General features: G+C 60.8%; 53 protein-coding genes and 3 pseudogenes (2 of these 56 cut by a window edge). 32 read left to right on the forward strand and 24 right to left on the reverse strand.

Annotated features, from left to right (window positions below; all coding sequences use genetic code 11):
• The 6 genes from ACXHXG_RS29160 to ACXHXG_RS29185 all read left to right on the forward strand — a co-directional run.
• A protein-coding gene (locus ACXHXG_RS29160) for a Gfo/Idh/MocA family oxidoreductase (protein WP_457901546.1) crosses the window boundary here: on the forward strand, window positions 1-305 show its final stretch. Its footprint begins 697 nt before the window's first position; 305 of the gene's 1,002 nt are visible here — the last part of the coding sequence; its start codon lies beyond the left edge, outside the window; its stop codon occupies window positions 303-305.
• On the forward strand, window positions 302-1,261 hold the full coding sequence (locus ACXHXG_RS29165; RefSeq protein ID WP_457901547.1) for a sugar phosphate isomerase/epimerase family protein: 960 nt from the start codon (window positions 302-304) through the stop codon (window positions 1,259-1,261). The genes ACXHXG_RS29160 and ACXHXG_RS29165 overlap by 4 nt, the downstream gene beginning before the upstream one ends.
• A 1-nt stretch (window position 1,262) precedes the next feature.
• On the forward strand, window positions 1,263-2,039 hold the full coding sequence (locus tag ACXHXG_RS29170) for a TIM barrel protein (protein WP_457901548.1): 777 nt from the start codon (window positions 1,263-1,265) through the stop codon (window positions 2,037-2,039).
• A 25-nt stretch (window positions 2,040-2,064) separates the two neighbouring features.
• Entirely contained in the window at window positions 2,065-3,084 is a 1,020-nt protein-coding gene (locus ACXHXG_RS29175; protein ID WP_457901549.1) for a Gfo/Idh/MocA family oxidoreductase, read from the forward strand.
• 102 nt (window positions 3,085-3,186) lie between these two features.
• Entirely contained in the window at window positions 3,187-3,456 is a 270-nt protein-coding gene (locus ACXHXG_RS29180; RefSeq protein WP_457901592.1) for a MurR/RpiR family transcriptional regulator, read from the forward strand.
• Window positions 3,457-3,564: 108 nt separating this feature from the next.
• Window positions 3,565-3,996: a hypothetical protein gene (locus tag ACXHXG_RS29185; RefSeq protein WP_457901550.1), complete on the forward strand. Its 432-nt coding sequence runs from the start codon at window positions 3,565-3,567 to the stop codon at window positions 3,994-3,996.
• 336 nt (window positions 3,997-4,332) lie between these two features.
• Here ACXHXG_RS29185 and ACXHXG_RS29190 read toward each other — a convergent pair whose 3' ends face one another.
• Window positions 4,333-4,992 carry a TetR/AcrR family transcriptional regulator gene (locus tag ACXHXG_RS29190; protein WP_457901593.1) on the reverse strand — a complete coding sequence of 220 codons (660 nt, stop codon included), beginning with the start codon at window positions 4,990-4,992 and terminating at the stop codon, window positions 4,333-4,335.
• 167 nt (window positions 4,993-5,159) lie between these two features.
• Here ACXHXG_RS29190 and ACXHXG_RS29195 point away from each other — a divergent pair, with 167 nt between their 5' ends.
• Both ACXHXG_RS29195 and ACXHXG_RS29200 read left to right on the forward strand, forming a co-directional pair.
• The gene (locus ACXHXG_RS29195; protein WP_457901551.1) at window positions 5,160-6,053 is read left to right on the forward strand and encodes an NAD(P)/FAD-dependent oxidoreductase; all 894 of its coding nucleotides are present in this window, start codon (window positions 5,160-5,162) and stop codon (window positions 6,051-6,053) included.
• A gap of 21 nt (window positions 6,054-6,074) precedes the next feature.
• Window positions 6,075-6,548 carry a methyltransferase family protein gene (locus tag ACXHXG_RS29200; protein WP_457901552.1) on the forward strand — a complete coding sequence of 158 codons (474 nt, stop codon included), beginning with the start codon at window positions 6,075-6,077 and terminating at the stop codon, window positions 6,546-6,548.
• Window positions 6,549-7,416: 868 nt separating this feature from the next.
• Here ACXHXG_RS29200 and ACXHXG_RS29205 read toward each other — a convergent pair.
• Window positions 7,417-7,650 carry a hypothetical protein gene (locus ACXHXG_RS29205; protein ID WP_457901597.1) on the reverse strand — a complete coding sequence of 78 codons (234 nt, stop codon included), beginning with the start codon at window positions 7,648-7,650 and terminating at the stop codon, window positions 7,417-7,419.
• Between ACXHXG_RS29205 and ACXHXG_RS29210 the strand changes: the two genes are divergently transcribed.
• The 5 genes from ACXHXG_RS29210 to ACXHXG_RS29230 all read left to right on the forward strand — a co-directional run bounded on the left by ACXHXG_RS29210 (window position 7,541) and on the right by ACXHXG_RS29230 (window position 12,119).
• Window positions 7,541-7,834, forward strand: coding sequence for a diguanylate cyclase (locus ACXHXG_RS29210; RefSeq protein WP_457901553.1), 294 nt, complete (start codon window positions 7,541-7,543; stop codon window positions 7,832-7,834). The genes ACXHXG_RS29205 and ACXHXG_RS29210 overlap by 110 nt on opposite strands.
• A gap of 902 nt (window positions 7,835-8,736) precedes the next feature.
• Window positions 8,737-9,561, forward strand: a complete 825-nt coding sequence (locus ACXHXG_RS29215) for a hypothetical protein (protein ID WP_457901594.1) — start codon at window positions 8,737-8,739, stop codon at window positions 9,559-9,561.
• Between the two features lie 402 nt (window positions 9,562-9,963).
• A complete protein-coding gene (locus ACXHXG_RS29220) occupies window positions 9,964-10,770 on the forward strand; it encodes a cysteine rich repeat-containing protein (protein WP_457901554.1) in 807 nt (268 codons plus the stop codon).
• Window positions 10,771-11,004: 234 nt separating this feature from the next.
• Window positions 11,005-11,793: a DUF2092 domain-containing protein gene (locus ACXHXG_RS29225; protein WP_457901555.1), complete on the forward strand. Its 789-nt coding sequence runs from the start codon at window positions 11,005-11,007 to the stop codon at window positions 11,791-11,793.
• Entirely contained in the window at window positions 11,790-12,119 is a 330-nt protein-coding gene (locus tag ACXHXG_RS29230) for a hypothetical protein (RefSeq protein ID WP_283047606.1), read from the forward strand. The genes ACXHXG_RS29225 and ACXHXG_RS29230 overlap by 4 nt, the downstream gene beginning before the upstream one ends.
• Window positions 12,120-12,321: 202 nt before the next feature.
• Here the strand turns inward: ACXHXG_RS29230 and ACXHXG_RS29235 are convergent, their stop codons facing one another.
• From ACXHXG_RS29235 to ACXHXG_RS29255, 5 genes and pseudogenes are all read right to left on the reverse strand, one after another.
• Window positions 12,322-15,480, reverse strand: a complete 3,159-nt coding sequence (locus tag ACXHXG_RS29235) for an efflux RND transporter permease subunit (protein ID WP_457901556.1) — start codon at window positions 15,478-15,480, stop codon at window positions 12,322-12,324.
• A 139-nt stretch (window positions 15,481-15,619) separates the two neighbouring features.
• Window positions 15,620-16,783, reverse strand: a pseudogene (locus ACXHXG_RS29240) (efflux RND transporter periplasmic adaptor subunit); the annotation flags it as partial.
• Window positions 16,784-16,953: 170 nt separating this feature from the next.
• Window positions 16,954-17,511, reverse strand: coding sequence for a DedA family protein (locus tag ACXHXG_RS29245; RefSeq protein ID WP_457901558.1), 558 nt, complete (start codon window positions 17,509-17,511; stop codon window positions 16,954-16,956).
• Window positions 17,512-17,543: 32 nt separating this feature from the next.
• Entirely contained in the window at window positions 17,544-18,674 is a 1,131-nt protein-coding gene (locus tag ACXHXG_RS29250; protein WP_104824446.1) for a calcium:cation antiporter, read from the reverse strand.
• A 122-nt stretch (window positions 18,675-18,796) separates the two neighbouring features.
• A complete protein-coding gene (locus ACXHXG_RS29255) occupies window positions 18,797-18,988 on the reverse strand; it encodes a hypothetical protein (protein ID WP_457901559.1) in 192 nt (63 codons plus the stop codon).
• Window positions 18,989-19,630: 642 nt separating this feature from the next.
• Between ACXHXG_RS29255 and ACXHXG_RS29260 the strand changes: the two genes are divergently transcribed.
• Complete coding sequence (locus ACXHXG_RS29260) at window positions 19,631-20,671, forward strand: MBL fold metallo-hydrolase (protein WP_457901560.1); 1,041 nt, start codon at window positions 19,631-19,633, stop codon at window positions 20,669-20,671.
• Between the two features lie 45 nt (window positions 20,672-20,716).
• Here ACXHXG_RS29260 and ACXHXG_RS29265 read toward each other — a convergent pair.
• A pseudogene (locus tag ACXHXG_RS29265) lies at window positions 20,717-21,580 on the reverse strand (haloalkane dehalogenase); the annotation flags it as partial.
• Between the two features lie 72 nt (window positions 21,581-21,652).
• Between ACXHXG_RS29265 and ACXHXG_RS29270 the strand changes: the two are divergent.
• Together ACXHXG_RS29270 and ACXHXG_RS29275 are read left to right on the forward strand one after the other, a co-directional pair.
• Window positions 21,653-22,135, forward strand: a complete 483-nt coding sequence (locus tag ACXHXG_RS29270) for a MarR family winged helix-turn-helix transcriptional regulator (RefSeq protein ID WP_104824443.1) — start codon at window positions 21,653-21,655, stop codon at window positions 22,133-22,135.
• A gap of 152 nt (window positions 22,136-22,287) precedes the next feature.
• Window positions 22,288-22,974, forward strand: a complete 687-nt coding sequence (locus tag ACXHXG_RS29275) for a cysteine hydrolase family protein (RefSeq protein ID WP_457901561.1) — start codon at window positions 22,288-22,290, stop codon at window positions 22,972-22,974.
• A gap of 68 nt (window positions 22,975-23,042) precedes the next feature.
• Here ACXHXG_RS29275 and ACXHXG_RS29280 read toward each other — a convergent pair whose 3' ends face one another.
• Window positions 23,043-23,774, reverse strand: coding sequence for a dienelactone hydrolase family protein (locus ACXHXG_RS29280; protein WP_457901562.1), 732 nt, complete (start codon window positions 23,772-23,774; stop codon window positions 23,043-23,045).
• A 213-nt stretch (window positions 23,775-23,987) separates the two neighbouring features.
• Here ACXHXG_RS29280 and ACXHXG_RS29285 point away from each other — a divergent pair, with 213 nt between their 5' ends.
• A complete protein-coding gene (locus ACXHXG_RS29285) occupies window positions 23,988-25,511 on the forward strand; it encodes a S10 family peptidase (protein WP_457901563.1) in 1,524 nt (507 codons plus the stop codon).
• Window positions 25,512-25,609: 98 nt separating this feature from the next.
• Here ACXHXG_RS29285 and ACXHXG_RS29290 read toward each other — a convergent pair whose 3' ends face one another.
• Entirely contained in the window at window positions 25,610-27,124 is a 1,515-nt protein-coding gene (locus ACXHXG_RS29290; protein WP_457901564.1) for a mechanosensitive ion channel family protein, read from the reverse strand.
• 69 nt (window positions 27,125-27,193) lie between these two features.
• Window positions 27,194-27,919, reverse strand: a complete 726-nt coding sequence (locus ACXHXG_RS29295; protein ID WP_457901595.1) for a FadR/GntR family transcriptional regulator — start codon at window positions 27,917-27,919, stop codon at window positions 27,194-27,196.
• A gap of 140 nt (window positions 27,920-28,059) precedes the next feature.
• On the opposite strand from ACXHXG_RS29295, the gene ACXHXG_RS29300 reads away from it, so the two are divergent.
• From ACXHXG_RS29300 to ACXHXG_RS29310, 3 genes are all read left to right on the forward strand, one after another.
• Window positions 28,060-29,013 (forward strand): aldose 1-epimerase, encoded by a 954-nt coding sequence (locus ACXHXG_RS29300; RefSeq protein WP_457901565.1) that lies wholly within the window; start codon window positions 28,060-28,062, stop codon window positions 29,011-29,013.
• 27 nt (window positions 29,014-29,040) lie between these two features.
• Window positions 29,041-29,817, forward strand: a complete 777-nt coding sequence (locus tag ACXHXG_RS29305; protein ID WP_457901566.1) for an SDR family oxidoreductase — start codon at window positions 29,041-29,043, stop codon at window positions 29,815-29,817.
• 159 nt (window positions 29,818-29,976) lie between these two features.
• Window positions 29,977-31,563, forward strand: coding sequence for an aldehyde dehydrogenase (NADP(+)) (locus ACXHXG_RS29310; protein WP_104824437.1), 1,587 nt, complete (start codon window positions 29,977-29,979; stop codon window positions 31,561-31,563).
• A 120-nt stretch (window positions 31,564-31,683) separates the two neighbouring features.
• On the opposite strand, the gene ACXHXG_RS29315 is transcribed toward ACXHXG_RS29310, so the two are convergent.
• The 6 genes and pseudogenes from ACXHXG_RS29315 to ACXHXG_RS29340 all read right to left on the reverse strand — a co-directional run bounded on the left by ACXHXG_RS29315 (window position 31,684) and on the right by ACXHXG_RS29340 (window position 38,461).
• Window positions 31,684-32,604 carry a YncE family protein gene (locus ACXHXG_RS29315; protein WP_457901567.1) on the reverse strand — a complete coding sequence of 307 codons (921 nt, stop codon included), beginning with the start codon at window positions 32,602-32,604 and terminating at the stop codon, window positions 31,684-31,686.
• Between the two features lie 153 nt (window positions 32,605-32,757).
• Window positions 32,758-33,612: a helix-turn-helix domain-containing protein gene (locus ACXHXG_RS29320; RefSeq protein WP_245463900.1), complete on the reverse strand. Its 855-nt coding sequence runs from the start codon at window positions 33,610-33,612 to the stop codon at window positions 32,758-32,760.
• 288 nt (window positions 33,613-33,900) lie between these two features.
• A pseudogene (locus tag ACXHXG_RS29325) lies at window positions 33,901-34,047 on the reverse strand (SDR family NAD(P)-dependent oxidoreductase); the annotation flags it as partial.
• Between the two features lie 109 nt (window positions 34,048-34,156).
• Window positions 34,157-35,464 (reverse strand): adenylate/guanylate cyclase domain-containing protein, encoded by a 1,308-nt coding sequence (locus ACXHXG_RS29330; protein ID WP_457901568.1) that lies wholly within the window; start codon window positions 35,462-35,464, stop codon window positions 34,157-34,159.
• Between the two features lie 99 nt (window positions 35,465-35,563).
• Window positions 35,564-37,180 (reverse strand): MDR family MFS transporter, encoded by a 1,617-nt coding sequence (locus tag ACXHXG_RS29335; protein ID WP_104824433.1) that lies wholly within the window; start codon window positions 37,178-37,180, stop codon window positions 35,564-35,566.
• A gap of 108 nt (window positions 37,181-37,288) precedes the next feature.
• Window positions 37,289-38,461, reverse strand: a complete 1,173-nt coding sequence (locus ACXHXG_RS29340; protein ID WP_457901569.1) for an HlyD family secretion protein — start codon at window positions 38,459-38,461, stop codon at window positions 37,289-37,291.
• Between the two features lie 136 nt (window positions 38,462-38,597).
• Here ACXHXG_RS29340 and ACXHXG_RS29345 point away from each other — a divergent pair, with 136 nt between their 5' ends.
• Complete coding sequence (locus ACXHXG_RS29345; RefSeq protein ID WP_285169565.1) at window positions 38,598-39,500, forward strand: LysR family transcriptional regulator; 903 nt, start codon at window positions 38,598-38,600, stop codon at window positions 39,498-39,500.
• A gap of 115 nt (window positions 39,501-39,615) precedes the next feature.
• A complete protein-coding gene (locus ACXHXG_RS29350) occupies window positions 39,616-40,599 on the forward strand; it encodes a substrate-binding domain-containing protein (protein WP_104825225.1) in 984 nt (327 codons plus the stop codon).
• 67 nt (window positions 40,600-40,666) lie between these two features.
• Here ACXHXG_RS29350 and ACXHXG_RS29355 read toward each other — a convergent pair whose 3' ends face one another.
• The 5 genes from ACXHXG_RS29355 to ACXHXG_RS29375 all read right to left on the reverse strand — a co-directional run bounded on the left by ACXHXG_RS29355 (window position 40,667) and on the right by ACXHXG_RS29375 (window position 45,816).
• Window positions 40,667-41,932 (reverse strand): ABC transporter substrate-binding protein, encoded by a 1,266-nt coding sequence (locus ACXHXG_RS29355; RefSeq protein WP_457901570.1) that lies wholly within the window; start codon window positions 41,930-41,932, stop codon window positions 40,667-40,669.
• A gap of 138 nt (window positions 41,933-42,070) precedes the next feature.
• The gene (locus ACXHXG_RS29360) at window positions 42,071-42,907 is read right to left on the reverse strand and encodes a carbohydrate ABC transporter permease (RefSeq protein WP_457901571.1); all 837 of its coding nucleotides are present in this window, start codon (window positions 42,905-42,907) and stop codon (window positions 42,071-42,073) included.
• Window positions 42,904-43,827: a carbohydrate ABC transporter permease gene (locus ACXHXG_RS29365; RefSeq protein ID WP_457901572.1), complete on the reverse strand. Its 924-nt coding sequence runs from the start codon at window positions 43,825-43,827 to the stop codon at window positions 42,904-42,906. Before ACXHXG_RS29365 ends, ACXHXG_RS29360 begins: the two co-directional genes overlap by 4 nt.
• A complete protein-coding gene (locus ACXHXG_RS29370; RefSeq protein ID WP_457901573.1) occupies window positions 43,820-44,983 on the reverse strand; it encodes an ABC transporter ATP-binding protein in 1,164 nt (387 codons plus the stop codon). Before ACXHXG_RS29370 ends, ACXHXG_RS29365 begins: the two co-directional genes overlap by 8 nt.
• The gene (locus ACXHXG_RS29375) at window positions 44,980-45,816 is read right to left on the reverse strand and encodes a metallophosphoesterase family protein (RefSeq protein WP_457901574.1); all 837 of its coding nucleotides are present in this window, start codon (window positions 45,814-45,816) and stop codon (window positions 44,980-44,982) included. The genes ACXHXG_RS29370 and ACXHXG_RS29375 overlap by 4 nt, the downstream gene beginning before the upstream one ends.
• 237 nt (window positions 45,817-46,053) lie before the next feature.
• Here ACXHXG_RS29375 and ACXHXG_RS29380 point away from each other — a divergent pair, with 237 nt between their 5' ends.
• Entirely contained in the window at window positions 46,054-46,263 is a 210-nt protein-coding gene (locus ACXHXG_RS29380) for a SlyX family protein (protein ID WP_104824426.1), read from the forward strand.
• 36 nt (window positions 46,264-46,299) lie between these two features.
• On the opposite strand, the gene ACXHXG_RS29385 is transcribed toward ACXHXG_RS29380, so the two are convergent.
• The gene (locus tag ACXHXG_RS29385) at window positions 46,300-47,220 is read right to left on the reverse strand and encodes a LysR family transcriptional regulator (RefSeq protein ID WP_457901575.1); all 921 of its coding nucleotides are present in this window, start codon (window positions 47,218-47,220) and stop codon (window positions 46,300-46,302) included.
• A gap of 90 nt (window positions 47,221-47,310) precedes the next feature.
• On the opposite strand from ACXHXG_RS29385, the gene ACXHXG_RS29390 reads away from it, so the two are divergent.
• Window positions 47,311-47,805 carry a GNAT family N-acetyltransferase gene (locus ACXHXG_RS29390; protein ID WP_260303166.1) on the forward strand — a complete coding sequence of 165 codons (495 nt, stop codon included), beginning with the start codon at window positions 47,311-47,313 and terminating at the stop codon, window positions 47,803-47,805.
• Window positions 47,806-47,962: 157 nt separating this feature from the next.
• On the forward strand, window positions 47,963-48,715 hold the full coding sequence (gene msrA / locus ACXHXG_RS29395; protein WP_283047566.1) for a peptide-methionine (S)-S-oxide reductase MsrA: 753 nt from the start codon (window positions 47,963-47,965) through the stop codon (window positions 48,713-48,715).
• Between the two features lie 7 nt (window positions 48,716-48,722).
• Here msrA and ACXHXG_RS29400 read toward each other — a convergent pair whose 3' ends face one another.
• Window positions 48,723-49,139 (reverse strand): NUDIX hydrolase, encoded by a 417-nt coding sequence (locus tag ACXHXG_RS29400; protein ID WP_457901576.1) that lies wholly within the window; start codon window positions 49,137-49,139, stop codon window positions 48,723-48,725.
• A 123-nt stretch (window positions 49,140-49,262) separates the two neighbouring features.
• Between ACXHXG_RS29400 and ACXHXG_RS29405 the strand changes: the two genes are divergently transcribed.
• The 7 genes from ACXHXG_RS29405 to ACXHXG_RS29435 form a co-directional block, all read left to right on the forward strand.
• Window positions 49,263-49,796 (forward strand): sigma-70 family RNA polymerase sigma factor, encoded by a 534-nt coding sequence (locus tag ACXHXG_RS29405; RefSeq protein WP_457901577.1) that lies wholly within the window; start codon window positions 49,263-49,265, stop codon window positions 49,794-49,796.
• Window positions 49,783-50,553 (forward strand): anti-sigma factor family protein, encoded by a 771-nt coding sequence (locus tag ACXHXG_RS29410; protein WP_457901578.1) that lies wholly within the window; start codon window positions 49,783-49,785, stop codon window positions 50,551-50,553. The genes ACXHXG_RS29405 and ACXHXG_RS29410 overlap by 14 nt, the downstream gene beginning before the upstream one ends.
• Before the next feature lie 22 nt (window positions 50,554-50,575).
• The gene (locus ACXHXG_RS29415) at window positions 50,576-51,292 is read left to right on the forward strand and encodes a Bax inhibitor-1/YccA family protein (protein ID WP_104824422.1); all 717 of its coding nucleotides are present in this window, start codon (window positions 50,576-50,578) and stop codon (window positions 51,290-51,292) included.
• Between the two features lie 477 nt (window positions 51,293-51,769).
• The gene (locus ACXHXG_RS29420) at window positions 51,770-52,813 is read left to right on the forward strand and encodes a LacI family DNA-binding transcriptional regulator (protein WP_285169573.1); all 1,044 of its coding nucleotides are present in this window, start codon (window positions 51,770-51,772) and stop codon (window positions 52,811-52,813) included.
• Complete coding sequence (locus ACXHXG_RS29425) at window positions 52,810-53,817, forward strand: Gfo/Idh/MocA family protein (protein WP_260303160.1); 1,008 nt, start codon at window positions 52,810-52,812, stop codon at window positions 53,815-53,817. Before ACXHXG_RS29420 ends, ACXHXG_RS29425 begins: the two co-directional genes overlap by 4 nt.
• An 8-nt stretch (window positions 53,818-53,825) precedes the next feature.
• Window positions 53,826-55,439 carry an acyl CoA:acetate/3-ketoacid CoA transferase gene (locus tag ACXHXG_RS29430; protein WP_457901579.1) on the forward strand — a complete coding sequence of 538 codons (1,614 nt, stop codon included), beginning with the start codon at window positions 53,826-53,828 and terminating at the stop codon, window positions 55,437-55,439.
• Window positions 55,432-55,973 carry the 5' portion of an enoyl-CoA hydratase/isomerase family protein gene (locus tag ACXHXG_RS29435; protein WP_104824418.1) on the forward strand. Its footprint extends 232 nt past the window's final position, so 542 of the gene's 774 nt are visible here — the first part of the coding sequence; its start codon is at window positions 55,432-55,434; its stop codon lies beyond the right edge, outside the window. The genes ACXHXG_RS29430 and ACXHXG_RS29435 overlap by 8 nt, the downstream gene beginning before the upstream one ends.

The raw sequence follows: 55,973 nt of genomic DNA on the forward strand, positions 1-55,973 counted from the left end.
GCGCCGAACTCGTCGGCGAACAGGCGAGCATCGCCATGAATCATGTCGCCTATACGCGGCAGGAGCGTTCGCTCGGGGTTCATACAGGCTACGATGTCGACTGGCGCGGGCGCTATTTCGATGCTTATCGCCGCCAGAACCGCGCCTTCCTTCGCTTTATCGAAACCGGCGTCTTTCCGGATATCGCCTCCAGCAGTTGGGATGGCTATGCCGCAGCCGTGGTCGCCGAGGCAGGCGTGAAGGCCCTCGCTTCCGGGCAGAAGCAGCCCGTCACGATGATTTCCAAGCCGGAGTTCTACGCATGAAACTCGGTATGGTATCTGACAGTCTAGGCGGCATGCCGCTCAATGACCTTCTCGACAATGCCGCCCGCATGGACCTCTCGGGCGTCGAGGTGAATACCTGCGGCTGGTCGACCGCCCCGCATTTCCGTCTGAAGGAAATGCTTGGCAACAAGACCGCGCAGAAGGAATTCCTGACGACCTTCTCTGATCGTCGGCTTGAAGTCATCAGCCTGAATGCCAATGGCAATCCGCTGCATCCCACAGACCCGGCACAGGGCGAGGGCCTGAAGGACACAATTCGTGTAGCAGGCGAGATGGGTATCAAGATGGTCTGCACCATGTCCGGACTGCCTGCGGGCAATCCGAACGATACCATGCCAAACTGGGTCGTTTCTTCCTGGCCACCGGAAACGCAGGCGATCCTAAAATACCAGTGGGAGGAAAAGCTCTTTCCCTTTTGGACGGATATCGTGCAGCTTGCAAAGGAATGCGGCGTCGAGAAGATCGCGCTCGAAATGCACGGTAACCAGTGCGTCTACAACGTGCCGTCGCTGTTCAAGTTGAGGAACGAGGTCGGCCCCATCGTCGGCGCGAACCTCGATCCCTCGCATCTCTTCTGGATGGGAGCCGATCCACTGATCGCCGCCGAGGCACTGGGCAATGCCGTCTATCATGTTCATGCAAAGGATACGTTCCTGAATGGCCCGACGCAGGCCATAACCAGCCTGCTTGAAAACGGCAGCCTCACCGACATCCCGGCTCGCTCATGGTCCTATATCACGCTCGGCTTTGGCCACGGCGAGGAATGGTGGCGACAGTTCTGTTACCGCCTGAAGATGTCGGGTTATGACGGTTGGCTCTCCATCGAGCACGAGGACGTGTTGCTGAGCTCGTTGGAAGGGCTCGAAAAGTCCGTTGCCCTCTTGAAGGGCGTCATGCCGGTCGCACCGGCCGATTTCAAACTACAGGATATCTGAGATGAGCTTTCAACTTGCCGCCTGTGCGGAAATGCTCTGGCAGGATAAGCCAATCCACTGGAGAGCAGCCCGCCTCCATGAAATGGGCTTTGGCGTTGGCCTTTGGAACTGGCCTGCGTGGGACTTGGATGCGTTGGAGAAGACGGGCGCGACCTTTACGATCATGAACGGCTATCTTGAGGGGCGTCTGGCCGACGAAGAAGGGGCCGGCCTGCTGCTCAGGTCTGCTCGCGAGACTGCTCAGGTTGCAAAGCGCCTTGGCGTCCATCGGTTGAACCTTCACGGCACTGGCCTCGGCGATCGCGGCCTTCCGGTGCAGCCCATCGAAGTCGTCACGGGCGCGATGTGGCTGAAGGCTCGCGACACTCTTCGTCGGATCGTCGATCTGGCCGAGGCGGAAGACGTTGTCTTCACGCTTGAAAACCTGAACTTGCCCGTCGATCACCCCGGCGTGCCGTTCGGTCGGGCCGAGGATACGTTGGCTCTTGTGTCGAGCATCGACCATCCGCGGCTGCGGCTCAATCTCGATCTCTATCATGCGCAGATTGGGGAAGGAAACCTGATCGAGCTTTGCCGAAAGTGCCTGCCCTGGATCGGTGAAATTCAAGTTGCGGACGTGCCGGGTCGCTGTGAACCGGGCACCGGAGAGGTCAACTGGAAAGGCATCGCGAAGGCGCTGAAAGCGATGGGCTACACCGGCCCGATCGGCATGGAAGCCTGGGCTGCCGGCGACGCCGACGAAGCGCTCTCGGCATTCCGCACCGCATTCGCAATCTAACATCATAAACTCACAGGACAAACCCATGCCCAAGATCAAACCCGTCAATATCGGTCTCATCGGTGCCGGCCGCATCGGCTCCTTCCACGGTGAAACAGTCGCCAGGCGGCTCGTCGACGCTGAACTCGTTTCCATCGCCGATCCGGCACCCGGTGCCGCGGCAAAGCTTGCAGACAAACTTGGAGTCGATGCGTCGTATACCGACGTCGCCGAGCTTCTTTCGCATCCTGGCCTCGACGCCGTCATCATTGCAACGCCTGCCCGATTCCACACCAATGTCCTTGTTCAGGCGGCCGAGGCCGGCAAGGCGATCTTTTGCGAGAAGCCCATGGCGCTAACGCTTGAGGATGCCGATCGTGCCATCGATGCCGCGCGTTCAGCCGGCGTGCCGCTTCAGATCGGGTTCAACCGCCGCTGGGATCAGGCTTTCGCCGAGGGGCGTGCCGCCATCGATGACGGCAAGATCGGTGCGCCGCAGCTCATCCGGTCCTTGACGCGCGATCCGGGGCCGTTCGGCGCCGATCCCGACAAAATCCCGCTCTGGACCATCTTCTACGAGACGCTCATCCACGACTTCGACATGCTGCTCTGGCTGAACCCTGGAGCCAAGCCCGTCGAGGTGTTTGCAATGGCGGAGGCGCTTGTTCGTCCGGATGCCAGGGAAAAGGGCTTCATCGATACCGCCGTCGTGAACATCCGCTTCGACAATGGGTCCATCGCCGTCGCTGAGGCAAACTTCTGCGCCCTGTATGGCTACGACATCCGCGGCGAAGTCTTCGGTTCCGATGGCATGGTGACCATGGGCGACGTGCGTCGTTCTAGCATGACGCTGTTTGACAAGGACGGCGTCTCCAATGACACATGGCGTCGCGACACCGATCACTTTGTTCATGGCTACACCGCCCAGCTCGCGTCCTTCTTCAACGCGGTACGAGATGGCGAGCTGATGGACGGCCCAACAGGCTCGGATGCCCGCAACGCGCTTGCTATCGCCCTGGCCTGCATCGAGTCGATCTCCAGGAGGCGGCCCGTCGCCATACTGTGATGACGCGAGCTGCGCCGGCTTCCGGCGCGGCTTTCTCCAGCAATGGGAGTCATTTTCATGAACTCATTGAAAAGGCCAGAAAGCGTTAACGAGCTGAAGGCGATGGTTGTGGCGGCGGGGTTGCGGCTTCCCGAACGACAGGAGCGTGTTGCAAGAGCGATTCTTGCTCGGCCAGATGTTGTGGCTTTCGGCACGATCAGTTCTGTCGCGAGCGCCTGTGTGGTCTCCCCATCCACTGTCGTTCGAGCCGCAAACGCTCTCGGATTCGAAACCTTCAAGGAGCTCAAGCTCTTCTCTCGACAGCATATGCGGTCGCTCTCTGCAAGCGGACGCGTGATCAGTTTCCAATCCTTCGCATCGACGGAGCCTTGATGAAGAGCCTCTCTTTCCTGCCCCTGGCGTTCGCTGATATTGCCCGACTTCTCGGGAAGTCACCGGCGAGCGTATATAAAATCTTTCCCTCGAAGGCGGCGATATGGGATGCGATCGCGTCGAATTTTTTTCGAAAGCGATCTCTGCTTTACCGCCTCGGCTGTGGGCGTACTGGCGAGTGCAGCGGTCCGCCTGAAAGAGACCGCGCTTGGAGATCATCGTCTGATGCTGCAGGCTCTTCGCGCCGACAAGCGGATGTTCAACCTTATTGTTCTTGCGGCAGAGGGCAATTGGCCGTCATTCAGGAATCATTATAAGCGACTTTATGACGGCGTGGGAAAACTCATTCACGCCGGCATCTCAGCGGAAGAGTTCCTTCCAAGAGATGTCGGCGCGGCCGCGTCCTGCTTTTGCGCCTCAATCGGCGTTCTATTGGACCCCAGAATTGTCGCAGAACTGCCGTCAAGCCAGTTTGAGATTTCAGCACAGCAGCTCGTTTCCTATGCGGTCGCGGCACTGGCTCGACGGGATCTCAAGTAAGTCTCGCGTCAAGAGGTTGCCATCGACGACGCGCCAAGCCATTGGCGCTTGCCGGAGCCTGCATCCGGGCGTTCCGCGGGATCGGAAATTATTTCCACTTTCGGACCGAAGGCGGCGTCCGCACGCCGAATTATAAACGGCGGCTCTGCGCCCGCATTTCCGCCATTCAGACCACCGTTGCAGCTTCCCCAAGGCACGGTCTGCTAGCCGGCACTAAGGCGTCGAATGGGGTGGTAGCGGTTACGCCGCCGGTCACAGTTCCTGGAATACCGCCCAAGGCGTTGATGTCAATGCGATCATCCAAAATATCAAGCAAGTACCCCTTCGCGGCCTTGTCTAGGCTATCCGCCCGCGTGGTCGTTGCCCACCGTGTGCGGCGATGAACATGGCGACGGCCGACCGGCAATAGGATTCGATCTCGTTGTCGTCTTCTGCTCTCGTCTCATCGAAGCGTGCGATAATCAGGAGATCGGATCCTTTGAAAAGCGCGGCAAACAAGCGGGCGGACCGGAGAGGATCGGGCACGTTCAGAACCGTCTTCGCGTGCAATTGACGTAACAGGGCCTCGATTTGGGCGATGATATGGGCGGGGCCGGCTTCGTAATGGAGCTTGCTCAACGACTTTTGACTCGTGACGTCGGCCATGACCATGGCTTCGACACTGCGCACGTCCGGGCGCAACAGCGTGCGAAGCAGCGATGATCCCACCGCCATGAGCTGATCTTCGGCCGAACCGTCGACGCCTTCAAAAAGGGTCTGTGGTATTAACTGATGGCAGCGGGCCGCAAACGACGCGCCAAACAGCGCCTCCTTATTCTCGAAGTGTCGATAGATGCTGAGCTTGGATATCTTCGCTCGCTGGGCGACCTTGTCCAATGTCGTCGCTTGGAAACCCAATTCCGCAAAGAGTTCGCCCGCGGCGTCGACTATGGTTTGGCCAAGCGCCTCGTTGGCGGGCCGGCCGCGCCGGGCCTGATTATTTTCGCTCACGACAATTCCAGTCCTTGACAGTATCGTTATTCTTGAATTACGATACCATACAGTATCGAAAATATGCAAGCCAAAGATTGGATTTCCTATCTGTTCTCCAAACTGAGTTTCCCTGGTCGCTTTCGCGCCAGACCAAACCCAACTCCTCCATCCGCGACACGGAGCTTATTACCATGGATGACGTCATCATCATCGGCGGCAGCTTTGCCGGCCTCGCAGCCGCTCTGCAGCTCGGCCGCGCCCGCCGCAAGGTCACCGTTCTCGATACCGGCCTGCCGCGCAACCGCTTCGCCGGCCGCTCGCATGGTCTGCTTGGCCACGATCACAAGCCGCCGCTGGACATCCTGGCCGAGGCGCGGCAGCAACTGGCGCGTTATCCCGCGATCAGGCTGGTCAATGCCCGGGCCGACAGCGTCTCCGGCACCATCGACAATTTCTCCGTCCTCACTGGCGATGGCGAAAGCCTTGGCGCGCGCCGCCTGATCCTGAGCTATGGCATCACCGACCAAATGCTTGATATTCCGGGCTTTGCCGAAGGCTGGGGCACGTCCATCGTGCCCTGTCCCTATTGCGACGGCTTTGAAGTCGCCGACCAACATTGGGGCCTCGTCTGGTCCGGCCCGCAGTCGCACAATCAAGTCAGGCTATTCCACGACTGGACCGACAGGTTGACGGTCTTCGCCCATGGTCACGACATTCCGCCCAATATCCGGGCCGATCTTGAGCGTCGCAACACCCCTGTCGTCGATGGCCGGATCACTGAAATCGCCCGTCATGGGGGCCATAATGCCACCGTCAAGCTCGATTCCAGCCCCGATGTCGCGGTCGACATCCTGTTCGCGCATCCGCGCAACAAGCCGTCGGCAAGCCTGCATGAATCACTGGGCCTCGCCACGGTCGATACGCCCCTCGGCATCGTCCTCAAGGTCGACGAGCGCCGTGAAACCAGCGTGCCCGGCATCTACGCCGCCGGCGACCTCACCAACCCCCTCATCCCCTCGGTCACCACGGCATCATGGCAAGGCGCGATGGCGGGCATCTTCGCCCAGCAGTCGATGCTGGTTTGAGGGCACAGATTGGAGATGAGCATGGCCGTCGAACCGGACAGCGCGGGTGTGCGCTTCCCTCCGCCCTTCGTCTATCTGGGAGCGCTGCTGCTGGGGCTGGCCGCGGAGCGGTTCATCACCCTGCGCTCTTTCGGCATCGACTGGCGGTTGCTGGTCGCGACGGGCGCGCTGCTGTTCGTTGCCGGCGCGGCGATGATGCTTGTGGCGGCGGGGCTGTTCCGGCGGCTGGGCACCAACGTTCCGCCGTCGCAGCCAACGACCCTCATCGCAACGACCGGTCCTTATCGGTGGACCCGCAATCCCATGTATCTCGGCATGGCGCTTATCTATGCCGGCCTTGCGATCGGCTTCGACGGGCCGATCGCCTTCGCCTTGCTCCCGTTGGTGCTGATCGCGATCCAGACGCAGGTGATCGCACGCGAGGAGCGCTATCTCGAAGCGAAGTTCGGCGACGACTACCGCCGCTACAAGGCCGAGGTTCGCCGCTGGCTCTGACTATCCGCCGCAGCCGCCTGCGGGGCCTTCTGATAAACCAGCACCGGCTTCCTTGCCGCGAGCTATCATATTCTGAAGGTTGCGGGCCGGTGTCACGGAAAACCGACTGGCCGGCTGACCCCGCAGTACATCCAGCGCCTGAGGAGACACACATGTCCAAAACCAGAGACACCGAAGCCAGCATCAGCATCTCTCGTCCGACCGTTCTTGGAAAAGCCTAACACACACACGGAGTTCGAACACGTCACCTTCGACCTGCCACACGGCACCTTCCATGCGCTGCAGGGTGGTGATCCCGATGGTCAACCGACGCTCGTCCTGCATGGCTTCCCGGACCATCCGCCGACCGCGAGGCCCTTGCCGAACTCGGCCGCCGCGGACGTCACGTCGTCGCACCCTGGCTTCGCGGTTACGCGCCGTCCCCGACCGCAGGGCAGTTCGACATGGCAGCCCCTTACCAGCGACGTGCTCGCGCTGATCGACCGCTGGTTTCCCGGGCAAGCCCTGGAGTTGCTTGCCACGACTGGGGCGGCGCGATCACATACGATGCCTGCGTCACCGCGCCGGAGCGGATCGAACGCGCGGTCACGCTCGCATTCCCCCACCCACTCACGTTCCGGAGCCGGCCGCGCCTCGCTCAGCTACGCCGGAGCTGGTACATGGGGCTCTTTCAACTGGCGGGAAGCGGCTGGATGGTCACCGCCCGATCTCGCCCTCATCGACCGCCTCTGGCGTCAGTGATCGCTCAGCCTCTCGCTCGATCCAGCTCTCCAGGCGGAGTTGTACGAGCACCTGCGGGCCGGCATGCCCGCGTCCTTGAAGTACTACGGGGCTGTTGCGACCCGGCATTCTTGGGGCGGTGCGCCGCCTATCTCAGCCGATAGGGACGCCCCTGCTGCAGCTCCACGGTGCCGACGACTGCTGCATCCCCCTCCCGCAGGTCGACGACCGACATCGGTTCGCCGCCCCGCACGCGCTGGAAGTCGTCCCCGATGTCGGTCACTTCCTGCACATCGAGGCCTCCGAGGCGATCGCGGAACGGATCGCGGCATGGGCCGAGTAGTGGATCACTCGTCCAGGCCGAAGTCAGGACCGTCGACAACGTCGCGCGTTTTGGGGGCGAGGAGTTTGTGGTGTTGCTCCGCGAAACCGATCTTGGCAACGCGTTCCTGTTGGCGGAGCGCCTACGCCAGCAGATCAGCGGTGGTGCGATAGAGGCCAGCGGCAAGAGGATCGTCAGCGTAACAGCACTGTTTGACTTGCCGCGGCCCACAGGACTACCGTGACGTAGCCGACGTGTGCGCCCGCAGCTCGCTAACGCCCTACATTGCCGGTCAGTGGAGCGAGCCGACGTGCTGTATCGTCAGACCATGGGCAGATTTGGTCACCGCTTGCCGCCACAAACGAGCCGTCGACGCACCGCACGCCGATGTCTGCTTTCGAGAAGCGGTAACCAAGAGCAGACAGACCGCTGCCGGCCCCAAAGCCGAAATTGCCGGCGTAGGGCTGACTTGAGGCTGAGAATTTACAAGTCTCCGTACACTCAGGCCCCCGCAACCAAGCCTTCCCAAACAACATTCCGCTAGCCCTACCGCTAAAACTCAAGCTGCACTACGCGATCGTGGCGCCGCCGCCGCCGGCTGACCAAGGCTGAGCGGTTTTGCCGTCCCGGCGGGAGCTTTATAGACACCACGGCTTGCGAGCGTGGCCAAACAATAGGGGCAAGCTTGTTGGCAAGTGCAGGATCGCAACCATGCACGGCCCTCGGGAGCAAGCGCCCAGCGATGTTCCTTTTGCGCGGCTTCGACCAGCTTCTCGCTTGATGTCTCGACGGGAACCAGACAACCTCATCCATCACAATCCCAAGACAGAAGTGCCTTCAGGTCGAGAGCGCCGCCGTTCGTCGATGGCCGAGGGCTTGTCATTGTTCAGGAAAGTTGTGAGCCAGATGGAAGGGCTAGTATCCGTGTCCGGCGCCATGGCATCCGGCCGAATGCGCCGTTCACCTGGCGCACATCGCCAGATCTGGAAACAAGATTTCTCACAAATGTCATTGCGCGGAAACATTCGGACATCCCCGACTGTCGGCAATCGTCTAGATATCGAGGCTCTTTTCAGAGCGGGCACCGCTCACACCGCTTTAGTCAATTCTGACTGACAAAACATTCGTTACGGAGCCTGATTGCCGATGTTTTTCCCAAATCCGTGGCGGCAAGAACAGCTAAGGCATGTTGTTGTGACAACTTTTCACGAGAAGGGTTACCGCGACTATGGGAAAAGATGCATCGAGACCTTTCTCAAGCACTGGCCGGAGGATATCGGGCTTTTGGTCTACGCAGAGAACGTCGATGTTGAGGAGAAAGATCGCAGGCTTCAGATCTTGGACCACGGTGAAGCTCTCCCACGCCTGCTCGAATTTCGCCAAGCCTTCGCCGACAATCCGCTAGCCAACGGAATCTGTTTATCCAGGTCCAGTTTGCAACGTGATTACCGGTGGGATGCCGTACGCTTTTCCAACAAGGTTTTCGCTGTCACCGATGCGATCCGGCGATACCGGACGGCGGCCGACCAGTTGATATGGCTCGATGCGGATACGGTTACCCATAGGGATGTTCCACCCAGCCTGGTCGACAGAATTGCACCGAGAGGGGACCAACTCGCCGCTTACTTAAATCGTCGAATGTACCCCGAATGCGGCTGGGTGGGTTACAACCTGCGTCATCGGGAAATATTGACCTTCGCGGATCGCTTCGAACGCATCTATACATCTGGGTATTTTCTGGCGATGAAGGAAAGCCACGATAGCTTTATCTTTTGGAAGATCGCTCAACAAATGGAGCAGGACAGGGAAGCAAGATTTAAGCTGCTGGGTTCGAACCGCGCAAAATCTCATGTTTTCATCAATAGTGTCCTTGGTGGCTACATGGATCATCTGAAGGGCGACAGGAAAGCGGCAGGCAAAAGTCGCAAGAGCGATTTGACATGGCGAAGGCGGGAAGACTGGTGGAGGTAATCAACCGTTCCCAAGAACACTGAAGATGCTTCGTCTACTGAACTGCCCGAAAATACTTGCGAATGACTATCAACTGCTCGGTTGCTGAGGCAGGGCGGCCTTTGTTTAGGGTTGCGGCGTTTCCAGACTATCCATCAACCCGTTGATGCCGGCGCAAGCGGAAAGAACTGTCATAGCTTTCGAAGCTTTCCTTAAACAAGGGACGAACCTACCGCCAAAGGATTATGGGTTGCTAGACTACCTCTTCGCGAACATCTCTGGTATGGTAACTTAGGAGTAGTCGCGATGCCTCCGCATATCGGCCGCACGTAGCTTCCATTTCATCTCTTTTTTCGATCTTGTTACTTCGGCCACAGGTTTCTGCGACAAACGCGAAAGTTTTTTCTTTTGTGGGGGGAAACAATGGGCAAATCGGCGTCTTTTCTCGCGGCCGTCCCGCGTGGATGGCAATATCGCCTGTCGGCATACGTCGCGTCCTGCGCTTTGGTGTTCTGCGTTGCTGCTGGCGCGGTTCATGCGCAGCAGCCGACCGATGCGCAACGCAACGCCATCAAATCGGCCTGCCGCTCGGATTTCATAGCGCAATGTTCAGGCGTGACGCCGGGCGGCATCGAAGCGCTGACCTGCCTGCAACAGCATAGCGCGACGCTCTCTCCTGCCTGCCGGAGTGCCGTATCGGCGGTGGACACGACCAAAAAGAAGTCCAGTGCCGTTACGCCCGCCGAGACGCCGGCAACGGCGCCGGCACAATCCGGCGCAGCGACGACCGGAACGCAAACGTCCCAGCCGACGCAGGCACAGCGCAATGCGGTCAAATCGGCCTGTCGTTCCGATTTCATGGCCCAATGTTCGGGTGTGACGCCGGGTGGCTCCCAGGCGCTAGCCTGTCTGCGCCAGCACAGTGCGACTCTTTCCCCATCCTGCCAGCAGGCGGTTGCGGCTTTGGGAGGAGGCGCTTCGGCGCCTGCCGGTGGCGCCCAGGCGCCGGCAGCAGGCGGCGGCGCGGCGGCGATGCCCGGTGCGGGCATGCCGATGCCATCTTTCACGCCGCGCGAAGAATTGATCGTCCTGCGTCGGACGTGCGGCCCGGATTTCCGCGCCTTTTGCCGTTCCGTGCCGCTCGGCGGAGGCAGAGGCATTGCATGCCTGCGGAACAACATGCAACGGCTGTCTCCCACGTGCCAGAAGGTATTGACCAGCGGGTTATAGGATGCCGCCTCTCTCTTAGAGCGTCCCGCTTGAGGTGAATTCATCTTCAGGCGGAGAGGATGTTTGGGATCAAAAGAGCGGATTCTGTGGCGGGCGGGCAGCGGAACAGCCGCGGTCCATGGTCTTCAGAGGTCGAAGACCGACATTTCATGGAACTTGAGCGATACGGGCCTGCCGCAACCGGCAGCCTGCACATTCGGTGGATCAACGATGGCCCGAACGAAAGGTGTTGCCATGTCATCGATTTCGAACGTTCAGACATTCAAACGACTGCTGATTTTCGGTTCTGTTGGCGTCTGCTGCGTCTTCCCCACGGCGGCGTTGGCGGATGACGCCAAGGATATTCTGAAAGCCATGTCCGACTATCTGGCGGCGCAGAAGACGATGTCGTTTCATTATCAATCCGCGCTCGAGGCCGTGACGCCGGATTTCGAGAAGCTGCAATTCGTCAGTTCCGGCACGGCCAGCCTCACGCGTCCCGACAAGCTCAGGATCACGCGGACGGGCGGGTTTGCCGATGTGGATGTGAGCTTCGATGGCTCGACCCTGACCGTCCATGGCAAGAACCTCGACGCCTATGCCAAGATCGACGCCAAGGGGTCTGTGGACGAGCTGCTTGAGCGGCTGGTGGGTGCCGGTGTCGAGGCGCCGGGTGCAGACCTGCTGTCGACGAATGTCTACGATCTGATGATGTCGGATGTGACCGTCGCCAAACATATCTCCAGCGCTTTCGTCGACGGCGTCGAATGTGAATATCTCACCTTCCGCACGCCTGAAATCGACTGGCAGATCTGGATACAGACCGGAGCGCAGCCGATACCGCGGCGCTACGTCATCACCAGCAAGCATGTCGGTCAGGCACCGCAATACACGCTGGAGATCAGCGACTTCAAGAGCGGCGCCGATGTGGCCAAGGTTTCCTACAATATCGATATTCCGACCAGCGCGAAGAAGGTCGATCTTAGCGAACTCCAGTCGCTTGATGAGCTTCCCGCGCCTACCGATGTGGGAGAAAGCAAATGAGATATCCGAGATTATTGGTGGCCGCAGGCTTGGCCGGCGCTTTCCTTTTCGCCGATGTCAATGTCGAGCCGGGCGGGTTGATACCGCTGTCGATCGATTTCGCCACGCCGGCCGGCGCCATCATTGGCCGGCCCCTGACCCCGCTTTCCTATGCGGGCGTCGCCCGCAGAACGACGCGCCGCGTGGTGGCGGGAACGACGGCTGGCATCGCCGTTCTGCCGGCGGGCTGCGTCTATGGGGCCTATTATGGCGGCTATTACTATCGCTGCGGATCCGGCTACTATGCCAAGAGCGGCAACGTCTATGTCAGGGTCGTCGTGCAATAGGGGCAAGATCCCGTGCGCCAACTGGTCGTCCGTGGCAAGGCAGTGAGTTCAGATCGGATGGCGCCCTCGGATAGATGGCTCGGGCGCCATACTTGCTCTTAAAGCATGTCGCGCAAAAGTGTGCGGCGGTTTTGCGATAACGACATGCGCACAATCAAAGACCTAAAGCGCAAGGAGCAAATCCCAGAGATCGCGATGCGCTTTAGTCCGCGGCTTGCGAAACCGGCTGCGCGACCGTTCGGCGTTTTCTATATTCCTCGATGCGTTGCAGCACGACATAGAACGAGGGAACGAAGAGTACGGCGAGGCAAGTCGAGGCGATCATGCCGCTGAAGACGGATATGCCGATCGACTTGCGGGCGGATGCGCCGGCTCCCGTCGCCAGCACGAGCGGCACGACACCGAGAATAAAGGCGAAGGATGTCATCAGGATCGGCCTGAAGCGCAGGCGCGCCGCCTCGACCGCGGCGTCGAGAATTTCCATGCCTTGTTCCCGTTTCTCCCGCGCGTATTCGACAATGAGAATAGCGTTTTTCGAGGCAAGCGCGATCAGCAGGATGAGCCCGATCTGGGTGTAGAGGTTATTGGCGACGCCCACAGCGCTCAGCGCTCCCACCGTTCCAAGCAGGGCGAGCGGCACCGCCAGCAGCACGGCCAACGGCAGGATCCAGCTTTCATATTGGCCGGCGAGCACGAAATAGACGAGAAGCATGGCAAGGGCGAAGATGAAATAGATCTGACCGCCGACAATCTTTTCCTGATAGGACAGAGCCGTCCATTCGAAGCCCGTTCCGGGTGACAGCGTGCGGTCGGCTATCTGTTCCATGACATCGAGCGCCTGCCCGGAACTGAAGCCTCTGGCAGCTCCGCCGACGATCGTGGCCGTCGGATAGAGGTTATAGAGGCTGATGAGGGACGGGCCTTGCTCGGCGGTGATGTCGACCACCGTGCCAAGCGGCACCATGGTGCCATCGCCGGCCTTGACCTTCAGGTTGCGAATGTCGTCAGGCCGAATCCGAAAATCGGGCGATGCCTGCACATAGACCTGGAAGGTCCGCCCGAATTTGTTGAACTGCGTCACGTAGCTTGATCCCACGTAGCCCGAAAGCGCCGAGAAGACCTGTCCGACGGTCACGCCGAGCGTCTCCGCCTTGATGCGGTCGACGGAAACGGAGAGCTGGGGAACGTCGGCGCGGAAGGATGTGCTCAGCCGCTGCAGCGCCGACTGCGCATTGCCGTTCTTGACGATGGTGTCGGCCAGACCCTGCAGCAGCGGATAATCGAAATTCCCGTTCCTGATCTCGACCTGCATGGTAAAGCCATTGGCATTGCCGATGCCCTGGATCGGTGGAGGCACGATCACCAGCGTCTTTGCCGCCAATATATCCCGCAGGGCGCCGTTCAAATGTTCGTAGATCGACAGCAGGTCCTGTCCCTTTTCCTTGCCGCGGATACCCCAATCCTTGAGCACGACATAAGCGACGCCGGCATTCGGCAGGCTGGCGTTATTGTCGAGGACGGAGATGCCGCTGATGGTCAGCACCTGGTCGACGCCGGGCGTCTGTTGCGCAATCTTGCCGACCTGTTCCATGACTGCATCGGTTCGCTCCTTGGAGGCGCCATCCGGAAGCTGGGCGTTGACCAGCACATAGCCCTGATCCTCTACCGGCAGGAAGGCGGTCGGCAGGCGTGTCAGCCCCCACACGGCGACGCCGATCAATGCCAAGGCAACTAGGACCGCGATGCCACTATGATGAACCATGCCGCCGATAAGCCTGGCATAGGCATGCTCCGCCCGGTCGTAGACCTTGTTAAAGCCGCGATAGAAGAAGTTGCGCCTCTCAGGCGGTACGGGCGCACGCAGCCAGAGTGCACATTGCGTCGGCTTGAGCGTCATGGCGTTGATGGCGCTGATCAATGCGGTCGCCGCAATGACGAGTGCGAATTGCTTGTAGAGCTGTCCCGTCAGACCGGGGAGGAAGGCTGCCGGGATGAACACCGCCATCAGGACGAGCGTGATGCCGATGACGGGGCCGAACAGCTCGTCCATCGCCTTTTCGGCAGCCAGTCTGCCCGGCATCCCTGCCTCGACGTGACGGGTGACACCCTCTACGATGACGATGGCGTCGTCGACGACGATGCCGATGGCTAGAACGATGGCAAACAGCGTCGAGAGATTGACGGTGAAACCGAGCGCCGCCATCGCTGCGAAGGCGCCGATGATCGTCACCGGAACGGTCGTCGCCGGCACGAGCATTGCGCGCCAATCCTGCAGAAAGACGAGAATGACGATGAGCACCAGGACGCCGGCCTCCACCAGCGTCACGTAGACCTCGTCGATCGACGCCGTCACGAATTTGGTCGTGTCGAACGGAACCTGGTAGGCAAGGCCCGGCGGGAAGCTCTTCGAGAGTTGCGCCATCTTCGCGGCGACGTCCGTCGCGACGGTAATGGCGTTGGCTTCCGGCAATTGGAAAATGCCGATGCCGGTTGCAGGCCGCCCGTTCTGCATGAAGGACTGGCTGTAAGTCTGGGCGCCGAGCTCGACGCGTCCGATGTCGCGAATGCGCGTGATGCGTCCGCCATTCTGCTGATCGACTTTGACGATGATGTTCTCAAAGTCGACGGCGTCGTTCAGCCGCCCGCTGACGTTGAGCGTATACTGGAAATTCTGGCCGGGCGGCACGGGCGGTATGCCCACCTGACCGGCCGTTACTTCCTGGCTCTGCTGTTGCACGACATTGATGATGTCCTGCGGCGTCAGACCGCGCGCCTGCAGCAGGTCCGGGTCCATCCAGATGCGCATGGCATATTGGCCGGCGCCAAATACCGAGACATTGCCGACGCCGGGCAGGCGGGCCAATTCGTTCTGCAGGTTGATGACGGCGTAATTGGACAGGAAAAGGCTGTCATACCGACTGTCCGGCGAGGTGAGGGTGACAAATTCGAGGATAGACGTCGATTTCTTCTGTGTCGTGACGCCCTGCTCCTGAACGGCCTGCGGCAGCGACGGCATGGCGATGGCGACACGGTTCTGCACGAGGACCTGCGCCTGATCGGGATTGGTGCCGATCGCGAAGGTCACTGTCAGGGAATAGGTGCCGTCGCTGGCGCTCGTCGACTGCATGTAGAGCATGTTCTGCACGCCGTTGACCTGCTGTTCGATCGGCAGTGCAACGGTGTCGATGAGAGTTTTCGCGCTCGCGCCGGGATAACGCGTCGTCACCTGTACCGTCGGCGGCACAACGTTCGGATATTGTGCGACCGGCAATTGGAAGAGCGCGACCGCGCCGATGAGGACGAAGACAAGCGCCAGAACATTCGCGAGCACCGGCCGCTCGATGAAGAAGCGCGAGATCATGCTGTCCTCCTCGGATCTTGGCGTGGGAACGAAAGCAAGTTCATGGCGTGTCGGATTTGGCCGTATCAGACTTGGCCGCATCAGACTTAGGTGCATCGGGCTTGGATGAATCGATTGCGGGCGCAACATTGTTCGACGCGCTAGCGGTCGCGGCGGCGTCCAGCGCGACTTTCTCCGGCGCGACCTTGCTGCCGGGGATGGCCTGTTGAATGCCTTCCGTCACTACCCAATCGTTGGCGTCGAGCCCGGATTCGATGACGCGCAAAGCCCCTTCGCGCTGGCCGGTTTTCACTAGCTTCTGCTCAACGGCGTCATCTTTTCCGACGACCAGCACGTAGCTGCCCTGCTGGTTGGTGCCGATGGCATCGTCGCGCACCAGCAGCGCCTTGTCCTCATGCCCGACAGGCACGCGCACACGTACGAAAAGACCCGGCAGAAGCGCGTGCTCCTTGTTGTCGACGATGCCTCGCACGGACAGTGTTCCGGTTGATGCATCGACCTGCGGCGAGGCGTAGTCGAGATGACCCTTGAAGGGATAGTCGGTCGCATCCTGCAGGCCGATTTCAAAGGGAATGGTCGGAAGGTCGGTTTGCCGGAACGTGTGTCCTTGCTTTGCCATCTCCTGCTTGATCATCAGCACCTGCGGCTCGCTGACATTGAAATTGACATAGAGCGGATCCGTCTGGACGATAGTCGCCAGCTTGGTCGGGCCGGATACGCCGACGAGAGCGCCGACATCGACGAGATGGGCGGTTACGGTGCCGTCAAAGGGCGCCAACACCTTCGTATATCCGAGATTGATCTTCGCAAGCTCGAGACTGGCCTGGGCATTTAGGATGGTCGCGTTCGCCTGATCAAGCGTCGCCTTGGCGCTGTCGACGGCCGTCTGGGTCGTAACCTTCTGCTTGCTCAGATTGAGCTGCCGCTGATATTCCTGATCGGCGCCGACCTGCGATGCCTGAGCGGAGGCGAGTGTCGCCTGCGCCTGATCGACCTGGGCTTCGTAGGTGTTGCTTTGGATGCCGAAGAGCTGTGTATCCTTCTTGACCGGCATGCCATCCCGATAGTCGATCGACTCGATGAGGCCCTGTACGCGGGCCTCTATGTCGACGGAATTGATCGCTGCAGTGTTGCCCGTAAGCTCGAAATATCGAGTGACGGTCTGCTGCAGGGGAAGCGCTATGCGCACCTTGGGTGGTGGCGGGGCAACATAGGTGTTGTTGCTTCCGTCGCATGCTTGAAGAGAAATCGTGCACAGGAGCACGATGTAAAATTGTAGACCTTGAGAAAATCCCCCACGCATTCCTGACACCCCCGATAAACTGCGAGTTCCAGTCTTCATGCGCGCCTCGTCGGCAACCATGCGGCGTCGATGGATCAAGGCATGTGACACTATGAAGCGCCATTGCTAAAAATTGCAATAGCCCCGTGCCTGCAATTCATATGCGCCGCCCTGGCGAAGGCCGAACGCGACTACGCAGGCCGTCTTTTTCGGAATGTCATCATGACAAGAAGCAGGACAACGATAATCCCGGCTGCAATCAGGACGTGGTGGTGGAGCGGCAGATGGCCGAACGTCTGCTCGATACTTTGTCCGAACAAATAGCCTATTCCGGTGAAGAGCGATCCCCAGACCAGGGCTGCGGCAGCGTTGATCAAGACGAACTTTATCGCTGAAACGCCGGACATCCCGATTGCGACCGGACTGATTGCCCGAAAGCCATAGATAAAGCGGAAAGCGAAGATGAAGCCGGTGGGATGGCGCTCCAGAAGCTGCGTGACGCGTGCGAACGCCGGTTTCTCGATGATTTTCTGGACGCGCGGATAGTGCCGGGCATAGCGGCCGATGAAAAAGAGCGTCTGATCGGCGATGAAAGAACCGGCGCAGGCGGCCGCGGCCGCATTCCAATAGGTCATGAGGTGACGATGCGAAAACACGCCGCCGAGGATCACCATGGTTTCGCCCTCGATGGCAGCACCAAGGAAAACTGCCAGGAGGCCATATCTTGCGATCAGAAGCTCGATGGTCATGTCGGTGGCTCCGGACCGGGACGATGTGAACCTTACCGCTGAAAGATGAGCAGCACGTAACACAGGAAAAGGACAAGGTGAACGGCACCCTGCATCACATGGGTCCGGCCGCTGGCGAAGGTAATGATACTGACGGCGAGCGTCAGAATGAGCATCACGAGATCGCCGCCTTCAAGTCCCAGCGTAACGGGATGTGCAAAGAGATAGCTGACGACGAGCATGGCGGGCACGGTTATCCCGATTGTTGAGAGAACCGAACCCAAGAAGATATTGATCGAACGCTGCAAGTGGTTGGCGGCGGCCGCGCGCACAGCGCTGATGGCTTCCGGCGTGGCAACCAGCACCGCCATGACGACGCCGCCGAAGGCGACAGGCGCACGCAATGTTTCAATCACGTAGTCGATCGGCTTGGCGAGTTCTTCGACCAGGAACACCACCGGCCCCATATAGGCGAACAGGAAAACGGTGTGAAACCATATCGCCCTTCGGCCAGGGCGAGGGTCTGGTTTGACGTGCGGCTCGCTCTCGTCGGCAAAAAAATGGTGATGGCGGCCCGCCTGAAGCATCAGGAAGACGCTGTAGAGGCCGACGGAAATGATTCCGAGCACCATCTGTCTCGGCATGGAAGGGTGCGGGCCGGCGGCACCGTACAGGAAGCTCGGCATGACCAGGCTCAGCGTCGCCAATGGCACGATAAGGCCGAGATAGGCGTTGGCGCCCTGCAGGTTATGGGACTGCTCCGGTCGGCGCCAGCCGCCGAATAGCAACGATAGTCCCACCATGCCGTTGAGGATGATCATGATCACCGCAAAAAGCGTATCACGGGCGAGGGTAGGGTTGTTCTCGCCGTGGATCATGACGGCGGAAATGGCCATCACTTCGATCGAGGTGATGGCGAGCGTCAGGATCAATGTGCCGTACGGCTCCCCAAGCCGTTCCGCGAGATGGTCAGCATGCCGGACAACGGAAAGGGCGGAACCCAGCACGGCAGCAAAAAGTGCAAAGAAACTGAATGCGAGCCAAACAGGATTGGACAATTGCTGAAACAGCTCGCCTTCGAAGCTAATGATAAACAGGCTGGTCAGGATGCTGATCGCCAGAAACCATTCCTCGCGGAAAAGGCGGGTCAGTTCGTGAGGACGAAATGCCAGACTGTCCGTCATTGGAATGATGGCCTTGCAGAAAACTGTAGCTGCGAAGCGATAACCAATGTCATCATATCCCCCCAACCCGCGCTGTCGGACGCCCGCAAACCGCCTGAACCGTATCGCCCGAGTTCGAAATTCTACACGGGTTTGCCGCTTTCGGCGAGATCGGCCAGTGCGCGTTCGAGCCGGACCACGGAAAAGTGGCCGGCGTTGCGATCGAACATAGGCTTGGCCGCGGTAGTTGTCTTCTCCGCAAAAAGGGCAAAGAGCGCTGTGATGTCCCAATTATATGGCTTGGATTGCCACAGATCTGCTTTTTCCTGCAGCACCGTACCGCATTGGTCAGAACTGACCTCGTGCGGTTCGGATAGTCCTGATTTATTGCCTGCGCTCCCTTCTCATATCTGAGGGAGCTTTCCCCGCTTTGCCCCGCCTCATCCGATGGGCGGGGCTTTTTTCTGGGCGGTTCACAATGCGATTCGTCCAAATGTCGGATAATACTGTGTGCCGTCGAATGGGGCTAAGTTTTAGGTGTAGTTTATTTAGCTGTTGACGATATTTAATTATCGTTTAACTTCAATTCGTTGAATATTTGACGCCCGCCTGTCACCGCTTAGCAGGTGGGCGCTTTTTTTGTTGCAGAGGCGCACGGAACTATTATGATGTTGCCATCATAATTCTTTAGCACCTCGCCATCCCCCCAAAGTGGCGGGGTTTTCTTTTGCCGATCGCTACGATTCGATCGTGCCGGTCGCTTCAACGACGAGCGTCCCGGCCATATTACTCAAAGTTTTCCTCGGCTTCTCTTAAGTCAAGCGCGTTCTTGCGAGAGAAAATCCAAGAATCGGCGCAGCGCATTCAAGGGGAAGAGCTCCCTCATGGTTTGCCGTTGCCTAAATTATTGAAATGTAGAATAACTATACCAAGGAAAAGATTTGATCCGGGGCAAGACTTGCGCAAGGGAGCCGCAGATGATCTTTCGCCAGCTCTTCGACAGCGTGTCCGGTACCTACACCTATCTCATCGCCAGCCGGCGGGGCGGCGAGGCGCTCATCATCGATCCCGTGCTCGAGAAGGTTGACCGCTATCTTCAGCTCGTCGAGGAGCTCGACCTTAAGCTGGTCAAGGCCGTGGATACGCATTTGCATGCCGACCATATCACCGGATTGGGTGCGTTGCGCGACCGCACCCATTGCATTACCGTGATGGGCGAGCAGACCCTTGCCGACGTCGTTTCCATGCGCGTGACGGAAGGCGACCGTGTCGCGATCGAGGGTTTGAGCCTCGACGTACTTTATACGCCGGGCCACACGGACGATTCCTATTCCTTCCTCATGGGCGGCCGCGTATTTACCGGCGATACGCTCCTCATTCGCGGCACCGGACGCACCGATTTCCAGAACGGCAATCCGCTTCAGCAGTACGATTCGATCTTCAACAAGCTTCTGAAATTGCCGGACGAAACGCTGGTCTATCCCGCCCACGACTATAAGGGCGATACTGTTTCCACCATCGGCGAGGAGAAACTGTTCAATCCGCGCCTCAAGGTCCGGTCGGCGGATGAGTATGCGGACCTCATGAATAATCTGAAACTTCCCAACCCGAAGATGATGGATGTGGCCGTGCCGGCCAATGTTCATGTCGGCTTTCATCAGGATGAGATCGCGCGCAAGGGCTGGGCCGTCTCGGCGGCGGAAGCATTGGTGCTGCGCGGTCGTCCCGACATCGCGATCGTCGACTTGCGCGAGAAGAGCGAGCGTGAAAAGCATGGAACGATCCCAGGCTCGCTGCATGCACCCTATCCGGATTTGCTGGAAAACATCAGCGCGGGCGGCATGCTGCATGAGCTGGCAGCGGCCACCGGCAAAAGGATCATGTTCTATTGCGCCTTCGGCGAGCGGTCGGCGATGGCCGTGCAAGCGGCCCAGGACGCGGGCCTGGCGACCGCCTGTCATATAGAGGGCGGCATCGCGGCCTGGAAGAAGGCGAACGGGCCGGTGGCCACGCCGTAAATCAGCGATGGCGCCACCATCTGACACTCGGCTCCGTCCGGCTTTCTAACGAAGATTCCGCCGATCCGCCCACCGGGAGATTGCGGCTGCAATTGCCTCGGGTTGATCCTCCGGCGCGACATGGCGGGCCGGGCCGCATTTTTCGATATCCAGATTGGCGATGTTCGCCCGGCACCAGTCCGTCATCCTCTCGCCGATCAACAGGGTCTCCGTCGGACCGTCGAAAGTCAGAAGCAGCTTTGGGACATCCGCGCTCACCGCCAGCCAGGCGTCGTAGGCTTCGATCCGGGCGACGACATCGGCCGGCTCACCTGCGATCGGCATCGCGCGGGGCCATTCGAGCAGGGGGCGGCGGCTTTCGCGAGTGGGGTAGGGTGCGCGATAGACGGCATGATCCTCGTCGCTCAATCCGTTGAGGATGGTGGCCCGCAGCGCCTGCTCGATGAAGAAATTCTCGTCGAGAACCTTGGCCTCACCGGTGCCTGTCGAGCGCAACGCCTCATAACGCGGGCGTGCGTTCGGTAGATCATCCCAGTTCATCGGTCGGACGATGGTTTCCATGAAGGCGATGCCGCGCACCCGTTCGGGATTGCGGGCCGCCCAGTCGAAGGCCAACGCGCCGCCCCAGTCGTGGCCGACCAGCACGACACCGGTGAGTTCCAGAGCGTCGAACCAGGCGTCGAGATAGCGGGCGTGATCGGCGAAGCGGTAGGGTATATCGGGTTTGCCCGAGCGGCCCATGCCGATGAGATCGGGCGCGAGACGGCGCGCGGGCTCACCGATGTCAGGAGAGATATGCCGCCAGAGATGCGACGAGGTGGGATTGCCGTGGAGAAAGACGAAAGAGGTTCCGCTCCCTGCATCCTCATAGAATATCGTCGAATTCAACACATCGATGGAGGGCATGGGGTATTCTCTCTTCTGAAGAAATGGTAAGGTACCTGTCTATTAACATAATGGTCAGTTGCCTGTCTATATCCTATGGAAAAATGCGTTCCCTCCCATCCACCACTCGGCCTCTTGCTTCGCCTTGTGCACCAGCACTGGACGCAGGCGGTCGAAGCCGCGCTGGACGAAGCCGGATTCAGCGATATCCGCCCACCACATGCCAACGTCTTCACCTTTGCCCGGCCGGAGGGCATCCAGGTCAGTGAACTCACCAAGCTCGCCCACGTGCGTAAGCAGACGATGACGCAAGCGGTCGAAGAGCTCGAACGGCTGGGTTATGTCGAGCGCCGTCCGGATCCCAACGACCGGCGTGGGCGGCTGGTCTTCCTCACCGAACGCGGCAAGGGCGTGCGGCCGATCGCCATGGCCACGGGCCGTCTGGTCGACGAACGCTGGGCGGAGATCGCCGGGTCGGAAGAGATCGAACAAATCAAGCATGCCTTGCAAAGACTGCTCGGCAAGCTGCAGAGCGGCGACGACACCGCCATCGGGCCGGAGGAACAGGCCGACTCCTAAATCGGTCGTCTCAACCGCGTTCCCAAAGTCTCTAATCTTCTGTTCGGTAACGCCGGGATCACAAAGAGTTTCGTTATCAATCTCCGAGGTTTGACCTATCTAGGTTGCAGCGTCCGGCCAATGGAACCCATGGGGTTCAGGAGAGCGATTTCATGAGACATATCCGCAGCATGGTGCAAAAGGCAGCCTTCGCTTTCGGTGTCGGCTTCGTTGCTTTGAGCGCGGCCATCGGTCCCGTCGGCACGATGCCGGCGTCCGCCCAGACCATCATCGACGACTGGCAGAAGGTAAAGCCGCCGGAGGCGCCGGAATTGAAGCCGGTGACGGTCGATCCGAAGACGACGGCGCTGCTGATCCTCGATTTCAATGGCGCGCAGGACCCGACCAAGGGGCCCTGCAACAAGAACACCAAACCGCGTTGCCTCGCCTCCGTGCCGAAGGTGAAGGCGATGCTCGACGAGGCCCGCGCCAAAGACGTGTTCGTCGTTTATAGCCTTGCCGGGGTGGGCGAACCTCAGGATATCGCCACGGATCTTGCGCCGCTGGCAAGCGATCCGATCGTCAAGTCCGGCCCCGACAAGTTCATCGGCACCAATCTCCGCAACATCCTCGCCGACAAGGGCATCAAGACCGTGATCGTCACCGGCACGGCTTCCGAAGGCGCGGTTCTCGATACGGCAACCGATGCGGCGCTGAACGGCATGAACATCATCCTTCCCGTCGACGGCATGTCGTCCACCACGCTCTACGGCGAGCAATATGTCGCCTGGCACATGGTCAATGCGCCCGGCGTTTCGCAGAAGACGACGCTCACCAAGATCGACATGATCAAGTTCTGAGACGCTGCCCAAACCGATACCCCGCCTCGGATGGGACTGAAGCGGGGTGCCTTTGCATTGCAGCGTCTTTAGTTCAAAGCCTCGGCAAAGAGGTTCAACAGGCGCTTCCAATGTCGCTCCGCGCCGGTCTCGTTGTAGACGCCGTGGTCGGGCACAGTCCAGCCATGGGCCATGCCGACATAGTTCTCGATCATATGGTCGACCCCGCCTATGCGGAGCGCTTCGGCGAGGCGGGCGGATTGCTCCGGCGGGAAGCTGTTGTCGACGCCAGCAACGCCGATATAGACGCGGGCCTTGATGTCGGCGGCCAGACGATGTGGGCTGTCTTCCGCGTCGCTGGCAAGATTGCCGCCGTGGAAGGTAGCGGCGGCGGCGATGCGGTCAGAATAGGCGGCCGCTGCGGTCAGCGCACGGGCGCCGCCCATGCAATAGCCGACGGTGCCGACCGGTCCGGTGGCGCCGGCTGCCGTCAACGCATCGAGAAAGGCGGCGCTGTCGCGCTTGGTCATCTCCTGCGTCGTGCCGCGCACCATCCCCATGATTGTTTCGCGCGAGGCCGGATCACCGAAGGACGTGCCGTTGAACGGACCATAGGCGCCGAAACGATAGAACAGGTCGGGCAGCAGCACGGTATAGCCGGAGTCAGCAAGCCTTTGCGCCATGTCGTAAAGCGCTTGGCGCGGGCCCATGGCATCCATGTAGGAAATGACGCCGCGCTCGGCGGAGACGCCGTTGTCGGGGCGGAAGATGGCGGCTTTCGCGACGCCATCGGTAGCGTTGATTTCGATATCCTGTTTCATCATCAAGTTCCTTGCGGTCTGGTTCGAGTGTTCGTTTCCCCGACTGGGGCACTTTGGCAAATGGCCGGAAGGCGCTCAATGACCTTTTCCTTTCAAAGGGATGCGGCAGGCGGATCGGCGATCAACATCTCTTGAGTTCCCGCCTTCGCCGTCGGTGGAATAGAATTCGAAGCGACGGCGTCGATGCGCGGGGCCGATGGAGGATGCGTACCCATGTCTTTTCGCCAGATCGTTCCAAGCCTTGCGCTGGTCTTTTCCCTCGTCTCGACACTCGCCTTCGCCGCGCCGCCGGAGCAGGGCCGCTCTGCCGGCGGCGGTGGCATTCTCTCGCTGTTGCCGCCGGATGCGGTCAGCGATCATGTGCTGAATGCCGATGGCAAAAACATTCCCTATACGGCGACAGCGGGTACGCTCGATCTCTTCGGCCAGGACGGCGAACGCACCGCGGCGATCTTTTATACCGCCTATGTCGCCAAGAACCGCGACGACGGCAGGCCGGTCACCTTCGTCTTCAACGGCGGGCCGGGCGCTGCATCGGCATTCCTCAGTCTCGGATTGGTCGGACCGCGCATTGTTGATTTCGGCCCCAGCGGGCGCGACGGGGCCAACGCCAAGCTCGTCGACAATCCCCATAGCTGGCTGAATTTTACCGATCTCGTCCTGATCGATCCGATCGGCACCGGCTGGAGCCGGACGGTCAAGCCGGATGACGCCAACGAGTTCTACAACATGCGCGGGGATGCCGAGAGCCTTGCCAAGGCCGTTGCGCTTTATGTCGCCCATAATGGGCGCGCTTCCTCGCCGAAATATATTCTCGGCGAAAGCTATGGCGGGCTGCGCGCGGCGAAAGTCGCCACCAGCCTGCGGCAGGATCAGGGCATCCTCATCTCCGGCATCGTCATGCTGTCTCCGCTGATCGAAGGGCGGCTCGTCTTTGGGGCGAATGATCTCGCTCTCGGCGCGGCACTCGAATTGCCGTCGCTAGCTGCCGCCGAGTTGGAGCGGAAAAATGCCTTCAGCGAGCAGGGGGTCGCAGACGCCGAAAAATTTGCGCTGAACGAATATCTGCCGGCCCTCGCAGGCAATCCCCCGACCGGCGACGCCGGCCGCGCTTTCTACGAGCGCGTTGCCAAGCTGACGGGCATTCCCGAAGATGTGGTGGCCAAGAACCAGGGCTTTCTCGGTGGGGTATATCAGAAACATTCCGATGGTGATGGCGCCGATATCGTCAGTTCCTACGACGCTTCGTTCCTGGCGCCGGACCCCTATCCGGAATCGGAAGCCGGCCACAGCGACGATCCGGTCCTCGACGGTTTCGTGCGCGCCTATGGCGGCGCCTTCTCCAGCTATGCACGCGACGAACTCGGCTTTCGCACCGACATGACCTACAATCTGTTGTCTGGCTCCGTGAACGAGCATTGGAACTGGGGCGGCCGCAACGGCGGTTCGCGTTTGCACGCAAGCGGGACGGATGACATCAAGGAGATGCTGACCCTCGTCCCATCTTTCCGGCTCCTGGTGGCGCAGGGCTATAGCGACCTCATCGTGCCCTTCGGCGTCAACAAATATGTGCTCGATCATCTGCCGCCGGCCTTCGCCGACCGCGTGGCGCTGAAGCTCTATCGTGGCGGGCATATGTTCTACACGCGGCCGACGTCGCGCGAACAATTCACCGCAGACGCCAACGCGTTTTTCACGGCGCAGCCTGCGACGACACCTCCGGCGCAGTCCAATTAGAGCAATTACAGGAAAAGTGCGCAGCGGTTTTCCGTCCGGAATTGCGTAAAAACAATAGACTAGGGCGGTTCAGCGATTCCAGGAAGCGCTCAACCGCTCTAGTCATGCTGTAGCTGAAACAGATGTTTGATGCGTGAGGTCAGCGAACCGATCGGCGCGCCGTTGACCAGCATGTCGCTGGGACCGAAGAGATGGCGCTCGGCTTCGATGCGCTTCGACATGATCGCCCCGAGCTCTTCCGCGATGGAAGGCCGGTCGTGCAGCAGAGGCGCCAGGCAATCCTCGTCGATCTCGTAGGTCACCACGAAAGTCAGCGCCCGAATGGTGCCGACTTCGCCGGCCCCCATCAGCAGGCCGCCTTCGCCGAAATAATCGCCGGGAGCGAGCCGCGTCAATTCGATTTGGCGCTGTGCCTCCTTGCGGGTGATGCTTATGACGCCTGAGCGCACAATGGTCAGCGCGCGCAGCCGCGCATCCTGTTCGGCGATGACGGCGTCCTTGTGGTAGGTGCGGCGCTGCATATGCGACGCCAGATGCTCCTTCTCGTCCTCGGTGAGCGACGAGAACAGCGGAATATTGTTGAGCAGCCGCCATGGCGTGCCTGGATGCTGGGCAGCGCTCCCCGTCTCGGCCTGCGTTTCCGACGGCATGGTGACTGCGTCGGGTGGGCCTGCGAGTTTCAGCCCGCCTGCTTTCGAATGGCGATAGATGAGGTCGTTGATCTCATTCTTGGCGGCCGTCATCTGCGATATGTCGCGGATACGGAAATTGAGTTGCAATTCGACCGCCTGTCCATCGATCGCATTGATCATCACGCTGGGCTCGGGCGTCTTCTGGATCGTGTTGCAACTAATCAGCACGTTGCGCATGACGTCGGCGATGACTTTCGGCTGCGTGGTCGGCTGGACGCGGACGGTGATGGTGACGCCGTGGCTTTCGTCCGGGCTCGAGAGATTGGTGATCCGACTTTTGGCAAGGGCGCTGTTCGGGATGACGACGAGGTCGTTGGTGCCGCTGAGCAGATGCGTGGCCCGCCAGTTGGTCTCGACGACACGGCCCTGGACGTCATTGTCGAGCACCACCCAATCGCCGACGGAATAGGGCCTGCCGAGATTGAGCGCGATGCCGGAGAAGACGTCGCTCAGCGTGCTCTGCAGCGCGAGACCGAGAATGATGGCGAAGACGCCGGAAGTTGCGATCAGCGTGCCCACGGGTACGCTGAAGACATCGGCGATCACGGAGAGAGCCGCGCCGAGATAGATGACGCCAACGACCAGGTCCTGCAGCAGCCGGGCTTCGCGCGGCTTGCGCTCGAAGATCAGGAACAGGCGCACGAAGGCGACCAGCACCCAGGCGCCGTTGACCCACCAGACGATCTTGGCGAAGCCGGTGAAGATACGAAGCTGCACCGTGTCCTGCGCCTGCGGCGGGGTCGGCTCGTAGGGCACGATGCCGTGATAGAGCAGAAGCGCGGTCAGGCTGATGAAAAACGCGATCTGTCCGATCAGCCGACCGGCGCGCCGGTGGCGAAGCAGGATGCGGCTGACGAATGTGCCGATGACCACCAAGATGCAGAACTGGACGATCGGATCGGCGAGGAGCGCAATGGACATGACAACGACCGCGTTCAGTCTTTCGGATGGGCGGTAAATTGGCATGAACTCGGCCGCAATACCATACGGCTAACCGCGTGCTTTCCTTAACGCATCCGAAATCTCGTCGCGGGCAACGCCGATCAGGCGCTCCATGGCGCTGCGGGCGTCGTCCGGGCGGCGCATGCGGATGGCTTCCAGCACCTCCTGGTGCATGGCAATAGCCTGTTCATGCGACGGACTGGCACGGTTGGTAAGGCGGAAGCTGGCGAGCAGTGCGGCGCGGATGGCGGTGGCGAATTGCAGATAGACCCAATTGCCGCTGGCGCGGATGATCGCCGTATGAAATTCGAGATCCGCCCGGCTCCAGGCCTCGTTGTCGCGGGCATTGGCCTCCACCATCTCCTCGAAGGCTTTCGATATGCGGAAGAGATGATGAGCGTTGGCGTTGGCGGCCGCCTGTGCAGCGGCAGCCGGTTCCAGCAATTGACGGGCCTCGATCAGCGAGGCGTGAAAGCGGTCGTCATTGCCGAGCCGCAGGGTGGCGTCGAGCACGAGCGGATCGAGATAGTTCCAGTTCTCCCGCGGCAATATGGTGGTGCCGGCGCGGGTGCGCGAACGGATCATGCCGAGGGCGGCCAGATATTGCATGGCTTCGCGCAGGCTGGTGCGGCTGACGCCGAATTGCTCGGTCAGTTCCGCCTCGTTCGGCAGCGTGGACCCTTCGGCCATTTCGCCGGACATGATCCTGTCGATGAAGCTTTGCAGCAGCGCTTCGCGCACGCCGCGCTTGCCGCCCTCCGAAAGCCTGGGCATAGCCGCGGTCAATTTGCGCCCCGTCTTGCCGCTGTCGGCACCGTCTCTCCGATTGTTCCCCATTCTGCGCCTCCCGCAATCACCGAGCGCGGCCATCCCAAGTAGACTGTATATAAATCCTACCAATGTTGACAATAAATATGATGAAATCTACCGTCCATGCCGGGTTCATCCATGCACGCGGGGGACAAGGGCTGCACATGACGGTGGTGGAGCTCACGGATAGCGGCTTGACCGCACGGCTTTCCACGCGCGGCGGCATCGTGCTCGGCCTTTGGTGGGAGAGGAACGGTGCGCGTCTGCCTTTGCTGCGTGAAGCGCCTTCAGATGAGGCCGATGCGCGCTCCTCCGGTTGCTATCCGCTCGTTCCCTTCGGCAACAGGGTGAAGGGCAATCGCTTTACCTTCCAGAGCAAGGATTATGTCCTCGAGCCCAATACGCCTTGGGATCCTCATTATCTTCATGGCGAGGGCTGGCAGTCGGAATGGGCTGTTCTAAGCCAAAGCGGCAGCGAGGCGGAAATCGGCTTCTCGCACGCAGGTCATGGCACGCCCTATGCCTATGAGGCGCGGCAGCGTTTCGCCATTCATGACGGATGTTTCGACATGCATCTTTACGTCAGGAACCTTGGACCGGAGGCGCTTCCCTTCGGCCTGGGTTGGCATCCCTACTTCCCAATGACATCGGCGACGACGCTGAAGGCGCCGGCGCGGCGGTTCTGGACGGAAGTGGAGGGCTGGCTGCCGGGTGAGGCGACTCATATTCCCGGCGACCTGAATTTCGCGACGGCGCGCGGATTGCCGCATCGCTGGGTCAACAACGGCTTCGAAGGGGGGGATGGCGTAGCGGAGATCGTTTGGCCCGAACATGATACGCGGCTGCATTTGATGGCGGATCAGCAACTTAGGCATTATTTTATTTTCATTTCGGATGCCGGCTTTGATCCGGGTTTTCAGCGGGACTATTTCTGTTTCGAACCGATGTCGCATCTGGCAAACGGGCATAACCTGCCGGACCTCGGCGATCTCACCGTGTTGGAGCCGGGCGAGGCGATGTCCGTGAGCCTGCAGTTACGTCCGGAAGCGATCGTCTAGCGGTTCCCAGTTCGAGGAAGGACACTCATGACCAATCGACTTTCTGGCAAGCGCATCCTGATCACCGGCGCTGCACAGGGCATCGGCCTGGCGATCGCCAAGGCCTGTGCCGCGGAAGGCGCAGCCCTGTTCCTCATCGACATGAATGGCGCATTGCTAGCGCGCGAGGCGGAAGCGCTGAAGGCCGCGGGTGCAGTGCTCGGCCATGCCGCGGCCGACATTACCGATGCTGCCAGGATCAAAGCCCTCGTTTCGCAGGCGGGAGGGGAGATTGGTCGGCTCAATGCGCTGATCAACAATGCCGGCGTGAATGTCTTTGCCGAGCCGCTGGCGACGACCGATGATGAGTGGCAGCGTTGTTTCGACATCAATCTCAAGGGTGCCTGGAATTGCTGCAAGGCGGTGTTGCCCGGTATCATTGCCGAGGGTGGCGGCGCGATCCTCAATATTGCCTCCACCCATGCCTTCACCATCATCCCGCATACTTTTCCCTATCCGCTCGCCAAGCATGCCCTGCTCGGCATGACGAAGTCGCTGGGGCTCGAATATGCGGTCAAGGGTGTCCGGGTCAACGCGTTGGCGCCCGGCTACGTCGCGACCCAGAAGGTCATCGACTACTGGAACAGCTTTGGCGATCCCGAAGCCGCCAAAGCGGAGACGATGCGGCTGCATCCGGGCGGACGGATCGCAACGCCGGAGGAGATTGCGCTCGCCGCCGTCTTCATGATTTCCGACGAGTGTCCCTTCATGAATGCCACCTGCCTGACCATCGACGGTGGCCTCAGCGTGCAGCAGCATCCTTGATTTCGAAACGCTGCGGTGCATAAGGTCGCAGCCGTCTCATCTCCTGGGACAAAGCTTGATATTTAGATGACGATTATCATCTTACATCTGTCATTTCATCTTGCTATCTGCTTCTGAGGGGCGCACCTCCCAACGCCCTGGCATCATCAAGGAATACCCATGACACAGTCTTTTGTGATTAGCGGCGATTTGCTGATCGGCGCGGATTCGACCGGCGACAACAAATCCGTGCGCGCCATCAACCCGGCGACCGGCGCGAACCTGGAGCCAGCCTTCGCAATCGCCAGCGAGGCGGACGTCGCCCGCGCCTGCGAGCTGGCAGGCCGGGCATTCGATACCTATCGTGCTACCAGCCTTGAGGCCCGCGCGACCTTCCTGGAAACGATCGCGACCAATATCATGGAGATCGGCGATGCGCTGATCGAGCGCGCCACCGAAGAAACCGGCCTGCCGGCTGCCCGCCTGCAGGGCGAGCGCGCCCGCACCGTCGGCCAGCTCCGGCTGTTCGCGCAAGTGGTTCGTTCGGGCGAATGGCTCGACCTGCGTGTCGATCCGGCGTTGCCGGAACGTAAGCCGTTGCCGCGTCCGGATCTGCGCCTGCGTCAGATTCCGCTCGGCCCCGTCGCCGTCTTCGGCGCCAGCAATTTCCCGCTCGCCTTCTCGGTTGCCGGTGGTGATACCGCTTCGGCGCTGGCGGCCGGTTGTCCTGTCGTCGTCAAGGGCCATCTTGCCCATCCGGGCACCGGCGAACTGGTTGGTCGCGCCATCCGCGCCGCCGTCGTTGCCTGCGGTCTACCGGAAGGCACCTTCTCGCTCCTGACCGGCGCGAACGAGACCGGCGCGGCACTGGTCCGCCATCCGCATATCAAGGCGGTCGGCTTCACCGGCTCGCGCGGCGGCGGTGTGGCGCTTGGCGCAATCGCGGCGGCTCGGCCCGAGCCGATCCCGGTTTACGCCGAAATGAGCAGCGTCAACCCCGTTTTCCTGTTCCCGGCAGCTCTTGCAGCCCGCGCGGAGGCGATCGGCAATGCGTTCATCGGTTCGCTGACGCTTGGAGCCGGTCAATTCTGCACCAATCCGGGTCTGCTGTTTGCCATTGACGGTCCCGATCTCGATCGCTTCATCGCCACGGCAAGTGCAGCACTCACCGGTTCGGCCCCGGCGCCGATGCTGACGCCTGGCATTCATGCCGCTTTCGACAATGGTGTTGCAGCACTTGCCGGCCATGAGGCCGTGAAGACCGTCGCGCGCGGCGCTCCGGCAGAAGGCGTCAACCGCAGCCCCGGTGCCTTTTTCGAAACGGATGTCGAGCATTTCCTTGCCGACGACCGGCTTGGCCATGAAGTCTTTGGCGCCAGCGGCCTCTTGGTTCGCTGCAAGGACATCGACCAGATGATTGCGATTGCCGAAAAGCTCGAAGGCCAGTTGACCGCGACGCTGCAAGTCGATGCCGACGACTATGCCATCGCCGCCAAGCTGCTGCCGGTGCTGGAGCGCAAAGTCGGGCGCATCCTCGCCAATGGCTGGCCGACCGGCGTCGAAGTCAGCCATGCCATGGTGCATGGCGGCCCGTTCCCGGCGACCTCGGATAGCCGCACGACCTCGGTCGGCACGCTCGCCATCCGCCGCTTCCTGCGTCCGGTATCCTATCAGGACCTGCCGGAAGGGCTGTTGCCGGTGGAGCTGCGGAATGAAGGCGTGAAAAGCCTGCCGCACCTGCTGGATGGCGTTCGCGGCGGTAATTGAGTGCTGAGAAGCCCCTCATCCGGCCTCCTGAGTTCTTATCGAAGGGCGGCCACCTTCTCCCCGCTTGCGGGGAGAAGGCTGGGGTGAGGGGCAATCCTCGGACCCAAAACCAGTTGAAACTCAAACCACCGCGTAAACAATCCCGGTGAACGAGCCGGCGTGGTGCAGCAACTCGCGCTCACCCGTACCATCCAGGCTTGCCGAATAGAGATTGCCGCCGATGTCGGTGAAGAACATGCGGTTGTTCGGTAGGTCGAGCGACAGGCCGATGCCTTCGTCCAGGCCTTCGAGGACGACTTCAGATGTGGCGGCGACCTTGTCCATGTTGGCGCGGTTGACGGTATTGCCGCGCGGAAGATTGCCTCGGTCGGTCCAGTAGATAGTGCGCGTAGCGAGATCGAGTTCGAGGTCGATCGGTTCCGGCAGCTTGTCGAGCAAGGTCTCGATATCGCTGCGGCTCGTTGCCGTCTCGCCCTCGGGAATATTAATGCCGGCGCGGAAGATGCGTCCGAGCCCGGCATCCGGCGGTCCCTTCTGCGTCCAGTAGATTTGCCCGCGCGGCAGGTCGAGGGCGATGCCGACACACCAGCGCTCGATATCGGCGCTGTCGGCGCGGCCGTCGCCGTTCTGGACGAGGGTTTCGATATCGGAGCCGTCGATATTGGCGCGCATCACCCGCATGCCCTCGCGGTCGCACCAATAGAGCTTGCCACCATCGCGATCGATCTGGATCTGCTTCGGCGTTACCAGCGTGCCGCCTGGCGCAATCAGCGTCACGTGATTGCCGCCATCAAGGTCGATGCGCTCGATCGAGCCGTCATGGGCATTGTAGTCGTTGCCCATTTCCGTCCAGTAGAGCCAGCCGTTTTCGCTGTCGACAAGAACGCCGTCCGGGCTGCGGCCCGGGCGTTGGATGATCAGCTTGAGATCGGTTCCGTCAATGGCGGAGGAGAGAATTCGTCCGTCATTGATATCGAGGAAAAAGAGCCGTTCGGCCTTTCCGGAGGAAGCGGCAGGCGTCCGTGCTTCTGCTTCAGACATGAGAGCATCCTTTCAAAGGGTCGGATCTGCTGATGGTTGCGAGACGATGATGACATTGCTTGATGACAGCATCTTCGTCTGTTTGGGTGCCTGTCGACGATCTGCTGCGGTGCAGCAAAGATCAAGGGCCTAGATGTCGCAGATTGCTGATGATCAGCAGGGGTCGGCTTCTCTCAACGCGATCGGGGCCATATCGAAAGCGGCTGATATCTGCGATTCCCGCCATCGCCCCGGCGTGAGGCCAACGGAATGCGAAAAGACGCGTGTGAGGTGGCTTTGGTCCGAAAAACCACACATCAGCGCGATCTCGGCCAGCGGCATTCCCGTTCGCATCAGTTCCTTGGCGCGATCGACACGGCGTTGCATCACCCAGCGATGCGGCGGGATGCCGGTGCTGCGCGCGAAGGCACGGGCGAAATGACTGGTGGAGAGGCCGCAGTCGCTGGCAAGCTGCGCCAAAGACACATCCTGATCCAGCCGGGCATTGATCGTGTCGCGGGCGCGGCGCAACTGCCAGGGCGTCAGGCCGCCGATCACGGCGGGTCGCGCCATCTGCATGCGACCGTAGCGCTGGGCGATATGGGCATTGAAGGCCTTGCCGACGTGATCGATGAACAATGCGCTCGTCCGGTCCGGCTGTTCGAGGGCCGGGATCAGGCAGGAGAACAGGTTTTCGATAACGGTGTCGCCGGTGGCAATCCCCGGCGCGAGCGGAAGTTCGACGATGCGCTCGGTGCCGAGCGTGTCGGCGATCTGGTCGAAGGTCCGGCGCGATAGATAGATATTGGTGGTTTCCTCGCGTCGCATCTTGCCGGGCGGATCGAGGATCAGGCTGGCGAGCCCGATCGTACCCTGCGGGAAGGGAATGACCGGAACGAAGTATTCGCCGAGCTTCACCCGGTCCAGCGCCGGCTCCTGACGCTGCAAGCCAAGCACGAAACCGGCTTCATCGGCACGGCCGCCAGCCGTCTCGGGACAGTCCAGAGTAATTCCGTTTTTGCATAGCACGGCTTCCAGCGCACACGCTGGCGCGCTCAGCCTGAAATAGTCTTCGGACCCCGCACCATGATGCATCGTTGCTACGCCCCAAGCCTCACAACAGCCGGCCCCTCCGAGACCGATGCCAGTGACGATTACCAATTTTTGGAGCACTATCCTAGATAGTATGGAGCGAAAGCAGCAAATTGAGTCCAGATGTGATGTAAATATACAATTGCTAATATAGGGCCGGTGCCAGCGCCTCACGTAAGGGGATGCTGGCACGCTTGGCTTCGTAGCGCGAGATTTTTCAGTCGCTTAGGCGATCTTGTAGCGGTCTGCCGGTTTGGTGCGCGACAGATTGGGCATCATGGCCTGGCGAGCGTTTTCGTAGGCATTCCATTGTGCGATCTCGGGAAGGGCAGGCACGGTCGCAAATTCGCCCTGGTCAAAACCGGCAAGCGCAATCTGCGCACGCCTCTGTCCGTGGAACAGCTTGCCGAAGCCGCGCTTTCCGCTCGGAGACGGGGCAGCCGCCGCAGGCGATCCGGCGGAATGCGCAGCATGTAGCGCTCTAGGATAGGTCAGTATTGGTGATGATGGCGGCAAATGCGGAGCCAATCTCGCCCTTGGCGGGCGAGATTAAATCCGGCGCAAACAGCTCGATCTCTTCTTCGAATCCCTTGAGTGCTCGGCTGCCGATCGAGATGCTCTGTTGATCGCTGAGCTTCTTCGCAAAATCCTGCGACATCAGTAGCGGCTGGCCGCTATCGCTGCATACGCCCTGTATCCTGCTGACGAGATTGACGTCGGGGCCGATGACGGTGAAATCCAGGCGGCGGCCGGAGCCGATATTGCCGTAGCTGACTTCGCCGTAGTGCAGCGCGATGCCGGCTTGCAGGCGGGCATCGGGGAAAGACAGCGTATCGAGGCGGGCGAGGATGGCTTTGGCGGCGGCGAGCGCGGCATCGCTGGAGCGGGTTGCGTCATAGCCGGGGAAAACGGCGAGAACGGCATCGCCCATAAATTTCAGGACTTCGCCGCCTTCGCGAGCGATTGCCGGCACGACAACATCGAAATAGACGTTCAGCAGCTCCAGCACCCGCTCGCCGGGCAGGCGGTTGGAAAGCTCGGTGAAGCCACGCAGGTCGCAGAGCATGAGCGCGGCCTCCATGGTCTCGATCTCGCCCTTGCGGATGTGGCCGGCGAGGATGCGCTGCGCCGTCATCGGACCGATATAGATATCGAGCAGGCTGAGCTCAACCTGCCGCAGCGTCCGGAGCTCGCAGGCATTGCGCAGCGACGGCATGATGCGTTCGATCACTTGCCGTTCTGGGGATGTGAAACCGCCCGGACGTTTGGTGGCGAAAGAGGCGGCGCTGACCGGGCCGTCGGCATTGCAGAGCGGAACGATCATCAGTTCGACCAGACCACGGCCGGCGAATGTGTCGAGCTGTTCCCATTGATCGTGATCGTCGCCCCGGCCGGCGATGACGATATCGCGGGTGTTCATGGCCTTCCACAAAGCACTGTGCAGGAATATCTGGGTGATGGCTCCGTGCTCGCGGTCACGGATCTGTACGGGTTCGTTCGGCGACCAGGCGACAGAGCGGCCCATGATTTCCGGATGCAGGGTCATGAGGTGCAAGCTCAGCCGGTCGACCGGAAGGCCGAGGCTTCTCAGGCGGCGGCCAAGGCCGAAGGTCAGGCCGGCCTCATCCAGCGCATGGGCCTCGTCGCTTGAGAGCCATTCGATGAGAGCGAGGATCGCGGCCGGGCTGATGGTGCCCCGCTCGGAGACGGGATGTTCGATATCGAGAAGATCAGACAATGAAGGTACAGCCTGGGAAGATGTAGCCTGGCGGGTTTTGACAGTGGTCATGATCGTGTCTCCTGAGGCGAGGGAGGGAGCGGCGCTCCGTCTTTTTGTTTTTTCGCAATTCCGGACGGAAAACCGCTGCGCACTTTTCCTGGAATTGCTCTAGTGAGCGCCACCGCCTTCGATATGGCCGGGTTTCTTGAGTAAAAGGCTGGCGATGAGCGCGGCGACGAGCGCGATGCCGAGCAGGTAGAAGGTGTCGCTGTAGGCCATGATATTGGCCTGTTGCCGCAGGCGCAGCGCGACGGCGACGATGGCCTTGTGCTGGGCGGTGGCAACGTCGGAGACGCCATGGTTCATGAAATAGGCGGTCAGTCGTGCGATGCGGGCGCGGGTGGCTTCGTCGAAAACCGTGACCGAGTCCGTCAGGATGTTCGAATGGAACTGTTCACGCTTCTGGGCGAAGGTCTGCAGCATGGCAATGCCGACGGCGCCGCCGAGATTGCGCATCATGTTGAAGAGCGAAGAGGCGGAACCGGCATTTTCCTTTTCGATGCCCGAGGTGGCGATGGCCGACAGCGGCGTGAAGACGAGGGCCTGGCCGATGGCGCGGACGATGTTCGGCCAGAAAAGCTGGTCGCTGGCATAGTCCGCGGTCATGTAGATGTTCATGAAGTTCGAGGTGGCGAAGAGGGCGAAGCCGACGACGATCATGATGCGCAGGTCGATACGCTTCATCAGGCGCGGGACCAGCGGGATCAACAGGAGCTGCGGGATACCGGTCCAGGCGAGAACCATGCCGATCTGCTCGGAATTGTAGCCCTGGATGCGGGTCAGATAGATCGGCAGGATGAAGACCGAGCCATAAAGCGCGATGCCGAGCAGGAAGTTGGCGACGATGCCGAAGCCGAAGTTGCGGCGTACCAGCAGGCGCAGGTTGAGGAGCGGATGGGCGGCGCGCAGTTCGATGATCAGGAAAAGGGTCAGCGAAACTGCGGCGATGACCGACAGGCGGACGATGAAGGGCGAGCCGAACCAATCATCCTTGTTGCCTTCTTCCAACACGGTCTGCAGCGAGGCGAGGCCGATCGCCATGGTGACGATGCCGGGCCAGTCGCCCTTGGCGAGCAGGCCGAGGTTCATCGGTGCACGGTCGAGCGAAGCCCAGAGCATGCCGACCATGATCGCGCCGGGGACGAGGTTGACGTAAAAGATATACTCCCAGCCCCAGTTTTCGGTGAGATAGCCGCCGATGGTCGGGCCGATGGCCGGAGCGAAGGTGGCCGACAGCGCGAAGAGGGCAAGGCCGATCGGCTGCTTGGCCTTGGGCAAAAGGGTGATGATGATGGTGAAGGCCATCGGGATCAGCACGCCGCCGGAGAAGCCCTGAATGGCGCGCAGGATGATCATCTGCTGCAAATTGGCGGCGAAGGCGCAGGCAACTGAAAAGACAAGGAACAGGACGGCGTTGACCAGCAGATAGGTGCGCACCGAGAAGACGCGGGCGAGCCAGCCAGTCAGGGGGATGACGACGATCTCGGCGATCAGGTAGGACGTCGAAATCCAACCGCCGTCGTCCGTGCCGGCGCCGATCGCTCCCTGGATGTCGGCGAGCGAAGCGTTGACGATCTGGATGTTCAGCACCGCCATGAAGGCGCCGAGCGTGGAGCCGATGACGGCGGTCCACATCTTCAGCGGGCTCATGGTGGCAGCACCGCCTGCTGTGGGGACGGGCTTTGCGGAGGAATTGCTGTTTGTGGCGATCTGAAGCGTAGCCATGACGTTTCTCCTCTGGCTCTTTGAGAGAGACAGTCTCACGGGGAGGTCCGAGTGATAATCGAGGAAGGAAGGGAAGGATCATCCAGTCTGGCTGGATAATCCCTCGCCTCAGTGTCGGCCCTGTACGGCCGCCTTGGTGTCGATGTCGGGTTCGACCGACATGCCGGAGCGCAGCAGGCCGGCAAGGCTTGCATCGTCGAGCGTGATCTTCACGGGAATGCGCTGGACGATCTTGGTGAAGTTGCCGGTCGCGTTGTCCGGAGGCAGCAGCGAGAATTCGAGGCCGCTTGCCGGCGATACGCTGTCTACATGGCCCTTAATGGCGGCATCCGGGAAGCTGTCGACCTTGATGTCGACCGGCTGGCCGGGGCGGACGTAGGTCAGTTGCGTTTCCTTGAAATTGGCGACCACATAGACCGCGTTGAGCGGCACGACCGCCATCAACTGCGTGCCCGCGGTGACGAACTGACCGACACGCAGCGTGCGGGCGCCGACGGTGCCGTCCACGGGAGCGACGATCTCGGTATAGGAAAGATTGAGCTCGGCCTGATGGGCGGCTGCGGCGCTTCGATCGCGCTGGGCGACGGCCTGATCATGCTGGGTCTGAAGCACCGCAATCTTCTTCTGCTCGGCGACGAGGGCGGCCTGGTCGCGCTGAAGGTTGGCTGCGGCCTGGTCTCGGGCAGACTGGCTCTGCTCGGCGCGCTGGGTCGTACCCGCGCCGTTGCGGATCAGGTTTTGCGAGCGCTGGGCATCGGCTTCGGCGAAGGTCAATGAAGCCTGGGAGGCAACGATGGTAGCCTTGGCCTGGTCGATGACGGATTGCTGCAGGGCGATCTGCGCGTCGAGATTGGTGATGGCGGCCCCGGCGGCCTTGACGTCGGCCTGAGCCTGGGTCAGCGCTGCGCGATAGTCGCGGTTGTCGACGCGCGCCAGCACCTGGCCGGCCTTGACGTGATCGTTGTCGTTGACCAGCACCTCGGCGATATACCCGGAAATCTTCGGAGCGATGGTGGTGTAGTCGGCCTTCACATAGGCGTCGTCGGTCGATTCGATGAAGCGGCCCGTCGTCCAGTAATGATAGCCATAGTCGCCGGTGAAGGCGGCGCCGGCCAGCAATGCGGCGGCGATGATCGTGCGCTTGACTATCTTGCCGCCCGATTTGGACTTCGGAGTTTCAGCTGCGGGAGTTCCAGTGGCCGGCGCCTCGGCGACGGCGGGGGTTTTGACATCTGCTTCCAGGACGGTCTGGAACTGCTCCTTGCGAGGCAACTCAACCATTGTTTCTCTCCATGATCTCGACCTCTGTGCGAAGGCCGGTGTTTCGATGGCTGGAGAATGCGCCCTGACGTGTCGCGTGATAATGTGCTTAAATCGGGAAGGATCATCAACTCAGAGCGGATAATCGAGGGTCGATATGGACAGGCTGACGAGCCTCCAGGTGTTTGGTCGCGTGGTGGAATGCGGTGGGTTTTCGGCAGCCGCGCGACGCCTCAACATGTCGGTCACCATGGTCGGCAACCATATACAATCATTGGAGGATCGGCTCGGCGTCCGGCTGCTGAACCGCACGACGCGCAAAGTCAGTCTCACCGAAACCGGCAAGCTCTATTACGAGCGGTCGAGCCAGATTCTCGCCGATCTGGAGGAGGCCGACAGTGCTGCGGGTGCCGCAACCTCGACGCCGCGCGGCACGCTGAAACTCTATACCAGCACGCATATTACCCGCTTCTTGTCGCCCGTCATCAACGAGTATCTGAGCCTGTACCCTTCCGTGACGGTCGACCTGAGCATCGGCGAGCGGATGATCGACCTGATCGAGGAGGGCTATGACCTTGCCATCCGCACGACGATGCCGCCCGATTCCAGCCTGGTGGCACGGCGATTGACGCCCTGGCGGCATGTGCTGGTCTGCTCACCGGATTATCCCCGGACGCATCCCGCCGTGACGGAACCCGCCGATCTCGCGAGCCACAATTGCCTGCGCTACTCCTATTACCCCTATGGCGACGACTGGCGTTTTTTCACCGAGACCGAGAAACAGGTTGATGTGAAGGTCGGCGGCAATATCGTGACCACCAGTGCCGAGACCCTGCGCTATATGGCGCTGAACGGACAGGGGGTATTCCTGGCACCCAGCTTTCTCATCATGGACGATCTGGCCTCCGGCGCGCTGGTGCGGATGCTGCCGGACTACAAGCCGGCGGAATTCTCAATCAACGCCATCTATCCAAACCGCACTTACCTGCCGACAAAAACGCGGATCTTCATCGATCTCGTCGCGGAGCGCTTTGTCGAACATCGGAAATGGATGAGCTGAGGGAGATAAAAATCCTTCAAATAACTGTCACGGACCTCGGATAATAGCCGGCTACTCCCGTAGGCCGATGCTATTCTCGATGCTGCCGGAGGTGAAGCCGGAGGTGCGTGAGATCATGTCGACGCTCCAGCAAGTCGCTTTTCGCGCCGGTTGTTCGGTTGCGACCGCCAGCCGGGTGATGAATCGCAACGGCCCGGTCAGCGACGAAATGGTGCGGCGCGTGCGCCGCGCGGCGGCGGAGCTTGGCTATCGCCCCGGCAGCCGCAGCGGCAATGGCCGGCCGGCGATCGGCGTGCTCATCCCCAGCATCACCAATCCCGTCTTTGCGGCATCGCTTTCGAGCATCCAGAACAGGGCTTTGCATGCCGGGCATAGCGTGCTGATCGCGCAATCGAATTATGATCCGGCACAAGAAGCCGATGCCGTCGCATCGCTTCTCCAGCAGCAGCCGACCGGTCTCATCCTCACGCTCTGCGATCCCGAACGCAGCCTCGTCCTGTCATCCGCCCTGCCGCCGACCGTGCTGCTCGGCAATCCGCCGACCGCCCGCTTTACCGCCGCCGTTGCGACCGATAATTTCGGTGCGGGCCGGGACCTGACCGAGCACCTCCTGCACAAGGGGCACCGCCGCATCCTGTTCATATCAGGCCATTTTTCGGCATCGGATCGGGCGAGGCTGCGCTATCTCGGCTATGTCAGGGCGATGGAGGCGGCGCGGCAGCAGCCCCTGGATGCCCTGGAGATTTCCTTCGTGAACAGCCTGGAACAGCTCGATCTTTCGGATGCGGTTTCGCGGTTTGGCCCGACGGCAATCATCGCGTCGAACGATCTTCTGGCGCTCGGTGTCATGGGTGCACTTCGACGCCAAGGCCTTTCCATCCCGCGCGATGTGTCGGTCGCTGGCTTCGACGGAATTTCCCTCGGCTTTCTAGGAGAGGTTTCCCTGACGACGGTCGAAATTCCGGACGGAACGATGGGAGCCGCAGCAGCCTCTTTGCTGCTCGACATGGCGGAGAATGCCGCGCCGCCGCGCCACCTGACCGTGGCTTATCGGTTACGACCCGGTGGAACGGTCCGCGATCTCAACGCCATTCCGTAGCATGCCGCAAATAAAAACGCCGCCTCTCCGAAGAGAAGCGGCGCGGCTTTTGCGATCAGATCGAATATCAGCTACGCGGCAGCATGCCTTCGACGTCGGAAGCGGCGTCATCAAGCGCTTCCTTCGGCGTGGCCGAGCCGTCAACGATGCGCGACAGGTTGTCGACGATCGTCTGGGTGACCTTGACGCCGTTGGCGCCCGGGAAGGCATACCAGGGGATCATGACCGACATCTGGCGGAGGCCTGCCTGGAATAGCGGGTTCTTCTTGTAGAAGTCGCCAAGGTAATCCGGCGACTTGGCGGCGAGTTCGTTGTTCGGAACATAGCCGGTGCCGGGAACGACGACCGAGGCGCCATAGGGGCCGGCCGCGAACTTGGCGAACTTCCAGGCAGCTTCTTCCTTGACGGGGTCATGGGTCAGGATGACGACGGCGTTGCCGCCGGTCGGCAGGCGGCCGTTGACCGGGTCGATCAGCGGGATCTTGGCGGTGCGCAGGTCGAACTTGGCGCCGACATTCTTGATGGTGTTGACGAGTGCACCGGTCGTCTGGAATTCGAAGCCGACCTTGCCGGCGGCGAAGGCCTGTTCGCCGGCAGGCTTGGTGAAGACCGGCATGCCGCCTTCCTTGACGAAGCGCGCGATCAGATCGACGGCCTTCTGGCCTTCGGGACCGTTGAAGGCGACCTTGGTTTCGTCGTCGCTCAGCATCTTGCCGCCGGCGCCGAAGAGGAGGGCGGAGAACATCCAGTCGTCGCCCTGCCAGCGGAAGTCCATGCCGTCGACGCCGTTGCCGAGCGCCTTGATCTTGCCGGCAAGCGCGATGACTTCATCCCAGGTCTTCGGCGGGTTGTCCGGGTTACCACCGGCAGCCTTCACCAGGTCGGCGTTGTAGTACATGATCGGGTTCGACGTTGCGAAGGCGAGGCCGACCTGCTTGCCCTTGACCTGGGCGAGCTTCAGGATCGTGTCCGAGAAGCCCTGCTCGGCCATGTTGCCCTCTTTCTTGACGAGGGGGCCGAGATCTACGGCGACGTTGCGCTCGTCCATCATGCGCAGGCGGTTGAGGCCGATGAAGGTGACATCGGGCATCTCGCTCGTGCCGGCCTGGCGCAGGATGGTCTGAATCCCTTCTTCATAGGTGGCCGAAGGAGCAGCGAACTGGATCTTGATGTCGGGGTTTTCCTCCATGAACTTCTTCGAGATCGTGTCCATCACGTTCTTGAAGAAGCCGGGCATGGGGTAATGAACCGTCAAGGTCGTCTCGGCATAGGCCGGGACCGTCACGACCATCGAAATGGCCGCGGCGGCGAGAATCTGGGTGATATGCTTCATCGCTCGTTCTCCTGTTCGAGCATGATGCCGAAAAGTGTAAGCGGTTTTCGGACGACATCATGCTCTACTTCTTTGATTCTAGAGCGGATTCAGATTTTAGATCGATGCGATCTAAAATCATCCACTCTAGGGAACCAGTCAGCCTTTGAGACCGGTCATGGTGATGCCCTCGACGAAGCGTTTCTGCGCGAGCAGGAATGCGCCGACGAGGGGAAGGGTGATAATCAGCGTGGCGGCCATCAGCGCGCCGTAATCGTCGCCTGCCTCGGCGGCGCGGAAATACATGAGGCCCAGCGGCGGCGTGGCGTAGTCCTGCTTGCTGACGACGATCAGCGGCCAATAGAGGTCGTTCCAGTGTGCGACGACCGAGAAGATCGCGAAGGCGGTGACGGCCGGCCAGGCGTTCGGCACGATGACGCGGGCAACGATACCGAGTTCCGACATGCCGTCGAGGCGGGCGGCATGGATCAGGTCGTCGGGCATGGTGCGGAAGAACTGCAGGAACATGAAGATCGCGAAGACCGAGATCGAGAAGGGCGCGACGAGGGCGGTATAACTGTTCAGCAGCGACAGGCTGTTGAAGCCGACATAGAGCGGCAGCGCCGTTGCATGGATCGGGATCAGCAGGCCAAGCATGACCAATACCATCATCGAGCGTGCGGCCGGAAATTTCAGCTTCGCCATGGCGTAAGCGCAGGGAATGGCGATCAGCACCTGAAAGAAGAAGATCAGGCCGCAGACGAGGACACCGTTGAGCAGCAGCGTGCCCATCGGCACCTTGGCTAACGCATGCGTGATGTTCTCGACATAGAAGAAATGAGTCGGAATGAGCTTCAGAGCGGAGGTGAAGATATCGTCCTGCGCCTTGCCGGCGGTTGAGATCATGAAGATGTAGGGCGCGAGGAAGACGAGCGAGCCGACGATCAGCACGGCGAGGCGCAGGATGCGGCCGGGAGTGAAGCCTGTCGAGGTCATGTGTAATGCACCTGCCGGTCTTGGATGCGATATTGCAGGAAGGTCAGCACCACGAGGATGGCGAGAAAGACCGTGGTCATTGCCGAGGCATAGCCGACCCGGAGATAGACGAAGCCTTCCTGGTAGATGGTAAAGAGCAGCACTTCCGAGGCATGGTTCGGGCCGCCCTCAGTCAGCGTCCTGACGGTATCGAAGACCTTGACGGCGTTGATGATGCTGATCGTGGTGACGAACAGTGTCGTCGGTCCGAGCATCGGCCAGGTGACGAGCCAGAAGCGGTCCCACGCCGATTTCGCGCCGTCGACTTCGGCGGCGGCGTAGAGCTCGCGCGGAATGGCGGTGAGGCCGGCGAGGAACAGCACCATGTTGAAACCGACCGACTGCCAGACGCCGATGATCGACAGGCTGTAGAGCGCCGTTGCCGACGAGCCGAGCCAGTTCGGGCCGCGCAGGCCGATTTCGGCAAGAAGCGCATTGATCGGGCCGATGGTCGGATGGAAGAGATATTGCCAGACGGTCGCCATCGCGACGATCAGGGAGGCAACGGGAAGGAAATAGGCCGTTCGGAAGAAGCTGCGGCCGATGCCTTCGCTTTCGATCAACAGTGCCACGCCAAGGCCGAGCACGATCGAGAAGGGCGCGACGATCGCCGTATAGATCGCCGTGTTCCACAGGGATTTCTGGAATGTGCGATCCCTGAGAAGATGTGCGAAATTCTCGAAGGCGACGAAGCGGAAGCTTTTGTCGCCAAGCTGGAAATCGGTGAAGCCGAGGAAGACGACGGCGACGATCGGCAGGAGAATGAAAATTACGATCAGGATGATGGCCGGCAGCGCCAGCAGCAGGGCCGTTCGAGCTTCGTCGCGCTCGCGTGCCGCCACCGACTGCATCGGCAGGGACGTGGCGGCGATGCTAGCCATGGGCCTTCTCCCTGGTCGCATCGGCTGCAGCGGGCATGGCGCGGAGGCGACGACCATCTTCGGCAAAGACCATTGCCTGTTCCGCCGATAGGCCCAGCGCCACCGGCATGCCGGTGGAGAGGCCGCTCGCATCGGCGGGGGTGAGCTTGGCGATCATGCTTTCGCCGATGCCGTCGAGCCGGGCGTGCAGGATGACTTCGGAGCCGAGGAATTCCATCCGCTCGATATGGGCGGCCAGCGCGTCCTGCCGGCTGTCAGCCAGGCAGACGAATTCCGGCCGGATGCCGAGCGTGACATTGTTGCCGGCAACGCTGCCGTCTTCCAGCGCCAGCCGGATGCCACCGAAGGCGACGGTGCCGTTTTCGACCCGCGCCGGCAGCAGGTTGATACGCGGCTGGCCGACGAAGCGGGCGACCTCGATATGGGCCGGGTCGTCATAGATGGTCTGCGGAGAGGCGAGCTGCAGCAATTGACCGCCTATCATCACGGCGACGCGATCGGCCATGGAGAGCGCCTCGGCCTGATCGTGGGTGACATAGACGGTCGGCACGCCGGCGCGGCGATGCAGGTCGACGATTTCGCCGCGGGCATGGACACGCAGGTTGGCATCCAGATTGGAGAGCGGCTCGTCCATGAGGAAGACGGCTGGGCGGCGCACCATGGCGCGGGCGAGCGCCACGCGCTGGCGCTGGCCGCCGGACATCTGGCCGGGCTTGCGGTCAAGCAGATGGTCGATCTTCAGTGACGTCGCCATCTCGCGGACATCGCGGATGATGCCGGAGCGGATATTCTTTTGACCGGGGATCAGCGCGCCGATGAAGGGCAGGCGCTGGGCGCGCGACAGGCGGCGCATGGCGAGCGGTACGGCGATGTTTTCCGAGGCGGTCAGGTGCGGATAGAGCGCGTAGGACTGAAAGACCATGGCGATGTTGCGATCTGCCGCAGCAACGCCGGAAACGTCGCTGCCGCCAAGGATGATTTCGCCGCTGTCGGCGTGATCAAGCCCTGCGAGAATGCGCAGCAGCGTGCTCTTGCCGCAGCCGGACGGGCCGACGAGGGCGATGAACTCGCCCGGCTCGACCTTAAGGCTGACGCCCTTCAGGATGGCGTTGCCGCCGAAAGATTTGGTAATGCCGGCAAGCGAGAGGGCGCTCATTCGGTCGGCTCCTTCTGTGCCTTGGGTGCCGCCTGCGGATAGACTTCCATGACGACGTCATCGAGGAAGTAGGCGGTCATGCCGGGCACGGCGACGAGCTCGGTGGATACCGTCTCGCCAAGCTGATGGATCGCAGCGCCGATCAGCCGTTCGCCGGGCATTTCGCGTTCCATCTTGTCGAGGATGAAGGCGCTGGGCGGTGCCCAGACGAGATTCGTGTCGTTGAAGCGGCCTTCCCAGCTCCAGTGCAGATGGCCGCTGCCGAAGAGGGCGACATCATGGGCCGCGATTAGATCATAAAGCCGGCGGCGCTGCGCCGGGCGCACGCTCCAATAGCCGGTATCACCCTCATCTGGCGCATCGACGAACAGCGGCTTGTGCGCGAAGACGGCAACGCGGCGGTCGCCACGGCTTTCGAGCATGTCCTGCAGCCAGTCGAACTGCTTCTGCTCTTCGGCATCCTCGAAGCCCATAAGCAGGCTGTTGAGGCCGATCAGCCGCCAATTATAGACGTCTTCCGCCCAATAATCCGGGCCGACGAGGCGACGCCAGCGCGCGAGGCGCTCCGGATTGACAGGCTGATAGGAGCCGGGCAGGTGACCGACATCGTGGTTGCCGGGCACGATAAGCATCGGCACGGAGACTTGCCGCATCATGTCCATGGAAAAGATAAGATCTTCATCTTTGTCGGCGCCGTCGACGCTGAGGTCGCCGGTATGGATGATGAGATCGGCGCCGCACGCCTCGATCCATTTCGCCAGCGGCTCCCAATTGCCGTTGAAATGCGGCTTGTTGGGGCTCAAATGCGTGTCGGTGATCTGGATGATCTTCAAGGCGCTTCTCCGGAAATCTTAGAAAGAGAGCGCTTGCCAAGGGAGTTCCTTCAGAACCGGCGCTTCCTGCCGTCCTGTTTAGAAGGCCCTGATGTCAGTTAGGTAACGGGTCTTTTCACCTGTTTTTCAGTTTTGTCACATCACCGTCAAAAGGCGCCTGTGCCTGTCCTATGCCGCATTGAGACTCTATACGCCTGTTATCCGAGTGCTATAGATCGCTGCCGAAGGGGAACAGAGATGTCAGACGAACAAAGCCGCATCACCGCGCTCGAAGAACAGGTGGCCCATCAGGCCAAGACAATCGAGGAACTGTCCGATCAGGTGGCGGAGCAGTGGAAAGTGATCGAGCAGACACGGCAGAAGCTCGACCGGCTGACCGAGCGCTTCCTGACGCTGGAAGAACAGACGCTGGATGCGCCGGCCATCACCAAGCCGCCGCATTATTGAGCGGTTCCATCGGCAGGCCAATGTCATCCGTCATTTTCAGGCGCTGGAGAAGGCTTGTCGTAACTGATCCTGCATCCAGCGATGCGCCGGTGCACTGGCATGCCGGGAATGATAGAAGACCCGAAGCGTGTACATCGGAAGTTTGAATGGCGCAGGATACAGCGAAAGAGGAACTGCCTTTGCCAGTCCCTCCGCCGCTCGCCTTGGTATCGTGATTAGAAAATCCGACGTGGCTACGATGAATGGAGCAGCCATTATACTCGGAAGCTCGACCGCCACGTCCCGACGATAACCTGCTTTGGATAGCGACCCGCTGACGACGCTTCCCGCGTCGCTCCACGGAAGCACGGCGACATGCCGCTCGCGCAGATACTGGTCCAAGGTAAGAGCGTCGCTGATCCGAGGGTGGTTCTGCCGCGCAGCAACGATATACTCGTCGGAGAAGCAGTTGAACCCCTCGACGCCTTCATAGGTGGCGGCAGAGCCCTCCGTAAAACCGAGGGCGAAGTGCACTTTCCCGGCTACCAAATCATCGAGCGATTGTTCGTGCCCGGAATGGATGACCTTGATACGGAGGCGAGGAGCTTCCTTCTCCAAGCGAGAGATCAAGGAAGGCAGAACTGCGAACGCGGTGAAATCGGTCGCGGCGAAGGTGAAGGCGAGGCGACTGGTCGCCGGCTGGAAGGGCTGCGCACCGGCGAGTTGATTTCCGAGAATTCGAAGCGCCTCTTCAACACCAGCCGAGATCTCAATAGCCTGCGCAGTTGGTTGCATGGCATTGCCGTAGCGGACGAACAGCTCATCGGAGAGAGCATCGCGAAGCCGCGCGATCGCATGGCTGCAGGCCGATGGGCTCATCCCCAGTTCGTTCGATGCGGCGAGGATGCTTCGGTGCCGGTATATGGCATCGAAGACAACAAGCAGGTTGAGATCAAGGCGGCGTACGATCGAATGCATGCTGTGCATTTTAAGCTGAAATCAATGCAGCACAATCGTTTCCGGAATGCGCTATATCGGCTTGGAAATACGAACCCTGAAGAGATATCCATGATCATGCAGCTCACCTTCCGCCAACCCGTACCGGGCGATGCAGCTTATTGTTTCAACATCGAGACCTCCGCCTATGAGGGCGATGAGGCAGCGACGTTGGAAAAGATCGCAACGCGCATAGCGGAGTATCCGGAGGGCTTTCTGATCCTTGAGGCGGAGGGCCGGATTGTCGGTTTCATCAACAGCGGATGCGCATTTGACGTCGTGATGTCGGACGAGGAATTCAAGGAACTGATTGGTCACGATCCGGCTGCGCCAAACGTCGTCATCATGTCGGTCGTCGTCGATCCCGCCGAGCAAGGCAAAGGCTATTCCAAGCTCCTGATGACCGAGTTCATCCGCCGGATGACCGAGATGGGCAAGAAGACAATCCATCTTATGTGCAGGGACCACCACGTCGCGCTCTACGAGAAGATGGGATATCGCTACATAAAGCCATCCGCATCCGACCATGGCGGGAAGGCGTGGCACGAGATGATGATGGATCTCTGAGATCGTTCCCGGCTTCCAATTCGTTTGTCTGCCATTCCGGCCGTGACGCGCCATCACGTTTCGGTGTTTCACGCGCCCCGTGTGTAACAAAATGCCCTATCCTCCCGTATCCCCTAGCGACGAGAGATTTTATAATCGCTGCCGAGAGGAGATCATCATGAACGGTGCATCGAAAGATATGATCCGCAGGCTTCTGCCGCGTGTTGCCCGTCCGGCCGCCTTTGCCGCCGGTGCGATCTTGCTTGCGGGCGTTGCGTTGCAATTCGTTACCAGCGCCTCGGCCGACGACGCTCGCGTCATTCCGGCGCCGGCCCTGGACGAAAAGCCGGGCTCCGCCGGCACGGAGACCACGGTTCTTGCGGGCGGTTGCTTCTGGGGCGTGCAGGGCGTGTTCCAGCATGTCAACGGCGTCATCAGCGCCACGTCGGGTTATACCGGCGGCAACAAGGACGCGGCTCACTATGAGATGGTGGGCACCGGCGATACCGGACATGCCGAATCCGTGCGCATCGTTTTCGATCCGCACAAGATCAGTTACGGGCATCTGCTGCAAATCTACTTCTCTGTCGCCCATGATCCGACGGAGCTCAACTATCAGGGGCCGGACAGCGGCACGCAGTATCGTTCGGCGATCTTCCCCACCAATGCCGAGCAGGCCAACGTCGCCAAGGCCTATATCGACCAGCTCAATCACGCCAAGGTTTTCGAAGGGGCCATTGTCACTAAGATCGAGCCGGCACGGCAATTCTATGCCGCCGAGGATTATCATCAGGACTTCCTGACGACCCATCCCAACTATCCCTATATCGTCATCAACGACCTGCCGAAGATTAAGAATCTGCAGCGCATTTTCCCGAAAGACTATCGCGCCGATCCGGTTTTGGTCGAAGCGAATGCGTCGGGGAATTAACCCGGTTCTAGTCCATGCCGGCGGAAAGCAGATGCCGGTGAGCGGACAGGATGTGGTGTTCCGTGAGGGGTGCCAAAGGGATATCGCCGGGATTGGCTGGAGATATCCACCGTATTTCCTCGAGCTCGGCGGCGGGCTGAATGCGATCATCGCCGATATCGAGGCGATACACCTCGGCGATCACGCGATGATCCGGCTCGTTGGCGGCCTCAGCTTCGAAGCTGCCGAAAGGACTTAGCTGCGTCGCGGTCAAGCGCAGACCGATTTCCTCATTCAGTTCACGGATAAGGGCGGCCACGGCGGTTTCACCGGCTTCGATTTTGCCGCCCGGCTGCATGAAGGCTGATGTCCCCCGCTTGCGGACCAGCAAGGTGTCGCCGTTGCCGCGCAGGATCAAAGCGGCTGCAATGCGGATGCTTTTCATCAGGTCGTCCTCTGCCATTTCAGCCCCGTCGATATATCCAACAATGCCGGCTGCTGCAGCCGCTCGGAAAAAATATTTGTCCGACCGTGGAATAAGATCGTCTCGGCTTCCGTATATTGGGGTATGGAACGCAAAGGACGCACATTCGATGTTTTGGGGCAGCTCGGTTCGCTGAGACGCTATGCCCGTTCGCTGGTCCGCAATGCGGATGAGGCGGAAGACCTGGTGCATGATGCGCTGGTCAAGGCCTATGAGCGAAAGTCGTCCTTCAGGCGCGGCGCGAACCTGCGCACCTGGCTGCTCTCGATCCTGCACAACGCCCATATCGACCGGCTGCGTCAGACGCGCTCGCTCAATCGCCGGCATGAAGAGGCGGCTGTTGAATTCGACCAGGCACTTCCGGCCTCGCAGGATCATGCCGTGCGCCTGAAACAGGTGCGCAACGCCTTCTTCAACCTGCCGGAAGAGCAACGCGAAGCGCTGCATCTCGTGGCGATCGAAGATCTTTCCTATCAGGAGGCGGCATCTGCGCTCGGCATTCCCGTCGGCACGCTGATGTCGCGCATCGCCCGCGCCCGCGCCAGCCTGAGGAATTTCGAGAATACACCCGCGGTTTCGCATCTTCGACTTATCGGAGGCGGCAATGAAGACAATTGATCCCGTCATCGACGCTGATCTCGATGCTTATGTCGACGGTGAGCTGACCGTCGCGCGCCGTGTCGAGGTGGAATCCTATCTTTCGGAACATCCCGCGATCGCCGCCAAGGTCATGGCCGATATGAGCATCCGCGGCGAACTGCGCATGGCGCTCGCCGGCGAAGGACTGGCGGCGAAGGCGGAAACGCGCGAAGCCGCACGGCGGCTGGAGCGCGGGCTGGCTTATGGCCGGGTTCTGAGCTCGTTCCAGCGAGTTGCCGCCGTCGTGATGCTGATGGCGGCCGGCTGGGTCGCGCATACATCCTTCGGCGCTTTCAGCGCGAGCGAAGTCAACGCATCCGTTCCGGCGCCCGCTTTCGTCGACGGTGCGGTGCAAGCCTACCGGGCGACAGCCCTGCGCGAAGCGATGACGTCGCAGCCGCCGCATGCGGCCTACAATCCGGACGAAATCCGCGCATCGACAGCAATCGTTCTGCCGGAGCTGCCGCAGGGTTGGCGCGTCACCGATGCGCAAATCTATCCCTCCGATTTCGGTCCGAGCGTTGAAATGACGATCAATGCCGGCGAAGGCGGTCAATTGTCGCTGTTTGCCGTCCGTCCCGGCAATTTCGCCGTCCAGAAGGTGAGCCATGTGAAGCGTGACGACGTCCAGGCTGCCTATTGGCAGATCGGCGAGGTCGCTTATGCGCTGATCGGCAACGGCAAGGCGGCCGAGCTCGATGGCGAGGCCGAAAAGCTGGCCCGCAGTCTGTACTAGTTTGAATCAAAGGAGAACGACCATGAACCCGACCAATCCGCGATACGGCTATGGAGCCGCCGCCGGCTCGCAGGCGCTCTTCGACGAAGGTCTGCGCAAGCATATGCTGCGCGTCTACAACTACATGGGTATCGGCCTTGTGGTGACCGGCATCGTCGCGCTGATCGTCGGCACGACGCCGGCGCTCTATGTGCCGATCTTCCAGACGCCGCTGAAGTGGGTCGTCATGCTGGCGCCGCTCGCCTTCGTGCTGTTCTTCTCGTTCCGCATCCAATCGATGTCGGCTAGCACGGCGCAGACGATGTTCTGGGCCTTCTGCGCCGTCATGGGCCTGTCGCTCGCTTCGATCTTCCTGGTGTTCACCGGCACCAGCATTGCGCGGACCTTCTTCATCGCCGCGACCATGTTCGGCGCGACCAGCCTCTATGGCTATACGACCAAGCGTGATCTTTCCAACATCGGCTCGTTCCTGATGATGGGCCTCTTCGGTGTGATCATCGCCAGCGTCGTGAACATCTTCCTGGGTTCGAGCGCGCTGCAGTTCGCGATCTCGGTCATCGGTATCGTCGTCTTCGTCGGCCTGACCGCTTGGGATACGCAGAATATCAAGGAACAATATGCCGAGAACTACGATCAGGAATCGTCACAGAAGCTCGCCGTCTTCGGTGCGCTGTCGCTCTACCTGAACTTCGTCAACATCTTCCAGCTCCTGCTGAACTTCACCGGCGAGCGGGAGTGATTTCGAACTTTTTGCTCAAGCATGATCTTGTCCGAAAACCGTTTCACACTTTTCGGGATCATGCTTCAGGATTGCGTCTCCCTGGGGGTTTCAAGGGACGCATGACGCGCCTGCGGTATCTGCGCCGATACCGCGGGCGCACTTTTTTGGGGATCGGGAAGCGGCGCGCTCGTCCAGCTCGCATATTTTCGTTTCCATTGGACGCCCGGTAACCTGTTCGGTTGCCGGGTGTTTTCTCTTTCCGCTGCCCGGTCGAAGCGCAATAATTTAGATCGTTCCAAGTTTCTGTGAGGGTGTTCTTGGAGACGAAGCCCTCGGTGTGTGATTTAGTTTTCTCCCGAAAACGTCCGCGAATTGTGCGTTTTCGCGCAGCCTTCTAAGCATTCTCGTCAAACCTTTCCATTTACCCATTGACAAAATTTGGAACGTTCCAAATAATTATCCCATGGCAGAGAGCAAGGGATTTGGTGGAGCTTCATGAGCAAGGCACGTGTCACGGTCATCGATATTGCGCACGCCGCCGGCGTGTCGAAATCGACCGTGTCGCTCGTTCTGCAGGGCAGCCCGCTGGTCAACGAGGCGACGCGGGCCAAGGTGAATGCGGTGATCCGCGAGCTCGGATATGTCTACAATCGCGGTGCCGCCAATCTGCGGCAATCGAAGTCGAAGATCGTCGGCATTGTCGTCAACGACCTCACCAACAGCTTCTTTGCGGAGCTCGCCGTTGGCGTCGATATGGTCGTGCAGTCGGCCGGCTATGTGCAGTTCCTGTCCAATACCGGCGAGAGCATAGACCGGCAGCGGGAGGTCGTCGCCTCGATGCGCGAGCACGGCATTTCCGGCCTGATCGTCTCGCCTGCACGCGGTACAGAAGCGGCCGACTTCAAATCGCTGACCAATGCCGGCATTCCGGTTGTGATCGTCGTGCGCAATATTCCCGGCGCAAAGGTCTCGTCGCTGGTGTCGGACAATTTTGCCGGCGCATCGGCGGCGGTCGAGCATCTGGCCGGTCTCGGCCACCGCCGCATCGCTTTCATGGGCGGCTTTGCCAACACCGCCGTCTTTGCCGAACGGCTCGACGGCTATCGTGATGCGCTCGCCAAGGCGGAGATCGCATTTGACGACGATCTCGTCGTTGCGACCGCGCCGTCGCGCGCCGGCGGCGTCGAAGCGGTCGGCCGCGCCATGCTGCTGGCTCATAAGCCGACGGCGGCAGTGTGTTTCAACGATGCGGTCGCCTTCGGCGTTTGCGACGGTCTGAGGGCACGGCGGCTGGAGCCAGGCGTCGATTTTGCGGTGGTCGGTTTCGACGATGTGATCGAAGCCGAAAGTGCAGTGCCAGCACTGACGACGGTTTCCGTCGATCCGCAGGGCATGGGCCGGCGCGCCGCACAGTTGCTCTTGAAGCAGATCAATTCCGGCAAGGTGGAGGCGGAGGCGATCGTCAGCGCCGTTCGGCTGGTGGTGCGTCAAAGCTGCGGAACCGGGCTGGACCCAGCGGCAAGGAGGGCCGTGTCATGACCAATGTAAAATGGGGCTTGATCGGTGCAAGCACAATCGCCCGCGAATGGATGATCGGCGCAATACGCGCAACCGGCGGCGACGTCGTCTCGGTGATGAGCAGGGACGCGGAGCGTGGCCGCGCCTATGCGGCTGAGAATGGTATTGCCAAATCGGTGACGGATGTCGCCGATCTCGTCACTGATCCCGATGTCGATGCCGTCTACATCTCGACGACCAACGAATTGCATCGCGACCAGACCCTGGCGGCAGTCAAGGCCGGCAAGCATGTGCTCTGTGAAAAGCCGCTGGCGCTGACGCTGGAAGACGCGCGCCTCATGGTGCAGACCGCGAAGGGCGCCGGCGTGATCATGGGCACCAACCATCATCTGCGCAATGCCGCCAGCCTCCGCGCGATGCGGGATGCAATCGCCGCCGGCAAGATCGGCAAGCCGCTGAGCGCCCGTGTGTTTCACGCCGTCTATCTGCCGCCGCATCTGCAGGGTTGGCGGGTGGACAAGCCGCAGGCGGGCGGCGGCGTCATTCTCGATATCACCGTACACGATGCCGATACGCTGCGCTTTGTGCTGAACGACGATCCGGTGGAAGCGATCGCCCTTGGCCAGAGCGGTGGCATGGGCAAGGCGGGGCTTGAGGATGCCGTCATGGGGGCTCTGCGGTTCAGGTCCGGCGTCATTGCGCAGTTCCACGACGGTTTTACCACAAAATATGCCGAGACCGGCTTCGAGGTGCACGGCACCGACGGCTCGCTGATCGGCCGCAATGTCATGACGCAGCAGCCTGTCGGTCATGTCTACCTGCGCGACCGCGATGGCCAAAACGAGCTGCCGCTCCATCACCACAATCTCTATGAGACGGCGCTTGCCGCCTTTCATGGCGCGATCGAGGGCAGGGGAAAGCCGTCGGCGACCGGCGAGGACGGTGTGTGGTCGCTGGCAACGGGTCTCGCCGTCGTCAAATCGGCTGCCACCCGCGAAGCCGCCAAGATTGATCCAGGACTTTGAGCGTCGCGATGAACAAGCACATCACCCCCGCCGAGGCGGCTGCCCTGATCCCCGATGGCGCCATCGTCTCCGTCTCTTCCTCAAGCGGTCTCGGCTGCCCGGACCTGATGCTGAAGGCGATCGGCGAGCGTTTCGACGCGACCGGCCATCCGCGTGACCTGACGACGCTGCATCCGATCGCCGCCGGTGATATGAGCGGCATCAAGGGCGTCGATCATATCGCCAGGAAAGGTCTGCTGAAGACGATCATCGGCGGCTCCTATCCATCCGGCCCGTCCAGTTCCGAACCGCCGCTGATCTGGCAGATGATCGGCAACAACGAAGTCGCGGCCTATAATATTCCGTCCGGCATCCTCTTCGACATGCATCGCGAGGCCGCCGCCAAGCGTCCCGGCGTGTTGACCAAGGTCGGCCTCGATACCTTCGTTGACCCGAACCGCGAGGGCTGCGCCATGAATGCGGCTGCCGGGGCTGAGCCGGTGGTGAAGCGCATCCCGTTCGAGGGGGAAGACTGGCTTTATTTCAAGGCGATCGCGCCGCAGGTGGCAATCATCCGGGCGACGACCGCCGACGAGCGCGGCAATCTCACCTATGAGCATGAAGGCGCCTATCTCGGCGGGCTCGACCAGGCGCTCGCAGCCCGCAACAATGGCGGCATTGTCATTGCCCAGGTCAAGCGCCTTGCCAAGGAAGGCTCGCTGAAACCGCATGACGTGCGCATCCCCGGTGTTTTGGTCGACTATATCGTCGTCGATCCGGATCAGAAACAGACGACGCAGACGCTTTACGATCCGGCGATCTCGGGCGAAATCTTTCGGCCGCTCGACAGCTTCCGGGTGCCGGAATTCAATATCCAGAAGGTCATTGCCCGGCGGGTGGCGCAGGAGCTGCAATCCGGCAGCGCCGTCAATCTCGGTTTCGGCATTTCGGCCAATGTGCCGCGTATCCTGATGGAAGAGGGGCTGCATGGCGCGGTCACCTGGGTGATCGAGCAAGGGGCGGTGGGGGGAGTGCCGCTACTCGATTTCGCTTTCGGCTGCGCGTCGAACGCCGACGCCTTCATGCCGTCGCCCTATCAGTTCACCTATTTCCAGGGCGCCGGTTTCGACGCTTCGCTTCTCTCCTTCCTGGAGATCGGCCGCGACGGTTCAGTCAATGTCTCCCGCCTCAGCTTCCGGCCGCATGTGACGGCCGGCGCCGGCGGCTTCGTCGATATCACCGCGCGGGCGAAGAAGATCGTCTTCTCCGGCATGTTCAATGCTGGCGCGAAGCTTGGTGTTGAGGATGGCCGGCTTGTCATCGAGAAGGAAGGCAAGCTGAAGAAGCTGGTGAACGCGGTCGAGCACGTTACCTTCTCCGGCCCCCGCGGCATCACACAGGGGCAGGATATCACCTATGTCACCGAGCGCTGCGTGATGAAGCTGACGCCGGACGGTTTGTTGCTGACGGAGATCGCGCCCGGCGTCGATTTGGAGGCGCATATTCTCGATCAGTCGGAATTCCCGCTGCTCGTCTCCGACCGGCTGAAGGTGATGGATGCAGCTTTGTTCCAAGACGCGCCTATCGGTCTGACGCTGCCCGCCAAGGCCAAGCGTGTTCTGGAAGGAGCGCGCCATGGGTGAGGTCAAGGTTTCTGTAGAAGGTTCCGTCGCGACGATTACCGTCTCGCGGCCGGAAAAGCTCAACGCCTTCGACATCGACATGCTGAAGGCGCTGGCCGCTGCCTGCGACGATGTGGAGGCGGATAGTTCCGTCCGCGTCGCGATCCTTATCGGCGAAGGCAAGGCCTTTTCGGCCGGCGGCGATATCAAGGCCTGGGGCGGTATGGCGGCCAACGAGTTCGGCCATGCCTGGGTGCGCTTCGGCCATCGTGTTTTCGAGCGGCTGGCGACGCTCCGCATGCCGGTGATCGCCGCATTGAATGGTCATGCGCTCGGCGGCGGGCTGGAACTGGCGGCTGCGGCCGATATCCGCATTGCGGAAAGCCAGATCAGGATCGGCCTGCCGGAAACCAGCCTCGGCATGGTTCCGGGCTGGTCCGGTACGCAGCGGCTTACCAAGCGGTTTGGCGCGCAGATCGTGCGGCGTATGGTGCTGGGCGGAGAGATGTTTTCCGCCGAGGAAGCACGCGCCTACGGTCTTGTGGACGCGGTCGT

Source organism: Rhizobium sp. LEGMi-198b (assembly GCF_054114205.1).

Coding starts and splice junctions, on each gene's coding strand:
- ACXHXG_RS29165 (WP_457901547.1), top strand. CDS start 302: ATGAAACTCGGTATGGTATCTGACAGTCTAGGCGGCATGCCGCTCAAT.
- ACXHXG_RS29170 (WP_457901548.1), top strand. CDS start 1,263: ATGAGCTTTCAACTTGCCGCCTGTGCGGAAATGCTCTGGCAGGATAAG.
- ACXHXG_RS29175 (WP_457901549.1), top strand. CDS start 2,065: ATGCCCAAGATCAAACCCGTCAATATCGGTCTCATCGGTGCCGGCCGC.
- ACXHXG_RS29180 (WP_457901592.1), top strand. CDS start 3,187: ATGGTTGTGGCGGCGGGGTTGCGGCTTCCCGAACGACAGGAGCGTGTT.
- ACXHXG_RS29185 (WP_457901550.1), top strand. CDS start 3,565: ATGCGATCGCGTCGAATTTTTTTCGAAAGCGATCTCTGCTTTACCGCC.
- ACXHXG_RS29195 (WP_457901551.1), top strand. CDS start 5,160: ATGGATGACGTCATCATCATCGGCGGCAGCTTTGCCGGCCTCGCAGCC.
- ACXHXG_RS29200 (WP_457901552.1), top strand. CDS start 6,075: ATGGCCGTCGAACCGGACAGCGCGGGTGTGCGCTTCCCTCCGCCCTTC.
- ACXHXG_RS29210 (WP_457901553.1), top strand. CDS start 7,541: ATGTCGGTCACTTCCTGCACATCGAGGCCTCCGAGGCGATCGCGGAAC.
- ACXHXG_RS29215 (WP_457901594.1), top strand. CDS start 8,737: ATGTTTTTCCCAAATCCGTGGCGGCAAGAACAGCTAAGGCATGTTGTT.
- ACXHXG_RS29220 (WP_457901554.1), top strand. CDS start 9,964: ATGGGCAAATCGGCGTCTTTTCTCGCGGCCGTCCCGCGTGGATGGCAA.
- ACXHXG_RS29225 (WP_457901555.1), top strand. CDS start 11,005: ATGTCATCGATTTCGAACGTTCAGACATTCAAACGACTGCTGATTTTC.
- ACXHXG_RS29230 (WP_283047606.1), top strand. CDS start 11,790: ATGAGATATCCGAGATTATTGGTGGCCGCAGGCTTGGCCGGCGCTTTC.
- ACXHXG_RS29235 (WP_457901556.1), bottom strand. CDS start 15,480: ATGATCTCGCGCTTCTTCATCGAGCGGCCGGTGCTCGCGAATGTTCTG.
- ACXHXG_RS29245 (WP_457901558.1), bottom strand. CDS start 17,511: ATGACCATCGAGCTTCTGATCGCAAGATATGGCCTCCTGGCAGTTTTC.
- ACXHXG_RS29250 (WP_104824446.1), bottom strand. CDS start 18,674: ATGACGGACAGTCTGGCATTTCGTCCTCACGAACTGACCCGCCTTTTC.
- ACXHXG_RS29260 (WP_457901560.1), top strand. CDS start 19,631: ATGATCTTTCGCCAGCTCTTCGACAGCGTGTCCGGTACCTACACCTAT.
- ACXHXG_RS29270 (WP_104824443.1), top strand. CDS start 21,653: ATGGAAAAATGCGTTCCCTCCCATCCACCACTCGGCCTCTTGCTTCGC.
- ACXHXG_RS29275 (WP_457901561.1), top strand. CDS start 22,288: ATGAGACATATCCGCAGCATGGTGCAAAAGGCAGCCTTCGCTTTCGGT.
- ACXHXG_RS29280 (WP_457901562.1), bottom strand. CDS start 23,774: ATGAAACAGGATATCGAAATCAACGCTACCGATGGCGTCGCGAAAGCC.
- ACXHXG_RS29285 (WP_457901563.1), top strand. CDS start 23,988: ATGTCTTTTCGCCAGATCGTTCCAAGCCTTGCGCTGGTCTTTTCCCTC.
- ACXHXG_RS29290 (WP_457901564.1), bottom strand. CDS start 27,124: ATGTCCATTGCGCTCCTCGCCGATCCGATCGTCCAGTTCTGCATCTTG.
- ACXHXG_RS29295 (WP_457901595.1), bottom strand. CDS start 27,919: ATGCCCAGGCTTTCGGAGGGCGGCAAGCGCGGCGTGCGCGAAGCGCTG.
- ACXHXG_RS29300 (WP_457901565.1), top strand. CDS start 28,060: ATGATGAAATCTACCGTCCATGCCGGGTTCATCCATGCACGCGGGGGA.
- ACXHXG_RS29305 (WP_457901566.1), top strand. CDS start 29,041: ATGACCAATCGACTTTCTGGCAAGCGCATCCTGATCACCGGCGCTGCA.
- ACXHXG_RS29310 (WP_104824437.1), top strand. CDS start 29,977: ATGACACAGTCTTTTGTGATTAGCGGCGATTTGCTGATCGGCGCGGAT.
- ACXHXG_RS29315 (WP_457901567.1), bottom strand. CDS start 32,604: ATGTCTGAAGCAGAAGCACGGACGCCTGCCGCTTCCTCCGGAAAGGCC.
- ACXHXG_RS29330 (WP_457901568.1), bottom strand. CDS start 35,464: ATGACCACTGTCAAAACCCGCCAGGCTACATCTTCCCAGGCTGTACCT.
- ACXHXG_RS29335 (WP_104824433.1), bottom strand. CDS start 37,180: ATGGCTACGCTTCAGATCGCCACAAACAGCAATTCCTCCGCAAAGCCC.
- ACXHXG_RS29340 (WP_457901569.1), bottom strand. CDS start 38,461: ATGGTTGAGTTGCCTCGCAAGGAGCAGTTCCAGACCGTCCTGGAAGCA.
- ACXHXG_RS29345 (WP_285169565.1), top strand. CDS start 38,598: ATGGACAGGCTGACGAGCCTCCAGGTGTTTGGTCGCGTGGTGGAATGC.
- ACXHXG_RS29350 (WP_104825225.1), top strand. CDS start 39,616: ATGTCGACGCTCCAGCAAGTCGCTTTTCGCGCCGGTTGTTCGGTTGCG.
- ACXHXG_RS29355 (WP_457901570.1), bottom strand. CDS start 41,932: ATGAAGCATATCACCCAGATTCTCGCCGCCGCGGCCATTTCGATGGTC.
- ACXHXG_RS29360 (WP_457901571.1), bottom strand. CDS start 42,907: ATGACCTCGACAGGCTTCACTCCCGGCCGCATCCTGCGCCTCGCCGTG.
- ACXHXG_RS29365 (WP_457901572.1), bottom strand. CDS start 43,827: ATGGCTAGCATCGCCGCCACGTCCCTGCCGATGCAGTCGGTGGCGGCA.
- ACXHXG_RS29370 (WP_457901573.1), bottom strand. CDS start 44,983: ATGAGCGCCCTCTCGCTTGCCGGCATTACCAAATCTTTCGGCGGCAAC.
- ACXHXG_RS29380 (WP_104824426.1), top strand. CDS start 46,054: ATGTCAGACGAACAAAGCCGCATCACCGCGCTCGAAGAACAGGTGGCC.
- ACXHXG_RS29385 (WP_457901575.1), bottom strand. CDS start 47,220: ATGCATTCGATCGTACGCCGCCTTGATCTCAACCTGCTTGTTGTCTTC.
- ACXHXG_RS29390 (WP_260303166.1), top strand. CDS start 47,311: ATGATCATGCAGCTCACCTTCCGCCAACCCGTACCGGGCGATGCAGCT.
- msrA (WP_283047566.1), top strand. CDS start 47,963: ATGAACGGTGCATCGAAAGATATGATCCGCAGGCTTCTGCCGCGTGTT.
- ACXHXG_RS29400 (WP_457901576.1), bottom strand. CDS start 49,139: ATGAAAAGCATCCGCATTGCAGCCGCTTTGATCCTGCGCGGCAACGGC.
- ACXHXG_RS29405 (WP_457901577.1), top strand. CDS start 49,263: ATGGAACGCAAAGGACGCACATTCGATGTTTTGGGGCAGCTCGGTTCG.
- ACXHXG_RS29410 (WP_457901578.1), top strand. CDS start 49,783: ATGAAGACAATTGATCCCGTCATCGACGCTGATCTCGATGCTTATGTC.
- ACXHXG_RS29415 (WP_104824422.1), top strand. CDS start 50,576: ATGAACCCGACCAATCCGCGATACGGCTATGGAGCCGCCGCCGGCTCG.
- ACXHXG_RS29420 (WP_285169573.1), top strand. CDS start 51,770: ATGAGCAAGGCACGTGTCACGGTCATCGATATTGCGCACGCCGCCGGC.
- ACXHXG_RS29425 (WP_260303160.1), top strand. CDS start 52,810: ATGACCAATGTAAAATGGGGCTTGATCGGTGCAAGCACAATCGCCCGC.
- ACXHXG_RS29430 (WP_457901579.1), top strand. CDS start 53,826: ATGAACAAGCACATCACCCCCGCCGAGGCGGCTGCCCTGATCCCCGAT.